Source organism: Nonomuraea sp. NPDC049129, assembly GCF_040648495.1.
GTDB lineage: Bacteria > Actinomycetota > Actinomycetes > Streptosporangiales > Streptosporangiaceae > Nonomuraea.
In genome coordinates this window covers 1-56,574 of record NZ_JBEZDU010000012.1, presented here as the reverse complement: position 1 = coordinate 56,574, position 56,574 = coordinate 1, and the positions used below count along the sequence as shown (strand labels likewise).

Genomic DNA, 56,574 nt, shown 5'->3' with positions numbered 1-56,574 from the left:
GGCCGTGCTCAACGGCGACGAGGCCGTCTACGCCGCCAAGCTGGAGGGCCGCAAACCCTACCAGATGCCCTCGCGCGTCGGCATGTCGCTGTGGCTGCACACCAGCGCGATCGGCAAGGCGATGCTCGCGGCCATGTCCGACGACGAGGTGGCGGGCATCGCCACCCGCACCGGGCTGACCAGGCGCACACCCGCCACGATCACCACGCAGGCCGCGCTCCGCCGCCACCTGGCCCGGATACGGGAGTGCGGCTTCGCGATCGACGACGAGGAGAACGAGGCGGGCATCCGCTGCGTCGCCGCGGCCGTCTTCGACCACATGGGGCACGTGGTGGCCGGGGTGAGCATCTCGACACTGACCCACGAGCTGTCGGTGGCGGACGCCGAGGAGCTCGGGCCGCTGGTCGCGGCCACCGCGCACGAGGTCTCCCGCACCCTGGGCGCCCCGATGGAGCTGCCAACCGGTTAAAGGCTGCCAACCGGTTAAGCGGCCTTGTGGCGCTCGTACAGCTGGCCGAGGCGGTCGATGCGCCAGAGCTGGCCGAGCACGACCAGCGTCGCGCCGAAGACGGCGGGCCACACCTCCAGCGCGACCAGTCCCCACGCCAGCAGCGCGAACCCGGCCAGCCCCACCGCGATGAGCAGGCGCTGTACCTTGCGATGATCGCCGGCCACGAGCGACCGGTTCTGGAACCACATCTTCTCGCCGTAGATGCCCTTGGCCGTCCAGCTCGTCGGCTGCTCGATCGCCGGGAAGGCGTGCGGGTTGACGATCAGCCAGACGACGACCAGGGCCACCGGCACCAGGGACCACCAGCCGATCCATGTCCTGCTCCAGATGGCCAGCATCATCAGCGGGATCGCGGCGAATCTGGTCCAGACGCTCCACGGGTTGGCGTGCCGCTTCCACGCCTCGTCGGTCATGCCCGCGGCCTGCGCGTATCTGTTCAGCAAGCTCATGCGATGAGCCCCCTTGCCAGCGCGTTGATGGTGGCGTCGAGCACCTGCTCGAAGTCGGGTCCGTATCTGTCGCGGTTGATCACCAGCAGGCCCGCGGTGCGCAGCACGCCCATCAGCACCTCCGGCGGGACGTCCGCGACGATGACGCCGGCGCTCTGCCCCTGGGCGAGGTAGTCGATCAGCGGCGTCATCAGATGCGGGGTGACCCGGGCGAGCTCCTCGGGGCCGACCCGGCGGGCCACCGCCTCGAGCTCGTCGGGGCGGGTGAGCAGGCGCCGGTAGAACGGGTCGGTGGTGAGCGCCTCGATCATGCTCCGCATGAGCCCGGCCAGCGCTTCCACGCTGGGCGGCCGGTCGAGCGCGGCGGCCAGCAGCTTGCCCATCAGCGGCGCCCGGCGGACCATGACCTCCTTGTAGAGCTCCTCCTTCGACTCGAAGAACGCGTAGAAACTGCCTTTCGCGATGCCCGAGGGGGCGACCAGCTCGTCGAGCGAGGTCTTCTTCAGCCCCTGGGCGGCGAAGAGCTCTTCGGCGGTGTCGAGCAGCCGCGCGGTGATGCGCGCCCGGTCGTCCGCCGTGAACGCCACGGCCATCTATGCCCCTATGACTACTCTGGATATTCAGTCATAGCTTAGCACCAGGCTGGTGTTCCGCTTGGCGATGACGGCCGCGCCCTCCGGCGCCGGGCCGGGGTAGGCGTCGATGCGCAGGTCGCAGGCTTCCGGGCGGCCCGCCGCGTCCCACGCCTGGACGTGCGCGATCAGCTCCGCCGCCAGCGCCGCCCCGCCGGGCCCGTACCCGCGGGCGCGCAGCTCCTCCTCGGCCGCCAGTACGGCCAGACCGTCCCCGCTGACGATGCCCACCGTCATGCCGTAGCCCTGGGTGGTCACCGGGGCCCACCGCAGCCGCCCGGTCAACGACCCCCAGCGGGGCTCGTGCAGCGCCAGCCACAGGCCCACCCCGCCGCCCATCAGCGACAGGCGGGGCAGCGGCGCCACACCGTCGACGGCCACTTCCGCGAAGGGCTCGTCCAGCATCGCCAGGACGTCGCCCACCTCGCGCGCCTCGGGCAGCGTGAGCACCAGATCGGCATCGCCGTCCAGCATCAGCGTGACCTCGGGCCCGGCGGAGGGGCCGCGCATGCGCATGAAGCCGCAGGGCTCCACCGACCGGCTGGACCAGTGGTCGCCGGCGTGCTCCATGGCCACGGACACCTGCACGCCGCGCAGGTCGAGCGGCACCACGAGCCGGCCGCCGGGCGCCAGTTGCTCCAGCCAGGCCGGGGCCAGGTCCCACACACCGACGGTGGCGATCACCCGGTCGTACGGCGCCTCCGCGGGGAAGCCGGCCGCGCCGTCGGCGCACTCGACGGTCACCTCGGGATAGGCGGCGGCGTCGAGATGCAGCCGCGCCGCCGCGACCACGTCGGCGTCGATGTCGACGCTGACCACCCGCCCCTCCGGCCCGGCCAGGTGCGCGAGCAGGGCGGCGTTGTAGCCGGTGCCCGCGCCGATCTCCAGCACCCGGTGGCCGGGCCGGACGTCGAGCTGGTCGAGCATGATGCCCATGATCGCGGGCTGCGAGGAGGAGCTGATCGGCCTGCCCTCCTCATCGCGTTTGGTGACGATGGGCTCGTCCCGGTAGGCGGCCTCCGGGTCGAAGTCCGGCAGGAACCGATGCCTCGGGACCAGCCGGAACGCCTCCGCGACCCGCTCGCTCACCTCCCCGCGCTCGAGCAGCTGGGCGACCATGGCCTCGCGGTACTCGTCGAACTCCATACCCGACATGATTCCCGCGAGCGGGCAAGAATGCCTGGCAAAGATTTCGAGTCAGAAGGTTTGACCGGCTGAATGGGGGAAGGGCAGGCAGTTCATGTACGTCGATCGTGAGGAGGAGCCGTAGTGCTCACCCTGACAAACAACGCAGCCCAGGCGATTCGCGACTTGACCGCGTCCGCGCCCGAGCCTGCGCAGAGCGGCATCCGCATCTCGTCCCAGGGCGAGGGCTCGAGCTCGCTGACCCTGTCCCTGGCCACCGCGCCGGAGCCGGCCGACGAAGTCGTCGAGGCGGAGGGCGCGCGGGTGTATCTCGACCCGGTGGCCGCGACCGTGCTGGAGGACAAGTCTCTGGACGCGGGAGCGGACGACCAGGGCTCTGTGTCCTTCCTGGTGACCGACCAGCCCGTCTAGATGGGCCTTATCGGCTTGGCGAGCGGCCGGGCCGACTGAAACACGGACCACCGCCGGTCCGGTACGTCCTTTCGTCGGGCCGTACCGGACCAGTGGTTCGTCAGGCTGTATCGGTCAGGCGCCGGCGAGCAGCTTGTGCAGGTAGCGGATCTGCTCCTCGTTCTGGAAGCCGCCGCCGCCCTCGTGGCCGTTCCACGGCCAGACGCTGATCTCCTTCGGCCCACGCCAGTGGTTGTAGGCGGCGAAGACCGTGGACGGCGGGCAGATCTGGTCCATGAGCGCCACCGAGTAGAGCGCGGGCACCTGCCCGCGGGCGGCGAAGTTCACGCCGTCGAAGTACGACAGCGTGCGGAACACCTGGTCGGCGCTCTCCCGCCGGCTGGACAGGAACCGGACGATCTCCTGGTACGGATCCCGGTCGGTGATCTCCACGGCCCGGCGGAAGTGCGTCAGGAACGGCACGTCGATCAGCGCCGCCTTGATCGCCGGATGCAGCGCGGCGGTCGCCTGCGCGATGCCGCCACCCTGGCTGCCACCCGAGGCGACGATCCGCGAGGCGTCCACGGCCGGGTGCGCGGCGGCCACGTCGACCGCGCGGACCGCGTCGGTGAAGACCCGCCGGTAGTAGTACTGGTCGGGGTCGAGGATGCCGCGGGTCATCATGCCGGGGGCCTGGGCGTGGTCGCCACCGTACGGGTCGCCGGTCACACCGGGGCTGCCCGGGTTGGCGCCGCCGTGACCCCGGGTCTCCATCACGAACACCGCGTAACCCGCGGCGGGCCAGGTCAGGTGGTGATGCGGGAAACCGCGGCCGCCGCTGTAGCCGATGTAGTGCATCACACACGGCACCGGCCCCTCCACACCGCGCGGCACGAGGAACCAGCCATTGATCCGATGTCCGCCCCAGCCCGCGAAGGAGACGTCGTACACGTCGACCGAGGCGAGTGGCAAGTCGTAGGGAGTGAACTCGGCAGCCGAGTCGAACTCGCGTGCTTCCGCGAGCGTGCGCGTCCAGAAGTCATCGAAATCGGCGGGCTCATCACGGTCGGGGAGGTAGGAACGGAGCTGCTCAAGCGGCAGGTCGAACAGGGCCACGTAGGTCTCCAGCCTTCGTAGAGGGTGGAGCTATTTCATAGCATCTGTTGGCGTTCACGCTATTTGGGCCCCTCTACGGGGTTGACTGCGCTTTGACGGAGTGGTCCCATCTCCAGTTGTTAGGAAGCCTTCCTAACGAATTCGGCAGAAGGGCCAGCCGTGCACTCTCCAGCTCGGGCTCGCTTACGCTTACGCCCGCTGATCCTGCTCCCCCTCCTCACCCTCCTGGCCGCCACCCTGACCGCTCTGCCCGCGCGGGCGGCCACGGTCCGCTACGAGGCCGAGAACGCCACCGTCGTCCAGGGCGTCGTCGAGGCCAACCACACCGGCTTCTCCGGCACCGGCTTCGTCAACGGCGACAACGTCGTGGGCCCGTACACCGAGTGGACGGTCAACGCCCCCGCGGCCGGCACCGCGACGCTGGCCATCCGCTACTCCAACGGCACCACCTCGGCGCGCACCGCGGACGTCTCGGTGAACGGCACGGTCGTCTCGGCCGGCCGCTCCTTCGGCACCACCGCCAACTGGAACACCTGGGCCACCTCCACGCTCACCGCGACGCTGAACGCGGGCGACAACACGATCCGCGTCACCTCGACGAACGCGGGCGGCAACCCGAACCTCGACTACCTCGAGGCCACGGTCGCCGACGCGCCCGCCAGCGAGTACCAGGCGGAGGCGGCCACCCTGTCGGAGGCCAGCGTGGCGACCAACCACACCGGCTACACCGGCACCGGCTTCGTCGACTACGTCAACGCCGTCGGCGGGTACATCGAGTGGAGCGTCAGCGTGGCCGACGCGGGCACCCACACCCTGACCTTCCGCTACGCCAACGGCACCACGGCCACCCGGCCGATGGACATCGCGGTCAACGGCACCGTGGCCGCCGCCGGAGTGAACTTCGCCGGCACCGGCAACTGGGACACCTGGGCCGACGGCCAGGTCACCGTCACCCTGAACGCCGGCGTCAACACCATCCGCGCGACCGGCACCTCCGCCAACGGCGGCCCGAACGTGGACCGGCTGTCGGTCAGCGGCTCCGGCGGCCCGGACGGCCAGGCGCCGAGCGTGCCCGCCAGCCCCCGCGTGACCGGCACCTCGGCCAGCAGCATCTCGCTGGCCTGGAACGACTCCACGGACAACGTCGGCGTGACCGGCTACAAGGTCTACGAGGGCACCACCGTCGTGGCCACCTCGCCGACGGCCAGCGCCACGATCAGCGGCCTGACCTCCGGCTCCACCCACAGCTACACGGTCACCGCCGTCGACTCGGCGGGCAACGAGTCGGGCCACAGCGCCACGGTCACCGGCACCGCCACCGGCGGCACCACCGGGCCCACGGCCGACCAGCTGCTGGCCAAGGTCACGGCGTGCAGCCAGATCTCCAACGGCAAGTACAAGACCGACTCCGACGTCAGCACGGCGACGGTGGCGGTGTGCGAGAAGACCGGCGCGGTGTTCTGGAAGGGAGACATGGACATCGACTGCGACGGCGTACGCACGACGCAGTGCAACGAGGACACCGACTGCTGCTTCCAGAACGAGACGTTCTGCCAGACCAGCTCCGGCGGGCCGCTCAACGCCGCGCAGCTCGCCTACATGGTGGTGCCCAGCGCCAGCAGCATCTGGGACTACCGGACCAAGGGCATCGGCTGCGGGACGGTGGTGGCGATCGTCTACAACGGCCAAGTGGAGTACGCCGTCATGGGTGATACCGGACCGACGGGCATCATCGGTGAGGCGTCCTACCGTACGGCCGCCGACCTGGGCATCAACCCCGACCCGAGCAACGGCGGCACCGACAGCGGCGTCACGTACATCGTGTTCACCGGCTCGGGCACCAAGGTCTCGACCATCGAGAACCACACCCAGGCCACCAACCTGGGCAGGACGCTCGCCCAGCAGTTCCTCAACAACAACTGAAACCGCGTGGCCGGGGTAGAGGAGTCCGGGTGAACTATCACGTGATCAGGATCCCGGAAACCCACCTCTCCCCCGGCCTCATCCTTGACGCGCCGGCCGATCCGGTCGACTTCCTGCTGGTGTTCGGCGACGACGACGCGGAGTCGCGGGCGCGGCTCCTGACCGACGACACCGGGCGGCCGGTGCTCCGGGTGGGCGGGTACGTGACCGGCCGGGGCACCGTCGTGCAGGAGCGGCTGTGGACGGTGCGGGAGATGGCGCCACGCGACGGCCACCTCCGGCTCCGGCTGGGCGACTCGCTCACCTGACCTGGACCACTCGCCGCCCTCCTGGCCTGCGACGTGGGCCAGGAACATGGGGCGCTGTTGGCGGTTTCGGTCGCCCGTACGGGTGGTTTGGGCTAGTTTCGCCCTGTGCGTGCTCTAACCAGACGGGCCGGTCGGCTGCTGACCGGGCTCGCGATCCTGGCGCTCTCGCCGATCGCGGGCCTGGCGGCGCTGGCCGGCATGGCGACGATCGGCGCCCCGCCGGACGTCTTCGCCGTCACGGGGCTCGCGGTGTTCGCGTCGGTGTTCTTCCTCGGCCTGCTGCTGTGCGTGCCGAGACCGCGCCCGGTCTGGGGGCGCTGGCTGCGGGCCCTGGCCATCCTATCGGTGGAGGCCGCCGTGGTCTGGCAGGTCACGGCCGCCACCCTGCACGCCCCGCCGGACGCCTCCGCGCCGCCGCCCGCCGTGGCCGGGCAGCGAGAATGGCGTCTGGCGACGGGCTCGGAGCTGGCCTACGTACGGCTGACGCCCAAGCGGGCCACGCGGCCGGATCCGGTGGTCTTCCTGCACGGCGGGCCGGGCACGGCCGACCTGGCGGGCGACTCGGCGTTCCTGGCCGGGCTGAGCGCCGACGGCTACACCGTGTACGCCTACGACCAGCTGGGCGCGGGCCGGTCCGCGCGGCTGACGGACCCGCGAGGGTACGGCCTGCCTCGCGACGTGGCCGACCTGGAGGCGATACGGCAGGAGATCGGCGCCCGGCGGCTGATCCTGATCGGCCACGACTACGGCGCCCGGCTGGCCGCCGCCTACCTGGCGGAGCACCCGGATCAGGTGGCCAAGGCCGTCCTCACCTCCCCGGCCCCGCTCGACGGCCAGGAGGCCGCCTCCCCCTTGCCGCTCAACCCCTCGGCGACACCCGTCGGCCCTCCGGAGACGACCTCCCCCTTGGCCTCGGAGGCGGCCTCCCTCCTCGGCCTCAGCCGCCCGCCGTCGCCGCGGCTCCTCGCGGTCTACACGCTCCTGCGGGCCGACCCCCAGGCCGCGCACGCCTTCGCCGGAGACCGCGAGGTGGAGGCCGCCTACGGCAGCGGCTACGCCGGCCTGGCCCAGCGCGCCGCCCCGGACGGCCTGCGCCGGGGCCTGGCGGCCTCGACCGCGCCCGCCCTGATCGTCAAGGGCGTCCACGACCGGCGGACCTGGTCGGCCGCCGCCGACTACCGCGCTGCCCTCCCCCGGGCCGAGCTCGCCTACGTGGCGACCGGCTCGTACCGGGGCAAGCCTTACCTGAACGTCCTGCGCGCCTTCCTGGCCGGCCGCCCGGTGCGGACCTACGACGGCGGGGGCCCGCCACCCGGCTACCTGGGCCCCCGCTGACGGCTCAGGTTTTGGGGGTGCCCGTGGCGCAACGCCCGACCTTGGTCCCCGCCACCTTCCACTCGGCGCCGGGGAACGGGGACATGAAGTGCGTCAGCAGGTCCACCGCGTAGTCGGGCACCTGGCCGCCGGGGTCGAGCAGCGACACCATCTGCGGGCCGTCCGCGCCGCGCAGCGTGATCGAGTTCGTGCCGTTCGCGGCGAAGCCCGGCTTGGCGTCGACGGTCAGGCAGGCCAGCTGCACGCCCACCGCGCTGATCGCCTGCTTGGCGCCGATGCGGCGCATCCGCTGGTCGTAGCGGCGCAGGGCGAGCGAGGTCACCGGGCCGATGCGGACCGTGTCGCGGAAGATGTCGTTGCCGAGCTTGCGGCTCAGCTTGACGTTCACGTTGACGTCGGGGCGCAGGCTCACCCCGCTCGCGGCGAGGGCGAGGCGCTCATAGTTCCCCTCGAAGCCGGGGGCGATGTAGCCCAGCGCGGGCGGCGCCTTCATCCCGAACGGGATCTTGCCCGGTCTGATCCGCAGCCACGCCATGCGGCGGATGTCCAGCGACAGGTCCTTGATCGTGCTCTTGCCGAGCCCGAAATCGCCGCCGACCTGGTAGGAGAGGAAGCCGGTGGTGTACGGGATCTCCTTGCTGACCGCGATGCGCTGCCGCGCGACCGGGTCGACGGTCAGCCCGCCGCGCACCTGGACCCGTCCTGTCGGCACCGGCCGGGACACCAGGTCGAGCGACTGGTCCGGGTTCAGCCGTACGGTGGTGTCGGCGGCCAGGTCGGTGACGTCGAGCGACACGTCGCCGAGCCGCCCCGTCCGGTCGATCAGCCCGCCTTCCACGCCGAGGTGGCCGTCGAGCGTGTTGACGCCGCCCAGCGCCTTGTAGGTGAGCGTGGGTACGCGCAGGTTCGCGCCGGAGGCGTCCGCGTCCACGCCGAATCGGGCCGGCACGTCGCCGAAGCGCAGCTCGCCGGTGCCCGCCCCGTCCACGGTGACCTTCGCGCTGAGGCGCTTGACGGCCGCGGAGTTCGTGACGCGGATGCGGGTCTGCGCGCCATAGCTGCCCTGTACGGCGACGGCGGCCGGGACCGGGTCGATGGCCACGTGACCGCGCAGGGTGCCCGCCTCGGCCAGCAGGTCGAGCGAGCCCAGCGTCGCGGCGGGCTCGATCCGGTAGTTCGCCTGTACGGCGTTGCCCTGCGTCACGTCGAACGGGCCGACGGACATGCTGGTGATCTTGGAGGGCAGTCCGGTGAGCGTGGCCCGCGCCTTGATCGGCACTGGCGCCAGGATCGTACTGGCCAGGTAGACGCCCAGCGAGCGGCGCTTGGGCGTGAATCCGGCGAACGTGAACGCCTTCTTCGCCAGATCCACCGTGACCTGGTCCGGCAGGCCGGACACGTCGAGGTAGCCCTGGACGCCGAAGCAGCCGCGCTCCGTACAGAAGGCGCCCTGCCCGCACCCGGCGGACCCGGCGACGCAGCCGCCGTCCACCAGCGAGATGCCGCCGGGCACGGCCGGTGCGGCCGCCATGTTCTTGAGCGCGCCCGCCTTGCCGAGCCAGGCGCGGGCCGTCACATCGAGCCGGGACCCCGAGTACGTGAGCGCGCCCCCGGCCGCCGAGACCGCCAGGCGGCCGGGCAGCGGGCCGAGCCTGCCGAGCAGGCCGAAGCGCAGGTCGCCCCGGGTGACGTCGGTGTCGAGGGCGAGGGTCTGCCGGGCCGCCTTGAAGTCGGCGGTGAAGCCCTGGTCCCCCGGGCTGAATTCGACCGTGCGCAGGCCCTTGACCCGCACGCTCGCGTCGAGGTCGCCGGTGGCCTCGTCGTAGTGGGCCGACAGGTGCGGCCCGGCGGGCACCTTGGCGCCGTCGTGGTTGGCGAACGCCACGGCCGCCGAGCCCACCGGGCCCGACAGCCCGCGGAAGCGGTAGGCCGCGCCGCTCCAGGAGGCGTCGAAGCGGGCGGGCACGCCGCTCACCTCGGCGGCGGCGGTGATGTAGCGGCCCTGTACGTTCGCGCGGGCCAGCGCGGAGACCGAGCGCACCGGGCCGTCCGAGGTCCAGGTCAGGGTCTTGGCGGCGGTGTCAGCCACCAGCTGGACGTGCTTGCGCACCCCCGACACCTCGGCCTGGACGTCCTCGCCCTGGGGCTTGGTGACGTACGCCTTGTTGGCGTAGATGCGCGCCTTGGCCAGTGTGGAGGAGGAGGCGATGTTGACCGTCGAGCGCTCCCCCAGCTCCCAGCCGGCCTTGACGTCGTCGTGCACGCCCTGGATGGTGCCGTCGATCGTGGGCCCCGACCGGGTGTCGGTGTAGGCCGCCCTGATCTTGTCGATCACGCCGCTGGCCTGGTAGACGGCCTTGCGCGCGGCCGGGTCGAGGGTCACGTCGACCTTGGCGGGCGTGTTGGAGATCTCCAGCCTGGCCAGGCGGGTGCCGTCGATGCTGGCCGCGCCGAGGAAGGACCGGCCACTGGCGCCGACCTCCAGCTGGGCGTGGGGGGCGGCGCCGTACGTGACGTCGAATCCGGACAGGCCGGTCAGCAGCCCGGACACGCCGACGGCGTCACCGTTCTTGATCATCGTGACGTGGCTGCCGCGCGGGCTGGAGACGGCGCCGCCGTCGCGCTGCAGCACGACCGCGAACCTGCCGATCTTCGAGCTGGTGGTGTGCGTCACGCGGTGCTCGGCCAGGTCGTTCACCAGGCGTACCTTGGCGGGCAGCCCGCTGAGTTCGGCCCGCAGGACGGTCTTGGCGGCGGCCCGGTCGAAGTAGAGCAGCTTGGCCGACCCGGCCCGCGGGTGGCCCGAGTCGACGGTCAGGATCTGCTTGCCGTTCGTGGCGGTGTAAGCGGCGGTCATAGACGGCGGGGCGCCGCGCACCTCGACGCTCGCCGCCCGGGCGAGAGCGCCGTCGGCGTAGACGTAGTTGTGCAGCTCGGCGTGGCGGATCGAGGTCGTGCTGCTGAAGCGGAGCCGGGCGCCGTCCTTGTCCCGGGTCAGCCCGATCTTGGCCTTGGTCGGCATCTTGTCCAGCGTCGCCTTGGTGTAGCGACTGCCGCTGACGGCCAGCGCTTCCAGCTTGGCGGCGGCCGAACTGGTGACGTCCAGGGCGGTCGAGTCGAGGTCCACGTCGACCGCGAGCTTCTCGGTGGCGGGCGTCTGCCGCAGGCTCACCACGCTGCGGCCGGTCAGCCCGGCCACGATCGCGGCAGAGGCTCCGGGATCGGTACGGTCGACGCTCGCCTTCACCCGCTTGCCCGTGAGGTCGACGGTGAAGGTGCCCCAGTCGGCGCCGGACAGCGAACCGCCCCGGTGCAGCCCGTCGAAACCGACCGACACCCGGCCGTCGTACTCCGCCCAGACCTGCGCCTTGAGGTTCGTCTCGGCGCCGGGCAGCCGCCTGACCGCGAAGCCGAGCCCGACGGAGGAGTCCTTGGGACTGGCCGTGGGCACCAGGTCGGCGGCCAGGTCCGGCATGCTGTCCCCGGTCACGTCGGCGGCGGCGGGCACGCCCACCGGGCGGGTGACCGAGCAGGAGACCGGTACGGCCTCGCTCTCCACACAGAGCCGGTAGGTCAGCGCGGAGACGACCTTCTGGGCAGCGAGCCGGTCGAACAGCCCGGCGACCGGATTCTTCACCGCCAGCGTGGCCGCCTGACCGGTGTCGGGCAGCAGCCGCTTGGGATCGGGCCGCGACGCGCCGACGCGCTTGGCCGCCTCGGCGGTGATCTCGTTGACGAGCGCCGGGCCGGCGGGCGTCGTCACCTCCGGCGCCTGCGGGCCGACGGCCTCCGAGCCCGCGTCCCTGCGGGCCGGCGACGCCTCCATCGGCACGTTCACGGCCGCGGGCGCCGGCTGCCGTACGGCGGGCACCGGGCGGATCTTGGGCTTGGCCACCTGTTCGTCCTGCGGCCGTTCTTTGCTGTACGGCCGTTCGTACGACGGCGCTGCCGCGTGCGCGGTGACGGGCACGACCGCCAGGGTCGCGCTGATCATGGAAGCGGAAACGAGCACGCGCCCCAGGGCGTGCCATGGATACCGCACGGAACAGTTACCCCCGAAGCGGTCTCAATCATCCCATCAGAAACATAAGTCACGAGACGACCACACTTCATCACTCACCGTCAAATCGGATCCGACATGGGACCCCAACCTCGGCAAATGTCCGGACGGATGTTCTGGCACGACCTGGCATAACCGGAAAACGGGCGAGTGGGCAAGGAAAGCGGCCAGGGCGACGAAGGCCCGCTCACGCGCTATTCGGTGAGCGGGCCGTTCGGGGAGTAGGTCGTTCGGCGAGCGAGACGTTCGGTGAGCGGGCTGTGCCGGGAGCGGGCCGGTGCCGGTTACGCGTGGCTCAGGGACGCCTGAACCCGGTGATCTCGCGGCCCCCGATGGTGGTCGGCCGGCTGGCGTCGGCCATCCGGTACCAGGCGAGCGCTCCCGCGGCCACCGCCGGCGCGAACTGCGCGCAGGAAAGGATCACCATGGCCAGCCGCGTGCCGAGGAACTCGGTGACGGGGCGCAAGGCGGGGTTGATCCGGGCCGCGATTCCGGCGCCCGCGATGGCGCCCAGGCTGACGGCGGAGAATGCCAGCGCGATCTGGTGGATCCGGTCGAGGTCCTGGACCGTATCGGACAGCGCGGCGGACAGCCGGCGTGTTCTCTCGGTCAGATGGTTGCCCGCGGCGATGAACTCGACCAGCCCGTCGCCGCCACGCTCGCACCACCGGTGAACGACCACGGAAAGGGCGTGTCCAAACTATAGGGATCATGGTCGTAGTAGGGTTCGGGAACGTCGGTGGGCTTCGCCTCCTGGGATTCGGCCACGGCGGCGAGCACCGTGCGGGCGTTCTCGCTCTCAGCCGTGCTGTAGCCGTCCTCGGTCTTCTTCAGCAGGCCGGCCAGGGTTGTGGCCTCGTTTTTACCGTGGCGGAACTCCTGCTTGAGGTCTTCCCAGGTGTTCATGTACTCGTGCCGGGCAGGCCACTCACACGCCGCGCTCAGGGCGAACATGCCGAGCGAGACCTCATTTCCCGCGTGATATTTCGAGCCCAGATCTTCCGCCGCCGCTTCCAGGCTCATCTTCGCGTTCGCGAAGCCGCCCTTCTCGAAGGCGAATCCGTCACGAGCCATGTGATCATCCCATCGCGTAGCGGCTTCATCGCAACTGTGATCACACGCTATCGGTTCGGGGGAGGTCCGCTCGGACGGCGCGGTGGCCGTCGTCGCAGCCGTCCGCGGCCGAGATGTAGACCTGGCCTGCTGCGCCGCTTCCGAGCAGGCGGGCCTCAATCACCCGGAAAACCGGTCGAGGGACCGCGGCCCCGGTGGCTAGCGTATGCGCGTGCACATGTACCTGGAGACCGATCGCCTGACCCTGCGCCGCTTCACCGAGGCCGACGCCGAGCGCCTCGTCGAGCTGCACAACGACCCCGAGGTGATGCGATACCTCAACGGCGGGAAGGCCACCCCGCGCGAGGTGATCGTCGGCGAGACGCTGCCCGTCTTCATCAGCAGTGGCCACTTCTTCGCCGCCGTCGAGCGGGAGACGGGCGAGTTCCTGGGCTGGTTCCACCTGCGGCCCCCCAAGGACGGCCCCGAGGACGAGCTCGAACTGGGCTACCGGCTGCACAAGTCGTGCTGGGGCAAGGGCTACGCGACGGAGGGCTCGCGGGCCCTCATCGACAAGGCGTTCGCCGAGCTGGGCACCCGCCGGATCTTCGCCCAGACGATGACGGTGAACCGCGGCTCCCGGCGGGTGATGGAGAAGTGCGGGCTGCGCTTCGTACGGACGTTCTTCCAGGACTGGCCGGACGTCATCGACGGCTCCGACCAGGGCGAGGTGGAGTACGAACTGCTCAGATCAGACTGGGCGGCCCGCCCGAAGCGCTAGGCCCGTGATGGGGGCATCTCCAGCGTGGCGTCGCCGGCTCCGCCGTGGGCCGGAGTATCTGCGGGCCGGGTGGGGTACGTGATCACCTACTACAGCGGCCGCACGATAAGGAATCCCCCTGTGGCACACACCAGTCCACCCGGCCATCTCGCGACGAACAGCGGCGAGCAGCCCAGCCTGAAGCAGGTGATGGGCCCGGGGCTGTTGCTGCTGTTCATCATCGGCGACATTCTCGGAACCGGCATCTACGCGCTGACCGGCCAGGTCGCGGGCGAGGTGGGTGGCGCCGCCTGGCTGCCCTTCGCCATCGCCTTCTTCGTCGCGTTGATCACGGCGTGCTCGTACCTGGAGCTGGTCACCAAATATCCGCAGGCCGCCGGAGCCGCGCTCTACGTGCACAAGGCGTTCGGCACGCACATCCTGACCTTCATGGTGTGCTTCGCCGTGATGTGCTCCGGCATCACCTCAGCCTCCGCCGCCTCGCGGGCCTTCGCCGCGAACCTCAGCACCGGGTTCGGGCTCGATGCCGGCAACGGCGTCATCCTGATGATCGCTCTGGGTTTCATGCTCCTGGTCCTGGCGGTCAACCTGCGCGGCGTCGGCGAGAGCGTCAAGATCAACGTTGTGCTCACCGCGATCGAGCTCTCGGGACTGCTGCTCGTCATCGTGATCAGCCTGTACTTCATCTCCGGCGGGAACGCGGACTTCTCCCGCGTCGTCGCCTTCGAGACCCCCGAGGACAAGAGCGTGTTCCTGGCGGTCAGCGCCGCCACCTCGCTGGCGTTCTTCGCGATGGTCGGGTTCGAGGACTCGGTCAACATGGCGGAGGAGACGAAGAACCCGGCCCGGATCTTCCCCCGCATGATGCTCACCGGTCTCGGGATCACGGGTCTGATCTACGTGCTCGTCTCCATCTGCGCCGTCGCCGTGGTCCCCGTCGGAAAGCTCGCCGACAGCGAGACCCCGCTGTCGCTGGTGGTGCAGACCGCGGCCCCCGGCTTCCCGATCGCCGACCTGCTGCCGTTCATCTCGATGTTCGCCGTCGCCAACTCGGCGCTGATCAACATGCTGATGGCCAGCCGGCTGCTCTACGGGCTGGGCAGGCAGGGCGTGCTGCCGGCCTTCCTGTCGAAGGTGCACCCCACGCGCCGCACGCCGCAGGCGGCGATCCTGTTCACCACCGCCATCGCGGGCGGTCTTATCACCTTCGTCTCGCTGGACCCGGAGAGCCCGGTCGTGGCCCTGCTGGGCGGGACGACGTCGCTGCTCCTGCTCGCGGTGTTCGCGCTCGTCAACCTGTCCGTGCTCGTCCTGCGCAAGGACCGGGTGCCCGAGAAGCACTTCAAGGCGGGCCGAATCCTGCCCGTGGTGGGCACGTTCACGTGCCTCTACCTGGTGCTGCCATGGTCCTCCGGGCGTCCGGCCGGCCAGTACCAGATCGCGGGTGTACTGCTGGCGATCGGCCTGGTCCTGTGGATCGTCACCTGGTACGTCCGGCAAAAGGAAAGCGTGAACCGGTCCGCGTGATCTGAACCGGTCGGCCAACGGATCGCCGAGGCTCGCTTTCGCCGTGGCAGCCTCCTGGCCGTTCATCGGGCGTACGGCGCACCTTGCCGCTATCAGGTCCACCCACCGGGGCGTGGTCGTCGCCGGACCGCCGTGTACGGCACACGCGGCGACCACTGCCCGCCGTCACCGCGCACCATCACATACGCGGTGAGCGGCGGCGCGAACGAACTGCCACCGCACAGCACCCGCCCCGTGTCGAGCGAGTAACTGCCGGACGGTCCGTTGCCGCCCGCCTGCGCCGTGGTACGGCCCTGCCACAGCACCCGGTCATCCGAGGCGCGCTTGACCTGGACGGTGACCTGGGTACCCGGCGTCAGGTAGTAGCCGCGGACGGCCGCGGTCTGGTACGGCCCCTCGTTGGTGGTGGAGCAGCTTTCACCGTCGCAGGAGGGCCCGCTGCCGGCGTGGTTGCGCTTCGCCATGATGACCCAGGCCAGCCTGCGGGCCGCCATGGCCTCCTCCACCATCTCTCCTTCGGAGGTGATCGCCCCGGCGCCGCGGAGCGCGGTAACGAACGGCGGTACCGACGTGGTGGTGTGGGTGGACGCCGAGACGGGGCGGATCGTCACCGGTTACTCCGCCGCGGCCCTCCGCGTTGGCGCGCCCGGTGCGCTGGGGCAGGACGCCGAGTCCGACGCGCAGGCTTTTCGGGACTGGCCGGCTGTCACCTCCCGGTCATACACCTACGCCCCCGTCTACCTGCGCGACCGTTTCGCCGGCACGCACATGGTGCACCCTGCAGCCCGAACAGCGCAGCATCGACCGGCTCGCCACCTTCGCCTGGCTCACCGGCGGGGTGGCCGCGGTCGCCGACGTCCTCGACGGGGAGGCGGCCGAGCCCGCCCGGTCGCGGCCGTGACACGACCATGACACGGCGCGCACGAGGTGAGGACACCGCTGGCCGACAGTGGAGGGCGTTCCGGCGATGTGATCACGAAAGGGAGAAGGCGTTGGCTGACGACGGAGGATGGGACAGGCGTTCGGTGTTGCGGGGCGCCGCGGTGCTGGCCGGCGCGGCAGCGACAGCTCCGCTGCTGGGCGGGGCGGCCACGGCGCTGGCCGCCGGCAGTGACGCGGACGCGCTGTTCAAGGCCGGGAAGTTCGAGCAGGCCGCCCGCGCGTACGAGGAGATTCTGAAAGCGGACCCGAAGAACCTGCACGCGGCCCGGCAGCGCGGCTACGTGGCGCTGCTGTCCAACCGGTTCCCCGAGGCCGAGAAGTACTTCAAGCTGGCCCTCACGCTGGCCCCCGACGACAAGGAGACCAACTCCTACCTGGGCGACTGCTACATCCGGCAGGACAAACTAGCCCTCTCCGCACCGCACTGGAAGGCGGCCGGCGAGGACGGCTACGCCAAGTGGTTCGCGGCGGTCAGCGGCGAGGCGTACCAGGTCCATGGCGACTCCGCGCAGCTGCCGATCCAGCAGATGGACCCGATCCCGCTGGTGGAGGGCTCGGTCAACGGCGGGCCGGCCAAACGCTTCATGTTCTATACCGGAGCCCCGAATCTGAGCCTGCGGGGGTCGGTGGCCAAGGAGGCCGGGCTGAACCCCGTCGCCAGCCAGAAGGTCGAGTACGAGAACGGCACCGTCTGGGCGTACTACGGCGTGCTGGAATCCCTCAAGCTGGGCGGCATCGAGCTGCGCAACGTCCCCGTGGGCTGGTCGACGACGGAGTCGGGCGAGGACGTCGGCACCGACAGCGACGGGCTGATCGGCACGTGGGTCTTCTACCACCTGCTGACCACCTTCGACTACGCGGGCCGGTCGCTGATCCTGCGCCGCAGAACCGCCGAAGCGGCCAGGAAGGCGCGCGCGGGCGCCAAGGCCCTGCCGCTGTGGCTGGCCCGTGAGCAGTACCTGCACAGCGTGGGCAGCTTCACCGGCAGTACCGGCTCCCGCACCGGGGTGGTGGGCGTGAACTTCGGCGGGACCAGCGAGATCGCCGCCGGCCTGCGCGGGAAGACAGGCGAGGAGCTGGGGATCCGCGCCGACTACGACCGCGAGATCGGCACCTTCGGCAGCAGCCACCCGGCCGTCGTCTACCCCTGCTACCCGAAGGAGGTCCGCCTCGGCGACGCCGTCGCCAAGGAGGTCTACTGCTACACGAACCCGAACTCGGCGATCAACGTGCCGTGGCCGTTCGGGACGGGGTTCGACGCGATGGGCTGGTTCTCCCACTGCTTCTGGAAGCCCTACAACATCACCGTCGACTTCACCGACATGAAGCTCTACCTCGCCCGCGGCAAGGCCACCTGATCACCGCCCCGGGCCGAGCCAGGTCGTGAGGGCCGCCCGGAGCGCGTCCAGATCCGTCCGGCCGTTTCGGGCGACCCAGGCGACGTACCCGTCGGGGCGGATGAGGACGGCCCGCCCACCACGGACCGCGGAACCTGGACTTTCGACGACACCGGCCGCGTCCCGGCGCTCCTCGCCCTGGTCCTTGGCCCACAAGATCTCTCAGTGGTCTTCTAGGCGCTCAGCGCCGGCGTGCCGGGTCCGCGGCCGAGCAGCAGCGCCCCCAGCCACAGCACGGCCATCCCCACCGCGACCAGCGCCGAGTCGCGGCCGACGCCGAGCATCGCCACGGCCAGCACCACGACCCCGGCCGCGACGACCACGGCGCTGAGCGAGGTGACCCGGTGCAGCACCGCCATGATCCCGGCCAGCACCAGCAGGGCCACGAAGAACAGCTGGGCCCCCACCGAGTACACGACCAGCTCCACCCCGGGATACCCCTGCACCTGGTCGAACACCGCCCGCATCGCCGCCCCGTCCGCCGAGGTGAACCCGGCCACCAGGTCGATGACGAGCTGCGCCACGTTGGCCAGGACGCTGAACAGCGCCACCCCCGTCGCCGCCCACACGGCCGCCTTCTGCCCGCCGGTCGTGGGCGCCGCCATCCGCCGCAGCTCCAGCACCATGACGCCGAACAGCAGGAACCCGAGCAACCACACGGCATGCGCGGCTGTCCACCACGGACCGGGCACGAGATCGCCGTCGATGGGACGCATGAGGAGCCAGCCACCGAGGAAGGCGGCGGGTCCGGCGGTGAAGGAGGCCCTGGCGACGCTGTTCGCGAGGCTGTTCGCAGGGGTGTCGGTGGAGATCATGCCACCACGATGCCGCGCCGCCCCGGCCCGCATCATCGGTGATCGCCCCTGACGTGTCCCTGGGAATCGCCGACACCATCTCAGGGCAGACCTGGTGTACTGGTCAGACCAGTTGCTAGGCTAGCCGACATGACGGCATACGACGCGTTGTTCCGCCTGGATGGGCGGCGCGCAGTGGTGATCGGGTCCGGAAGCGGGATCGGACGGGAGTCGGCGCTGGCGCTGGCCGCGCACGGCGCTGAGGTGGTCTGCGCGGACCTGGATCCCGCCGCCGCCGAGGAGACCGCGAAGCGGTGCGGCGGGGCGGCGTCGCGCGGGGTCGATGTCCTCGACGCGGACGCGGTGCGGGCCCTCGCCGCCGAAGCGCCCGCCGACGTGCTGGTGTTCACCGCCGCCACGAATGTGCGCAAGCGGCTGCTGGACTACTCCGGCGAGGAGTTCGAGCGGGTCGTACGCCTCAACCTGCGAGCCTCGTTCGACGTGGTCCGCGCGTTCGGCGCCGGGATGGTGGAGCGCGGGCGCGGGTCGATCATCGGGTTCGCGTCGATCCGGGCATCGGTGACCGAACCCGGCCAGGGCGTCTACTCCGCCACCAAGGCCGGGCTGGTGCAGTTGCTGCGCACCGCCGCCGCCGAGTTCGGCCCGTCCGGCGTGCGGGTCAACGCGGTCGCGCCGGGCGTGGTCGAGACGCCGCTGACCCGGCAGATCAAGGACGACCCCGCCTGGTACGGCGCGTACGCCGCCAAGAGCGCGCTCGGCCGCTGGGCTCAGGCGGAGGAGATGGCGGGCGCCGTGGTCTACCTGGCGAGCGACGCGGCGAGCTTCGTCACCGGCTCCGTCCTGTACGTGGACGGCGGCTGGACCGCCGTGGACGGACGCTTCGACCCACCCAACTGAGCGTCCAGCGCGCTGGACCGACATCACCAGACCAGGACCGGCGTCACCAGGCCAGGACCGGCGTCGCCGGGTCAGGACCTGTGGCACCAGGAGTCAGGACCAACATCGCCAGGGCACGACCGGCGTCGCCAAGTCAGGACCGTCCGCCGCCAGGTCAGGGCTGGCAGAGTCGGCCGCGCAAGGTCTCGCCGACCCAGCTCTCCCAGCGTTCGCGTGACCAGCCGCGCTCCCGGACGAACAGCAGGTACAGCTCCGGGCTGAGCAGCCCGTACAGCACGTCAGCGGCCTCCTCCACCGGCAGGTCCGCCCGTGCGCCCGGCTTGCCGGCCAGCGCCTTGGCCGCCCTTTGCTGGACGACGTAACGCGGGTCGACGTCGTGCGGCCACAGGGCGGCGACCTCGGGGTCGCTCGCGGCCGCCGCCTCCAGCACCTTGCCGATCGGCGCGATCCGCTCCAGGACCGCGGTCGCGCCCGCGACGTAGGCGCGCAGCATGTCCTGGGCCGTGTCGGCGGCCAACGCCGCGACGTACCACGGCCGGTCCATCGTCGCCACCGGCTCGTCGTCACCGGCGATCGTCACGTCGACCAGTTCCTTCAGCAGGGCGCGCTTGTTGCCGAAGACGAAGTAGATCGTCTGCACCGCGACCCCGGCCCTGTCGGCGACGTCCTGCAGATTCGTCGCGCCGTATCCGTCCTGCGTGAACAGCTCCAATGCCGCCGTACGGATGCGCCGGCGCGTCTCCTTCGCCTTCTCCGCCCGTTTGTTCGGCCGCTTGACATCGCTCATGGATAGAGTCTATCTCTAGATCCAGTCACTAGAAGTCAACTCTAGAGAAATGGTCCAGCCATGTCAGTCATCAGCGTCACCCGTTTCCAGGCCGATCCCGCCGAGGCCGAACAGGTCCGGGCCCGGCACGCGACCCTGGTCTCCGCGGTCAGGGACAAGCTGCCCGGCCTCACCGAGGCGCGCCTCGGCCGGCTCGACGACGAGACGTGGGTCGGCGTCTGGCGCTGGGACTCGGCCGCCAGCCTGCAAGCGGCCCGCCAGACACTGCCGGGCACCGCCGCGGCCACTGCGGCATTCGGGGTGGCCCGCGAGGTCACCGCGGAGGACATCGAGATCCTCGACGAACTCTGACCCCTGTCCCGACCCCGGAACCTGAGACCGGACTTGAGACCGGGATCCCAGATAGGGACCCGAGCCCGGGGTCGGGGTCGAGGGTCGGGGTCGAGGGTCGGGGTCGGGTCGGAGCCCGAGCCCCCGACGCGCCCACCAGGCGACCGAACCGGTCTGTCCAACCCCGCGACGCCCGACGACCCCATATCCCCTCAGGGGCGAATGATCGCCATCCGGGTCACCGTGAGCTCCTCGATGGCGAACCGGGGCCCCTCCCTGCCGGCGCCCGAGTCCTTGACGCCGCCGTACGGCATGTTGTCCGCCCGGAACCCCGGCACCTCGTTGACCACCACCCCACCCGCCTCGATCCGGTCGATCGCGGCGAAGGCCGTGGCCAGCGAGCGGGTGAACACGGCGGCGTGCAGGCCGTACCTGGAGGCGTTGACGGCGGTGAACGCGGCGTCCAGGCCGGGCACCGAGCGTACGCACACCACTGGGCCGAAGATCTCCTCGTCCCAGGCGGCGGCCCCGTCGGGCACGTCGGCGAGCACGGTGGGCGCGATGGCCCGCCCGTCGAGCCCGCCGCCGGTGACGAGCGTCGCGCCCGAGCCGCGGACCCAGCCGAGCACCCGCTCGGTCGCGGCCGGGTCGATCAGCGGCGCCACCCGGGTCCGCGGGTCGCGGGGGTCGCCCACGACCACGTCCTTCATCCGCCCGGCCAGCAGCGACAGGAACTCCTCCCGCGCCGGCTCCTCCACCAGCACCCGTTGCACCGAGATGCACGCCTGCCCGGAGGCGTAGTAGCCGCCCCGCACCACCGCCGCGGCGGCGGCCTCCAGGTCGGCGTCGGCCGCCACCACGAGGGCGGCGTTCGAGCCGAGCTCCAGCAGTACCTTGGTGGGCGCCGCGCTCTTCGCGATGGCGTGCCCGGCCGCCGCCGAGCCGGTGAACGACACGGCCCCGATCCGCCGGTCCTCGACCAGCGTCCGGCCCACCTCGACGTCGCCGGTGACGAGCTGTACCCCGGCAGGGGGCAGCGCGCCCGACTCGCGAAGAAGATGGACGAGCCAGAGCGTCGCCAAAGGCGTCGCGGGCGCGGGCTTGACGATCACCGGGCAACCCGCCGCCACCGCCGGGGCGATCTTGTGCGCGGCCAGCAGCAGCGGGTAGTTGAAGCCGGTGATCCCGACCACCACCCCGATCGGCCGCCGCGTCCAGAACCCGATCAGCCCCTCCCCCGACGGCAGCAGGTCCAGCGGCACGGTCTCGCCGTGGAGCCGGCCCACCTCCTCGGCGGCGGTGAGGAGGGTGACAAGCGTCCGCGCCACCTCGACCTGGCAGTCGACCAGCGGTTTCCCGGTCTCGAGTACGAGCAGGCGCTCGAACTCCGTACGCCGTGCGGCCAGGGCGTCATGGGCGGCCATGAGCGCGGCGCGGCGGGCGTGCGAGGGGAGCGCGGCCATGGCGGGGGCGACCGCCAGCGCGGCCTCGACGGCCTGCCGGGCCAGCGCGGCGGTGCCGACGGGGGCGGCCGTCACCACCGAGCCGTCGTACGGGAAGACCACCTCGGCGGTGTCCTCGACCTCGGCCCACCCGTCACCCACGGGCAGCCCGCCGGGCCAGTCCCTGGACCAGTTCCCCGGCCAGTCCTGAAATGTCACGCTACTTCCCCCAAGCGCTTGGAAACACGTCTCGATAGGCGGGCGCGCCGTCACGGCCGGTGGCGGCGAGCATGGCGTGCGCCACGGCCCGGCTGAAGACATCGGCCCCGGCGGCGAGCACGTCATGCAGCCCAGCGGCACCGGGCGCATTCCGCCCGGCACCCACAGGCGCCGGCCCGGCCGCACCCTCAAAGCCCTCGGTGCTCCCGGCAGCGCCTCCAAGGCCCACGGTGCCGGGTTCCGGGCTGTCCAGCGCCGTAGGCCCGAGGAAGGGGAAGGGGAGGGCACAGGTGGAGAGGCCGAAGATGGTGTCGCCGTCGACCATGGTGTGGGCGGGCCTGATCGCCCGGGCCAGCCCGTCGTGCGCCACGCCGGCCAGTTTGCCGCACTGCGCCTTGGTGAGCGTCAGATCGGTGGCCACCACGCCGATCGTCGTGTTGAACGACGTCACCGTGGCGCCCGGCCAGGCCGCCACCTCGTCCTCACCGGGCTCGCGGAGATGATCGAACTCGCCGGGCAGCCCGTAGCGGGTGCCGGACAGCCGTCCGCCGGTGGGGTCCAGCACGGACCCGACGGCGTTGACGACCGCCATCGCGGCCACGGTGACCCCGGAGGGCAGGACGACGCTGGCCGTACCGATTCCGCCGGCCAGCCCGCCCGCCACCGCGCCGGTGCCCGCCCCGACCGACCCGCACGTCCATGGGTCCGGGCCGTGGGAGTGGGCGGCGGCGTCGTACGCCTCGGCGCCCAGCGAGCCGTCCGGTACGGCTCGGAACGCACCGCCACGGCCCAGGTCGTAGATGACGGCGGCGGGCACGATCGGCACCACGCCGCCCTCCACCGGGAAGCCGATCCCCGCGTCCGCCAGCCGGTCCATGACCCCGCATGCGGCGCTGAGCCCGTACGCGCTGCCGCCCGTCAGGACGATGGCGTGCACCCGCTCCACCAGGTTGCGCGGGTCGAGGAGCTCGGTCTCCCGGGTGCCCGGCGCGGCTCCCCGCACGTCCACCCCGGCCACCATGCCGCCGGGCGGCGCGAGCACGACGGTGGTCCCCGTGCGGTAGCCGTCGCCCACCCGCTGCGCGTGCCCGACCCGCAGCCCGGCGACGTCGACCAGCGAGTTCGTCGCCCCGGCCGTCACACGGACCGGGTCTGACCCGGCCGTCATGACGCGGACCGGGTCAGGAAGCGCCGGGCCGCCTCGGCGAACACGCGGGTGCACCGCACGATCTCCGCCACCTCGACGTACTCGTCCGCCTGGTGCGCGATCCACTTGCCGCCCGGCCCGTACACGACCGACGGGATCCCGCCCCAATGCGTCAGCACGGTGCCGTCCGTGGACCCGGGCACTCCGCCGTACACGGGCGCGGCGCCCGTCACGTGCTGGTGCGCGACGGCCAAAGCGACCACCACGGGGTCGGAGACGGGCACGTCCACCGGCGGCCGGTCCACCAGGATGGACACCTCCGCCGCGATCCCCTCGAAGGCCGCCAGCGCGGCCACCCGCTCGGCCACCGGCTTGTGCTCCACGCCGGGGATCGTCCGCACGTCGATGAAGACCGACGCGGTCGCGGGAATGACGTTCACCTGCTCCTCGGTCCCGGCCCGCACCACGGTCGGCGTCACGTACACCTCCCCGAGGTGCTCGTGCGCGGGGTGCAGCCCCTGCAGCTCCGCCTCCAGCGCCCGCAGCGCCACCAGCAGCGCCCCGACCGCCTGGACGGGGTTGCGGCCGTGCTGCGGCATCGCGCCGTGCGCCATCTTGCCGGTGAAGTCGACCCGCAGCCGCAGCGCGCCCTTGGCGACCGCGCAGATCTCCCCGGCCTCGGGCTCGGCCACGATGGCCCCGTCCACGTCGGCGGCAAGGCCGGAGGCGACGAAGTGGTGGGCGCCGAGCATCAGGCCCTCCTCGTCGGCCAGCGCGCACACCTTGATCCGCCCGGGGAACGGCCCGGCCAGCTGCAGGGCACGAGTGGCGTAGAGAGTGGCGGCCAGGCCCGACTTCATGTCCGCGCTGCCGCGCCCCCACAGCCGCCCGTCGCGGATCTCCCCGCCGAACGGGTCCACGGTCCACGTCGACAGGTCGCCCTCGGTGACCACGTCGGTGTGTCCCTCGAACATCAGCGTCGGCCCGTCACCCCCGCCGCCCTCGACCACGGCCACGACGTTGGGCCGGCCGGGCGCGGCCTCGTCCACGACCGGCTCCCACCCCCACTCGCGCATCTTGGCGGCGACCAGCTCGGCGGCGGGCCGCTCGTCGCGGCCGCGCGCCGGGTCGTTGGTGCTCGGGATGCGGACCAGCGCCTGGGTGAACTCGACGACCCCGACCTCATCCACCTCGATCACAGCAATCCCTCCAATGTCGGTACGGCCCGGGGCAGCGTCCGCGTGTAGAGGTTCTGGCCCCCACGGGGATCCAGGTGCCGATTCGCCTCACGCCTTACGGCCTCCTGGCTAGTGCACTGGTCGGACCAGTAGGCTACGCAGATTGCCAGTCCGCGACGGCTCGGGTCAAGGGGACGAGCGGCCCGCTCTGCGTGCGCTACTGGTGCAGCCAGGTGTTATGTTGCGGTCGTGGCGCGCGAGGATCCCGATGGACTGACGGAGGCGTTCCTTCGCGAGCCCCGTCGTTACACCAGCCACCAGGTCGCCGACATGGCCGGCGTCCCGGTCTACCGCGCCCGCAGGTTCTGGCGCGCGCTGGGTTTCGCGAACGTCGCCGACGACGCCGTCGAGTTCACCGACTCCGACGTGGCGGCTCTGCGGACGCTGCTCGGCATGGTGAGCGACGGGGTCTACGACGAGGAGCATGTACTCCTCATGGCCAGATCCCTGGGCCGGGCGACGGCGCGGCTGGCCGAGTCGCAGGCCGAGCTGGGCGCCGACGCGCTCGACCAGGCGGGCGTGCCGCTGAGCGAGCGGCCGCGGGCGTGGCGCAGGCGGGCGGATCGGGTGATGCCCGACCTGGCCCGGCTGCTGGTCTACGCGTGGCGGCGCAACCTGGCCGCCTCCGCCCACCGGCTGGCCGAACAGGAGACGAGCGCGGCCCGGCTGACGGTGGGGTTCGCCGACCTGGTCGGGTTCACCAGGCTGAGCAGGCAGATCACCGAGACGGAGCTGGCCGGGCTGGTCGACAGGTTCGAGGGCCGCTCGGCCGACGTGGTGACCTCGGGCGGCGGGCGCATCGTCAAGACACTGGGCGACTCGGTGCTGTTCGTGTCCGGGAAGGCGCACGAGGCGGCGGAGATCGGCCTGCGCCTGATCGAGACCCACGCCAAGGACAAGGGCATGCCGCAGCTGCGTGTGGGGCTGGCCGTGGGGCCGGTGCTCGGCCGGATGGGCGACGTGTTCGGCACTCCGGTCAACCTGGCCAGCAGGCTGACCGCGCTGGCCTATCCGGACACGATCCTGGCGGGCCCGGAGATGGCCGAGGAGCTGGAGGGCGACCGGGCCTTCGAGCTGCGCCCGGTCAGACGCCTGTCCGTACGAGGGCTGGGCGAGCTGGTCCCCTTCACGCTCAGCCGCCAGACGGACGGGGCAACCTAGGTCCGCGCTCGATGCGTCCCTACCGTCGACAGGCGACGACAGGAGGCGGTACGTGGCGGACCGGGGGATATATCAGGACTTCGTGGTCACTCGATCGGATCGGCTGTTACGCACGGCGTACCTGCTGACCCACGACTGGGCGACCGCGGAAGACCTGCTCCAGGAGTCGCTGGCCAAGGCATGGTTCGCCTGGGCCCGTGTGGAGGAGCCAGAGGCGTACGTGCGCAAGGTCCTGGTGACCACCTACACCTCGTGGTGGCGCAGGAGATGGCGACGTGAGCTGCCGAGCGACGACCTGCCGGACACCCCGGCCAGCGATCCGGTCTCCGACGACCGCGACGCGCTGTGGCGGGCCGTCGGCCGGCTTCCCGCCAGGCAACGGGCGGTGGTGGTGCTGCGCTTCTACGAGGACCTGCCGGTGACGGAGGTGGCCCGGCTGCTGGGCTGCGAGCCCGGCACGGTCAAGAGCCAGAGCGCCAAGGCGCTGGCCAAGCTGCGCGTGGACGAAACCATTGTGAAGGAGCTGCACCGATGACCGTTCATGACCTGCGGGACGTCCTGCGCGAGCACGGTGACGGCCCCTCCCCCGCCAACCCGGCCCGGCACGAAGAGATAGCGGCCCGCATCCGGCGGATCCGCCTGCGCAGGCGGATGCTGGGCGGCGGCGGGGTGGTCGCGGTGGCGGCGGCCGTCGCGCTGGGCGTCTCCCTCCTCCCCGGGTCCCTCGCCGAGCCGACGGAGCCGCGGCACGAACCCGCCGCCGAGGCCACCGCCATCCCCACGGGGCTGGCGGGCTTGCTGCCGGAGCAGTTCATCGCCTCAGACGGGACGAAGTACCGGCGGATCGCCATCACGTCGATCAAGAGGACTGGGCCGACCAAGGTCTCGGTGACGATCCCGGTCTCCGGCAAGCCGCTCGACGTCGGAGCGGTCTGCGCGGGGCCGGACAGCAGCGCGCCGAGGATATCCGCCGGCAACAGGTCCATGACGGCCCACTTCAGCGGGTGCTCAAGGCGCATGCGGCTGCAGCCGCTCCAAGTGCCGGCCGCCACGCGTGGCAAGCTCACGATCACCTTCGACACGACGACCAGCGGCAAGGTTTGCCTCATCCGGAACGGCAAGTGCGTGCCGCGGGAATTCACCCGCGGCGCCTGGTCACTGGCCGTCTACGAGTGGACGCCGCCCGCGCGACCGGCTGAGCCGACGACGCTCGCGGCCATGCCGGACCACGCGGGAAAGGCACGGCTCGCGGAGACGAAGGCCGGTGTCTGGCCTCAGGAGGGCTCCGCCACGTTCAAGGTGCGGGGCAAGGTCGGCTTCGACACCTCGTGCACCGGCGATCTGGCCGATCGCCTGTGGTTCAGCTTCGTGGTGAACGGCCGCCCGCAGGGGGGCAGCGGCGCCTGCGGCGTATGGGAGGGCGGCGCCTTCCCCTCGGCGGTGAGCGAGTTCAGCTTTCCCACGAACAAGACGACCACCGTCAAGGTCACCTGGAAGCTGCTGGGCAGCGACACCAACCGCCCGGTCCGCTGGGCTGTCGGCCTCTACCAGAAGTAGCCCGGAAGCAGCCACGCCCCGGCGCTGTTGCCGACATATGTGATGAAGCTTTCGATCCTCGATCGCTCCCTCGTCCGCGAGGGGCACGACCCGGCGACGGCGCTGCGCGACACCGTCAGGTTCGCCCGGCAGGCGGAGGAGCTCGGCTACCACCGGTTCTGGGTGTCGGAGCACCACAGCGTGCCGGGGGTGGCCGGCTCGGCGCCGACCGTGCTGGCCGCCGCCGTCGCCGCGGCCACCGACCGGATCCGGGTGGGCACGGGTGGCGTGATGCTGCCCAACCACCGGCCGCTGGTGGTGGCCGAGCAGTTCGGGGTGCTGGAGGCGCTGAACCCGGGCCGCGTCGACATGGGGCTCGGCCGCTCGGTGGGCTTCACCGGCGGCATTCGCCGGGCGCTCGGCCATGGCAAGGAGGACGCCGACGAGTTCGGCGGGCAGCTGGAAGAGCTGCTCGGCTATTTCACCGGGGACCAGCGGGGGCATCCCGGTGTGCACGCGCTGCCCGCCGAAGGGCTGCGGCCGCAGGTGTTCGTGCTGGCCATGGGCTCGGGGGCGGACATCGCCGCCGAGCACGGGCTGCCGATGGTGATCGGGGGCGGCGGGGCCCGGCTGCGGGAGGCGATCTCGCGCTACCGCGCCGGGTTCCGCCCCTCGGCCTGGGCGGCGGCGCCGTACGTCATCGTGGCGGCGAACGTCGCGGTCGGTGAGACGGCCCGCGAGGCGGAGCTGCTACAGGTGCCGGAGGCGTGGGCGACCGCGCGCTCGCGGACGAGCGGCGCCTTCCCTCCGCTGTCCCCCGCCGAGCGGGTGCTGGCGACGGCGATGACCGAGCGGGAGCGGGCGCTGTTCGAGGAGTCCCGCAAGGGGCAGATCCACGGCACCGCGCACGAGGTCGAGATCGAACTCGGCGCGCTGGTGGAGCTCACCGGCGCGGACGAGGTCCTGGTGACCATGAACAGCTTTGACCTGGAGCGGAGGCTCGATTCCTACCGGCGGCTGGCTCGGATAGCCGAGCGAGCACGAATTCAATAAAGCTTTTTGGCAATTGACTTACTTGCGCGCCCATCCCTTGGTCAGATAGTCACATTTTGTCACCCTCGCTGACCACTCCAAGGGGGCTTCATGGGGCGCACCCGATTCATCGGAATCGCGGCCTTAATCATGGCATTACCGTTTTTGTCCGCCATACCGGCGCAGGCCGATCCGAAGGCTCCGCCGGCCAGCGACATCCGAGAGCTCTCCCGCAAGGATTTCAAGCTCGACGGCAAGCCCGTGGACGTGCCCGCCAAGTACGAGGCCAAGGCGCGGGCCAAGACGAAGGCCGCCGCCGACACCCCGCCGGTCGGCACGGTCCGGCAATGGCTCGGACTGGACGACTTCAACGGCACGCTCTACCGCAAGGACTACACGCTGCGCGGGGTCGGCAACAACATCGAGGTCTGGGTCGCCAACGACCTGTCCTTCCCCGCCGGTGACTGCCGGGCGCAGATCGCCAACTCCACGCAGGTCACCGACGCGCAGGTGGCGGACCTGGTCACCCAGTTCGACACCAACATGTACCCGAAGGAGACCGCCACCTTCAGCACGCCGCCGGACCGCGACGGCACCAACGCCGTCCTCGGCCCCGACGCCAACGGCAACGGCGGCGTCTACACGGGCGGCGGCAACAAGACCGTCACCCTGGTCGACAACGTCAGGGACGACAACTACTACAGCTTCCCCGCCGCTCCGACGTACATCGCGGGCTTCTTCTCCAGCCAGTTCAACGAGCTGCTGGACCGCAACGTCATGACGATCGACGCCTTCGACTGGGCGCACCGCACCGGCGCGAACCCGCCCGACGAGCCGACCGCCGACCTGTGCACCTCGCGCCCGGCCCGGCCGCGCCAGTACGAGGGCACGTTCGCGCACGAGTGGCAGCACCTGGCGCACTACTACACCGACCCGCTCGAGACCACCTGGATGAACGAGGGCCTGTCGGACTTCGCGATGTCGCTGGTCGGTTACTCCAACCCCAAGGCGACCGTCAACGAACGCGGCACCGACAGCCACATCTACTGCTTCCAGGGCTTCGGCATCGTCCAGACGCCGTACAACACCAACCCGCGCGACTGCGGCGGCCCGGAGAACTCGCTCAACATCTGGGGTGAGGGCGCCAACGCCAACGGCGTGCTGGCCGACTACGGCAACGCGTACTCGTTAATGGTGTTCCTGTACGACAGATACGGCACGGCGTTCATGTCGGGGCTGCACCGTGACGGCACGCTGCAGGGCCTGGCGAGCCTGAAGGCGAACCTGGCGGCTGCGGGCGCCAAGAACATGTACCAGGTGATCCACGACTTCCAGACCTCCACCCTGGTGGACCGGATCGTCGGCGGCACCAAGGGCGTCATGCTCGGCGTGCCCAAGAAGCGCGTGACGACCGCCAGCCTGAACTCGACCGTCAACCTGGCGAACCCGGCCACCTACAAGACCGCCGGCGCCGCCCCCAACGGCGCCGACTACGTGCCGCTGCAGAAGGCGGACGGCAAGTTCCTGCGCGGGGTGGACCTGCGCTCGCTGTCGTTCGAGGGCGCCAAGGCCCTGCCCGCCCAGCCGCTGACCTGGACCGTCGTCTCCGACGACCCGGACCGCGCGGGCAACCCGGTGCTGTTCTCCGGCAACGCCAGCAACACCAACGCCGCCGCCGTCACCAAGGTGACCGTCCCGGCCGCCGACCCGACGCTGCGCTTCCTCGCCAAGTACGGGGCGGAGCAGGGATTCGACTACGGTTACGTGATCGTCTCCACCGACGGCGGCAAGACCTACACCTCGATCCCCGGTGACAAGACGGTCACGGGCCCGCTCGGCCCCGGCGTCAACGGCACCACGACCGGCTTCGAGCCGCACACCTACAGCCTGTCGGCCTACGCCGGCAAGGAGATCCTCCTCGGCTTCCGCTACGTCAGCGACGGCGGGGTCAACGAGGGCGGCTGGAAGATCGACGACATCACGGTCGGCGCCACGGCGGTCAGCGACGGCTCGTCGCTCGACCCGTTCGACTCGCCGACCGAGGTCTTCCCGACTCCGGTCGAGAACTGGAACGTCCGGCTGATCGGCCTCGACGAGAAGCACTCGGTGGCGCTGCAGCTGGAGTCCAACGGAAAGAACAGCGTCAGCCTCAACCGGCTGCAGCTGGCCACGATGCTGCCGTTCCCGACGGTGGTCGCGGTCGTGGCCTACGACGACTCGACGGAGCAGGTCGGCCAGTACGCGCCGTACACGCTCAAGGTCAACGGCGTCGTCCAGCCCGGCGGAAAGTGACCGCGTGATCTGAGAGCGCCCGCCGCGTCTCGCGGCGGGCGCTTTCGCGTTTCCCCTGCGGGTTAGGATCGCCGAACATGGTTCGGTCCTTGGTCCGGTGGAGATGAGGATGTGCTCATGACGACTCGACAGCATGCCATCGGTGACCTGCTGCGGCGCTCGGCCGCGCGGTTCCCCGCCAAGACCGCGATCGTGTACGGCCAGGAGCGGTGGACCTACGCCGAGCTGGACCGGGCGGTGAACCGCATGGCCAACGCGCTGGCCGCCCGGGGTGTGGGCACGGGCGACAGGTTCGCCCTGTTCAGCCATAACAACGACGTCTTCGTGGTGGCGTACTTCGCGCTGGCCCGGCTGGGCGCGATCTCCGTACCGATCAACTTCATGCTGGGCACCGATGAGGTCTCCTACATCCTGCGGCACGCGGGGGCGACGGGCCTGCTGGTGGAGGAGTCGCTGCTGCCCGTGGCCGAGCGGGCCGTCTCCGACGGGGTCGCGGTGCGTGGGGTGATCGGGCACGCAGAAGGGTGGGAACCGGTCACGGACTGGCTGGCGCACGGCGACGACACCGAGCCGCGGGTGGAGATCGCCGACGACGACCCGATCCAGCTCATGTACACCAGCGGCACCGAATCCAGGCCCAAGGGCGCCACTCTGTCCAGCCGCGGCCTGATCGCCCAGTACACCTCGTGCGTGATCGACGGCGAGATGAGCCCCGCCGACGTGGAGGTGCACGCGCTGCCGCTCTACCACTGCGCGCAACTGCACTGCTTCCTCACGCCCGGCCTCTATCTCGGCGCCACCAACGTGATCCTGCCCGGCGCCGATCCGGCGGCGATCCTGGCGGCGATCGAGGCGGAGGGCGCCACCAAGCTGTTCTGCCCGCCGACCGTCTGGATCGGCCTGCTGCGCCACCCCGACTTCGACCGCCGCGACCTGTCGTCGCTGCGCAAGGGCTACTACGGCGCGTCGATCATGCCGGTCGAGGTGCTGAAGGAGATCGCCGCGCGGCTGCCGGGGGTGCGGCTGTTCAACTTCTACGGCCAGACCGAGATGGCGCCCGTGGCCACCATCCTGGGCCCGGACGAACAGCTGACCAGGCTCGGCTCGGCGGGCCGGCCCGCCCTGAACGTCGAGACCAGGATCGTCGACGACAACGACGAGCCGGTGCCGCCCGGTGTGGTCGGCGAGATCGTGCACCGCGGCCCGCACGCCATGCTCGGCTACTGGAACGACCCGGACAAGACCGCCGAGGCGTTCCGCGGCGGCTGGTTCCACAGCGGCGACCTGGGCGTACTGGACGCCGACGGCTATCTGTCGGTCGTGGACCGCAAGAAGGACATGATCAAGTCCGGCGGCGAGAACGTGGCCAGCCGGGAGGTCGAGGAGGCGATCTACCAGCACCCGGCCGTCGCGGAGGCGGCGGTGTTCGGGGTGCCCGACGCTCGGTGGATCGAGGCGGTGACGGCCGCCGTCGTGCTGCGCGAGGGCGTCGGCCTGACCGCCGACGAGCTGATCTCCTTCCTGCGGGTACGGCTGGCCGCCTTCAAGACGCCGAAGACGGTGGTGTTCGTGGAGTCGCTGCCCAAGAACGCCAGCGGCAAGGTGCTGAAGAGGGAGCTTCGCGGGCTGTGGTGACAGTGCCCGGCTTGACTATTCGCCGAGCCGGTCGGCGGCGATCTGGCGGATGACCACGCGCTGGATCTTGCCGGTGGCGGTCTTGGGGAGCTCTTCCAGCACCAGCACCTCGCGCGGCCGTTTGAAGGAGGCCAGCCCGTCGCGGCAGAAGGCGATGAGCTCCGCCGCGTCCACCGTCTTCCCAGCGGCGGGCACCACGCAGGCGACCGGCTTCTCCAGCCCGTTCGCGTCGGTGAAGGCGACGACCGCGGCCTCGCCGACCGACTCGTGCTGCAGCAGCCGGGACTCGACCTCCATCGGCGACACCCAGATGCCACTCGCCTTGATCATGTCGTTGGAGCGGCCGAGGCACTGGTAGACGCCGTCGGCGTCGCGTACGTAGGTGTCGCCGGTGCGTAACCACTCCCCCTGGAACACCTGGCGGGTGGTGTCGGTCCGGCACCAGTAGCCGGTGGCGATGGAGTCGCCGCGTACGTACAGGTGGCCCGGCTGTCCGTCGGCCACCGGACTGCCGGAGTCGTCGAGCAGCTTGCATTCGTAGCCGGGGACGACGGTGCCCGAAGTGCCTGGCCTGACCTGGCCCGGACGGTTGGAGATGAAGATGTGCAGGGCCTCGGTCGAGCCGATGCCGTCGATGATGTCGACGCCGAACCTCTCGGTGAAACGCCGGTAGATCTCCGCCGGCAACGCCTCTCCCGCCGAGGCCGCCAGTCGTACCGAGGAGAAGGTGTCGTCGGGCGCGTCGGAGGCGAGCAGGCCCGCGTAGAACGTCGGCCCGGCGAAGAACAGCGTCGGCCGCTCGGCCACCACCCGCGCCACCACCCCCGGCGGCGTGGGTCTGAAGGGGTCGAGCACTGTCGTCGCGCCCACCGACAGCGGGAAGAACAGCGAGTTGCCGATGCCGTAGGCGAAGAACAGCCGGGCGACCGAGAAGCACCGGTCCTCCGGCGTGATGCCCAGGACCTGCCGGCCGTAGGTCTCGCAGACGTCCCTGATGGCGCCGTGCCGGTGCATGGCCGCCTTCGGCGCGCCGGTCGTGCCCGAAGTGTAGAGCCACAGCGCGGGGGAATCCGTCCAGGTCTGGTACGGCTCGCCCACCGTACGGCCGGCGTCCACCACGTCCGCCAGCGAGCACACCGGGACGCCGACGTCCGCGTCGGACGCCGGGACGACGTCGGCCGCCCGCTGGCCCACGTTGCCGGTCAGGACGAGCAGGGCGACCTCGGGCGCGTTGGCCAGCGCCACCCTGACCGCCGGCTCGTACTCGGGCGTCGCCACCACCACGCGGGCCCGCGAGTCGCGGATCAGGGCGCCGAGCTCCACGCCGTTGTACATGGTGGACAGCGGCACCGCGACGCCGCCCATGCGCATGACGGCCAGGATGGTGACGAGCGTCTCGGGCCGGTCGGACATGACGAGCGCCACGCGTTCCTCGGGCCGGACACCGACCACCCGCAGCCCGGAGGAGAGCTCACCGACACGGGCCGCGAGCTGGGCGTATGTGAGTGTGCCGGCCGAGCCGGCGACCGCGGTGTGCGCACCGCGACCGGCTTCGACCTGACGATCCACGAGATAGAGACTGGCGTTGAACGACTCCGATGACATGGTCGTCCTTACAGGGAGGGAGACACGCCGTACGAGAATCTTCTATACAGAATTGATGCATCGTCAACTACTTGTAGCATTGAATCAGACTCCCACCCCGAAAGGAGCATAAATGGCCAGGCTGCCCCGCCACCATCAGTCGAGCGCGAGGTCGATGCTGCTGACGGTGCTGGGCGAGCACGTGCTGCCTTCCGATGAGCCGGCGTGGACGTCGGCGCTGCTGCACGTGATGGGCGGGCTCGGGGTGGAGGAGAAGTCGGCCAGGCAGGCGCTGGCGCGGATGGCCGCCGACGGGTGGATCGTGTCGGCGCGGTCCGGGCGGCGGGTGCGGTGGTCGCTGACGCGGCGCGGCCGCGAACTGCTGACGGAGGGGGCCGAGCGAATCTACGCGTTCGGCCGCGACCGCGAGCCGTGGGACGGCCGCTGGGTGGTGCTGATCGCGAGCGTGCCGGAGTCCAGGCGCGAGCTACGCCACCGGCTGCGTACCGGTCTGACGTGGGCGGGCTTCGGCAGTCCCGTGCCCGGGGTGTGGGTCAGCCCGCACACCACCCGCGAGGCCGAGGCCAAGCAGGTGGTCGAGGGGCTGGGGCTGGACGCGGCGGTGTTCTCCTTCAACGGGCCCTACGCGGGGATCGGCTCCGAGCGGACGCTGGTGGAGCAGGCCTGGCATCTGGGGGAACTGGCGGCGCACTATCAGGAGTTCATCCAGGAGTTCGCCGGCATGCGGCCCGAGCCGGGCGATCCGGTGCTGCTGGCGCAGGTCCGGCTCGTACACGAGTGGCGGCGTTTCCCGATGCTCGACCCGCGCCTGCCCCTGGAGCTGTCGCCGCCGAACTGGATCGGGGTGCGCGCGGCCAACGTCTTCAATGACCTGCACGGCACCTGGCTGGCGGGCGCGCGGCGGCAGTGGGACGAGCTGCGGAACATGTGACACTTCCCTTGCGGGGCATCACGCCAGTGTCGACTCTTGGCAGACCAGCGACGCTCTCAACGCTCTGGAGTCCATCCGTACAGCGCGAACGGCTCCTTCTCCAGCACCCTGGCGATGGCCGCGGCCGGGTAGCCGATGGTGTCGTCGGGCAGCTGGCCGAGCGGCCGCCAGGCGAGCGCGGCGCACTTGTGCGGCTCGGCGTTGTAGGGCTCGCCGGTCCACTTCCTGGCGACGAAGAACAAACCGACGCGATCGGGGGCGCGGTGCATGACGTGGGCGAACTCCAGGTCCTCCGGCCGGATGGTGACGCCGACCTCCTCGCGGGCCTCCCTGACGGCCGCGCCGACCACCGACTCACCGGGCTCCAGGTGCCCCGAGGGCAAGTGCCATCGGCCGTCGCCGTAGCCGGTGCCGGCCCGTTTGCCGAGGAGCACCGTGCCGTCACGGACGAGCATCACGTGCACGTCGACGATGGCCCGGAACCGCTCGGGACGCGGCTCCCCGACGGCCTCACCGGCAGCGTCCGGACGCGGGCTCCCAACGGTTTTCGCATCCGCCTCACCGGCGGCCGCCACGGTTTTCGCATCCGCCTCCTCAACGGCCTTCGGGACCGTCTCGCCGGGGCCTGACGGTGGCTTGCCGGTGTCCTCGGGGCGGCGGTCGAGGGCCTGGGCCCATTTGACGGCGACCGCGGCCACCTGGATCAGCTCGGTGCGCAGCGCCTCGGGCTCCGATTCGGCGAACGCCTCCAGAACCTCCTCGCGCAGGATGTGCCGCCAGGTCAGCTCCCCGCGCCGGGCCGCCTCCTCCGTCTCCAGCCGCGCCCGGTCGGCCTCGGCCACCGCGCCCTCGGCCCCAGTGCCGTCGGGTACGGTCTGCATGCCCCACTTGGCGTCCTGCGCCGCCCGCTCGGCCGCCACGTCGCCGAGCACCCTGGCCAGCGACCCCGGCACACCCGCGTCGCCATCGTGCGCCGCCCCGTCGTCATCCCTCGTCATGGACGACGAGTCTGCCCGATCCCTCTGACAGAACCCACCGACGACACCACGGGGCGGCGGTCACACCGGGCGGTCGTCCTCCTCCTCTGCCGACAGGTCCACCCCCGGCAGGAGCCGCCGCCAGCTCGCCCCGGAATCCTGCTCCAGTACGGCCAGCAGATCGCAGAACGCCTTGAACGTCGCCCGGGGCATCCGGTAGTACCACTCCCCCACCCGCCCGAAGCAGTGGTGCATGAAGGCCACCAGCGCGTCGTCGTCCACGAGGTACCGACCGTCCTCGCCGGAGGCGTAGACGAACCGGATCTTGGCCAGCGCCACGTACAGCTCCTCCGCCGTCAGCGCCGCCAGCCGGAGCACCGGCCCACCGTTGTTCACCGGCCCGGCGTGATCCATCAGCCCGGGCTCGGCGAAGGCGCGCGCGCCCAGCCGCCGGCGCAGCGGCACATGACTGAAAAGCCCGCTGTGCCCGTCCATGAGGAACTCGGGAGTGCCGCCGAACACGAACCCCAGATGCGGCACTCCCCCGATGACGATGCTCAGGATCTGCTCGTAGTTGGCGTCGCGAGCCTGCGGAGAGGCGAGCCTGAACAGGTTGACCAGCTCGTCCAGGAAGACGAACACCCCGGCGTACCCGGCCAGCCGGACGAACCGGCTCATCAGCGCGAGATGATCGAGCACGGTCGAGTCGCCGATGATCGACCGCACGCCGAGCGCCGATCTGGCCTCCGCCGCGGTCGGGTACTCCGCGCGCAGCCAGCGCAGCGCGGCCGACTTGAGATGCTCGTCGCCCGTGTCGTGGCCGCGCCAGTACGCCCCGACGACCTCGGCGAAGTCGTGGCCGCCCGGACGCGCCTCCAGATGGGCCAGGCGTTCCCTGATCGCCTCGCCGGGGTCGGTGCCCGCCTGGCGGGCCTCGTCGAGCACGGTGGACAGGAAGCGTTCGACGACGGCGGCCAGCGCGCCGCCGGTGGGCCTGGCGCGGGTGGCCATGCTGCGGGCCAGCTCGGTGTAGAGGGCGCGGGCCTGGCCCTCCTCCGAGTGCAGCCGATGGTCGGCGGTGATGTCGGCGTGCAGGGTGACCAACCGCTTGTCCAACGCCACGGAGCGCGCCAGGTGCAGCAGGAACGTCTTGCCCGCCCCGTGCTCGCCGATGACGAGCCGGACGGCCGAGCCGCCCACCACGACCCGTTCGATGTCGCCGGTCAGAACCGCCAGCTCGGCGGTACGACCGGCCTGGATGTGGCGCTGCCCGATCAGCGGGACCACCCCTGCCCGCAGCGCCTTGAGGAGGGCGTCGCGTTCGCGGGCCCGAACGGTCACTTCAGCATCTCCCCCAGCAGTAGCCGGTCGATCAGGATCGGGTCGTCGCCGTCGAGCAGCGGATCGCCCGCGCTCTCGTAGGCGGCCTCGTTGACACGGTCCATCGCGCCCTCCGGCAGCAGTTTCCAGGCGTCCGCGAGCATCTCGAACTGACCCCGGGTGAGTTGCGGCTGATCGACGGCGGCCAGGGCGCGGACCAGGCCGGAGTGGCGGCTGTCCAGTCCCGCCACCGGGGGCACCGGAGGAGGCGGGGCGGCTGTGAGGAGCGGCTCATCACCGGCGAGCAGTGAATCGAGCAGCGTCCCCACCCTGGCCGTCTCGACCAGCCGGGCGACGGCGCGCCCGTTGGACACCGTCGGGGCGCTGAGGACGGGCACACCGAAGACGGGCGCTCCCGGAACGACCTGCCGTACAGGCATGTGGAACCCGGACGGGTAAGGCATGTCGGGGCCGGACAGATAGGGCATGTCGCCGCGTGGCGGAGGCACCTGCTGGGCGGGCGCGTGCGGGAAGTACGCCAGCTGGATCGGCGCATGCCGCACCGCGACGTACGGGGAGCCCCCCGCACGCCCGGCGGGCTCGGGATCCCGATCCAGTCCCAGCAGCCAGTGGATCCTGGTGAGCAGTTCGGCCTCGGCCGGCGTGAGGTGCCCGTTGGCGCCGGTCACGTCCCTCAGGAACTCCGCCACATAGCCACGCTCGGACCGGTCGATCTCCTGGACGCGAGCGGCCAGACCAGCCAGCGGCACATCCGCCGCGAGCACCCACTCCATATGCGCACGCAACCGGACCCGCTCACCGGGCGTGAGACTCAGCGCCCGCTCGAGATGCTCGCTCAGCCGACGATACGCGGCCTGACGTGCCTGGTCCCTCGCATGATCCGGCGGATTCAGCGCGTCCTCGCCCGGGGCTCTCGCGACGGCGGCCAGGTGCAGCAGTACGGTGGCCGCCCGGTACACCTCGGACGCCGCCGCCGTCGGGCCGTCCGGCGCCGCGAACAAGGCCATCACCCCCGCGCCCGGCACCGGACCCCCCAGACGCGGGTCCGGCTCGATCCCCACCCCGGCCCGCCCGAGGATCTGGGCCAGCGCGATGACGTCCTTCCTGGCGGGCTCGGGCGTGGACAGCAGGGCGACGAACTCCTCGGCGGGCACGAGCGCGGTCTCCCGCCCCGCGAGCCGGCCCAGCGCCCACCGCACCGCCCGCCCGGCACCGCCGGAGCCCAGGTCGAGCAATTCCGCGGGCAGCAGCGCCTGGGCCCGTACGCTCTGCTTCGCGCCGGGCAGCCGGCCCAGGAAGCGGCTGTACGCCTCCAGCTCGGAGCAGCACTCCTCGGCCAGCGCGAACAGCTGCCGGGTGGGCGCGGCGAGCGTCAGCACATCGGGTACGCCGGGCAGCACCGGCGGGGCCCCGGCGAACCCGGAGCTCGCGGGCCGATACTCGAAGGCCAGCTCCTTGGATCCGGGCCGGACGACAAGCCCTTCGCCGTGACGTGCCGCGTACCGCCGCTGGAACAGCGCCCCGAACTCCGCCGGGCACCGCGTCGCCGGCGCGCCCGGCCGGTAGGCCGGGTGGCCGCGCAGCCAGGCCAGCGCCCAGTCGGCGGGCACCGGTTCGCCCCGCGCGGCCAGCTCCCCCAGCCGGGCCCGCATCGCGAACGCCGCGCCGGTCACCTCGGGCTCGCACAGAGCGGCCAGCAGCTCCGCGAACGGCCCCGCGTGCCGCTGGAAGGCGTCGTGCCGGGAATAGACGCCGAGCAGGCGGCGCACCTCCTCGTGGATGACCGGCAACTCCTCCTGCGCCGTGGAGCGGTCCAGGTGCAGGTCGTGTAGCACGCGACGTTCGAGGCCGTAGAAATAGAGGAAAACGTAGCCGAGGGGTGTCCGCGAATAGCATCGCCCGTCGGCGAGCCAGCTCAGATAGGCGGCCCGCGAGGGCGGTGGGAGGGCGGCGTAGCTGGGCCAGCGGTCGAGCCCCTGACCGTCCCAGTCCGGCTGCGTCATGTCCACCGGCAGTTCAGGGTCGATCAGCGACGGCTCCACCGACATTCCGGACGCGGACGGCAGCTCGGAGCCCACGTAGAGCAGGCCGCCGATGATGTTCAGGCCGGCGAGATGGATGGCGCTGCCGGCGGGCAGCCACGGCCCCTCCGGCGACGCGGGTGAGGCGGCTTTGGCCTGGCCGGATGACGCATGGCGGCCACGCGCGCGGTACACCACCGGCCCTCCTCCACCTCACCACGAAATAGACAGGGATTGCACCCTAACGCCCCCGCCATTGCCCGACATATCGCTCCAGGCCCTCGTTACAATCTTGAATCCCGGCCCCGCCGGTCATTTAGCGGACCGGCCGAAAAACCTTTTCTAACCGCCCTGATGACCAGGGTCCGCGGCCATTGGTAATGGAGCTTCCACGACCAGGCGCTTCCCCCGCCGAAACGGCTTACACGCCCGCAGCCGGAGGGGCCGCCGACGGTCCCGACGCCCGCCGAGCGCCGCACCGAATCGCCGCTGACGCTCCCGGCACGCGCCGAGGGGCGGCGCCGGATCCTGCCGACCGGCCGCCTTTTATAGTGGCCGGGTGACCGACGACCAGCACGGGCTGGCGATGAGCGGCGCGGGCGGTGCCGCCGCCCGCCACTACGACCGGGCGATCGACGAGCTGCTGCACTTTCGCGCGGAGGTCGACGTCGAGGCCGCCGCCGCCCTGGCCGAGGCGCCCGACTTCCCGATGGGCCAGGTCCTGACCGCCTACCTCGGGCTGCTGACCACGGAGGTGGAGGACGCGCGCACCGCCAGGCAGCGCTTCGCCGCCTGGCGCGGCCGTAGCGACGCCGCCGCGCTCCTGCCCCGCGAACGCGCGCACGTCGAGGCCGTCCAGGCGCTGCTCGACGGCGACTTCCTGACCTGCGGCAGGCTCCTCGGCGCGATCACCGAGCAGTACCCCCGTGACGCCCTGGCGCTGGCGGCGGGGCACCAGGTCGACTTCTTCACCGGCGACGCCCGCTCGCTGCGCGACAGGATCGGCGGCGCGCTCAACGCCTGGCACGAGGACGACCGGCACTACGGCCACGTGCTCGGGATGTACGCGTTCGGGCTGGAGGAGGCCGGGCACTACGACCGGTCGGAGGATGTGGGGCTGCGGGCGGTCGAGCTGAACGCGCGCGACGTCTGGGGCATCCACGCGGTCGTGCACACCTACGAGATGCAGGGCCGGTTCGGCGACGGCATCCGCTACCTCGACGCCCGGCTCGGCGACTGGTCGACCGGCACGTTCTTCAACGTGCACACCTGGTGGCACTACGCCCTCTACGCGCTGGAGGCCGGCGACACCGGCCGGGCACTGGCCATCTACGACGCGGCGCTGGCCGACGGTCAGGGCTCGATGGAACTGCTCGACGCCGCCGCGCTGTTGTGGCGGCTGCTTCTGGAGGGCTCCGGCCAGCACGAACGCTGGCGGGCGCTGGCCGACGCGTGGCCCGCCAAGGTGGCCGAGCCGTTCTACGCCTTCAACGACATGCACGCCGTCATGTCGTACGTGGGCGCGGGCCGGGTCGCGCAGGCCGAGAGACTCATCGCGAGCCGGGAGACCTACCTGTCCGAACCCCACCCGAACATCACCAACCACGCCATGACCGCCCGCGTCGGCCTGCCGGTCTGCCGGTCGCTGGTCGCCTTCGGCCGGGGCGACTACGACGCGGTCGTGGACCTGCTCTATCCGATCAGGCATCGGGTCAACGAGTTCGGCGGCAGCCACGCGCAGCGGGACGCCGTACAGAAGACGCTCCTGGAGGCGGCGCTGCGCGGCGGGCGCCGGGATCTGGCGCGGGTGCTGGTCAGCGAGCGGATCAGCGTGCGGCCGTGCAGCCCGTTCAACTGGCTCAAGCAGGGCGCCCTCGCCGAGGCGCTCGGCGACCGCGCGGCGGCCGCGACGGCCCGCCTCCGAGCCGGCGAACTGACCCGCCGCACCTGACCCCTCGGGACGGCCCGCCTCCGCGCCCACCAGCCGGACCGGACCCATCGGGAGCAGCCGCTGTCCGCTCCGTCCGCAACTGTCGGTGCCGCCCAGTAGGGTCTGCATCATGGATCGGCAACTCACCCTGATGGCCGTGCACGCCCACCCCGACGACGAATGCCTGAGCACTGGCGGCGTCTTCGCTCGTTATGCCGACGAGGGCATCCGCACGGTCCTGGTCACCTGCACCAACGGCGAGCAGGGCGACGGGCCCGGCGGCGTCAAGCCCGGCGACCCCGGCCACGTCGCCGAAGAGGTGGCCGAGCGGCGGCTGGCGGAGCTGCGCGAGTCGGTGGAGCACCTGGGCATCGACCACCTGGAGTTGCTCGGCTACCGCGACTCCGGCATGGACGGGTGGGACACCAACGCTCACCCCGACGCCTTCGCCAACGTGCCCGTCGACCTGGCCGCCGGCCGGCTCGGCGAGCTGATAAAGCAATATCGCCCGCAGGTCGTGGTCACCTATGACGAGACCGGCGGCAGCGGCTACAACCACCCCGACCACGTCCAGGCCCATCGCATCACGGTCGCGGCCGTCGAGGCGACCGGTGTCGCCGACAAGCTCTACTACACGGCCCTCCCCCGCTCCGCGATGAAGCGCATGTTCGAGCTCGTCCGCAGCAGCGGCATCGACCTGGGCGACTTCGAGCCCTCCGACGACTTCGGCACCCCCGACGAGCTCGTGACCGCCGTCGTCGACGTCGCCCCCTACGTCGAGCGCAAGCTCAAGGCGCTGCGGTCGCACGCGAGCCAGGGCGACAACATCTTCCTGTTCCAGATGCCCGAAGAGGCCCAGCAGGCGGCGTTCTCCGCTGAGGCGTTCACCCGGATCGTCAATCGCGTGGCGGCGGCACCGGACCAGGAGGACGACCTGTTCGCGGGGCTGCGCTGACCTGAGCTGACATGGAAAGCCCCGGCCGACCTCTAGAGCCGACCTCTGGGAAGGTGCGCGGGGCCTTTCCCTTACAGAAACAGGATCGGCGCAGAAACAGGGTCCGGGCTCAGGAGAGCGCCGGCAGCTCCCCCGACCCCCGGACGATCAGCCGGGTGGGCACCAGTGGTCGCCGGGCGCGGGAGCGGTCGCCGTCCAGGCGCGACAGCACCAGCTCCGCCGCCACCTCCCCGATGGCCGCCGGATCCTGCGCCACGACGGTGAGCGGCGGGTCCAGGACCTCCGCCAGCGGCAGGTCGTCGAACCCCACCAGCGCCACGTCCCGCCGCCCCGCCCGGGCCAGCGCGACCACCGCCCCCATGGAGGCCAGGTTGTTGGCCGCGAACAGGGCCGTGGGCGGGCGGTCCAGGGCGAGCAGGCGCAGGGTGGCCGCGCGGGCCGCCTCCTGGTCGTGGCCCGTCTCCACCAGGGTGCGGTCGAACGGCAGGCCCGCCTGCTCCAGGGCGTCGCGGTAACCCTGGAAGCGTTCGCGGCGGGTGTAGAGGGTGGCGGGCAGGTCACCGATGAAGCCGATCCGGCGGTGGCCGTACCCGATCAGGTGCTCGATGCCGGCCTGCGCGCCGGCCCGGTTGCCGCTGACCACGCTGTCGGCCGTCAGGCCGACGGCCGGGCGGTCGAGGAAGACGATGGGCAGGCCGGCGACCCGCTCCGTACGCAGGTACCGGTGGTCGCTGCCGGCCGAGGGGACCACGATGAGGGCGCTGACCCGCCGGGCCAGGAAGGTGGCGATCAGGGACTGCTCCAGTTCGGCGGTCTCGCTGGAGGAGCCGACGATGAGGGTCAGGCCGCGGGCCCGGACGGCGTTCTCGATGCCGCCCGCCACCGTGCCGAAGAACGGGTTGCCCATCTCGGGGATGACCAGCCCGATCGCGGCGTCCCTGGCGCCGACCCGCATGTTGCGCGCCATCAGGTTGGGCTGGTAGCCCAGCTTGCGGACCGCGGCCATGACGCGTTCGCGCGTCTCGATGGCCACGGGTCCGTCGTCGTTGAGCACCCGTGAGACGGTCTTGGCGGTGACGCCCACCTCACGGGCCACGTCTGTCATGGTGGGACGCCGCATTTCGCCCATGCTAGAGGCCGATCGCCTCCGCCGCGTCCTTGTCCGTCACGACCGACTTGCCCTCCGACACCTGGAGTGCTCCGGTCATGATGGCGACGACCTCGGCCATGCTGTGGTCGCCCGGCTTGATCTGGGCGACGCGGCGGCCGAGCCGCTGGACGTGGATGCGGTCGGCGATCTCGAAGACGTGCGGCATGTTGTGGCTGATCAGGACGACGGGCATGCCGCGGTCGCGGACCCGCTTGATCATGTCCAGCACCTGCCCCGACTCCTTGACGCCGAGTGCGGCGGTCGGCTCGTCCATGACCACGACGTGGGAGGCCCACGCCACGGCCCTGGCCACGGCCACGCCCTGCCGCTGGCCGCCGGACAGCGACTCGACGGGCTGGGTGAGCGAGCGCAGGCCGATCTTCAGGTCGGCCATGTGCTTGGCCGACTCCTCGCGCATCCGCTTCTTGTCGAGCATCCGGAAGATCGTGCCGAGCGGTCCTGGCTTGCGGAGCTCGCGGCCGAGGAACATGTTCGTCGAGATGTCGAGCGAGGCCGCGACGGCGAGCTCCTGGTAGACGGTCTCGATGCCGAGCCGGCGCGCCTCCAGGGGGTCGCGGATGCGCACGGGCTTGCCGTCGAGCAGGATCTCGCCCTCGTCCGGCTGCAGCGCGCCGGTCAGCGCCTTGATCAGGCTGGTCTTGCCGGCGCCGTTGTCGCCGATGACGGCGAGCACCTCGCCGGGCATCAGGTCGAAGTCGGCGCCGTCGAGCGCCACCACGTGGCCGTATCGCTTGACCAGGCCGCGGGCCTGGAGCACGGGGGTCATCGGGTCCTCCTGCGGGAGAGCTGGTCGACGGCGACGGCGAGGATCACCAGGATGCCGGTGATGAGCGTCTGGTAAATCGACGGTACGCCCATGAGCTGCAGGCCGTTACGGAAGACCCCCACGATGAGCGCGCCGATCAGCGTGCCGAGCACCAGGCCCCGGCCGCCGAACAGGCTGGTCCCGCCGAGGACGACCGCGGTGATGCTGTCGAGGTTGTCCGTCTGACCGGCCTGCGGGTCGCCCACGCCGGTCCTGGAGACGAGCAGCAGGGCGGCGATGCCGTACACGAGGCCCGCGACGGTGTAGACGCCGATCGTCAGCCGCTGCGTGCGGATGCCGGTCAGCCGCGCGACCTCCTGGCTATTGCCGAGCGCGTACACGTGGCGGCCCCACGCGGTGTACCCCAGCAGGTACGCGAAGAGCAGGAACAGCAGGATCGTGAGCAGCGACCCGTAGGTGACGTTCGTGCCGCCGACCTTGAAGGTCTGCCCCAGGAAGGTCAGCGTGTTCGGGAGGTCGGTGACCGTCTGGTCCTCGGAGTAGATGTGGGTCAGCGCGAACACCACGTTCAGCATGCCCAGCGTCACGATGAACGGCGGCAGCGAGATCCGCGTCACCAGCAGCCCGTTCGCCAGCCCGAACGCGGCGCAGACGGCGAGTCCGGCGGCGACCGCGAGCAGCGGGGGCAGCCCGCTGCCGACGGCCAGCTTGGTCATCACGATGCCGCCGAACGCCATGATCGCGCCGTTGGACAGGTCGATGCCGGCGGTCAGGATGATGAGCGTCTGGCCGATGGCGAGCGTGCCGACGACCATCACCTGCTGGATGATCAGCGAGAAGTTGCCGCCGGTGAGGAACTGGTCGCTGTTGACCGCGAAGAACACGCAGGCCAGCACGAGCGCGGCCAGCGGTCCCGCCGTCGGTGTGGTGATGATGCGGCGCGGCAGCGTCGCTTCCATGACGGCCATGTCAGCCCCAGCAGTTGGCCAGGCCGAAGGTGGTGTCCTTGGACTCCACTCCCGGAACGGCCTTGTCGGTGATCAGGGTGACGCCGGTGTCGACGTAGCCCTTGGGCTTGGCCCCGCCCTTGGCGAAGTCGGCGACGGCCTTGACGCCGTCCTCGGCCATCTTCAGCGGGTACTGCTGCGAGGTCGCGGCGATCTGCCCGCTCTTGACGGCCTTGACGCCGGTGCAGCCGCCGTCCACCGAGACGATCAGCACGTCCTTCTCGCGGCCCTTGGCCTTGAGCGCGGTATAGGCGCCGAGCGCGGCGGGCTCGTTGATGGTGTAGACGAGGTTGATGTCGGGCGCCTTCTGCAGGCAGTTCTCCATCGCCTCCTGGCCCTTGGACTGGTCACCGCGGGTGTCCTGGGAGCAGGCGATGGACGGGTCGCCGTTGGCGATGCCGAAGCCCTTCAGGAAGCCGTCGTGGCGCAGCTGGCCGACCGTGATGCCGGGCGCCAGGTCCAGCGTGGCGATCTTGGCGGTCTTGCCGGCCATGGCGCCCTTGGCGTACTGGCCGATCAGCTCGCCCGCCTTGAGGTTGTCGGTGGCGAACAGCGCGTCGGTGGCGTCCTGCGGGTCCGTCGGCGTGTCCAGCGCGATCACCACGACGCCGGCGTCCCTGGCCTTCTTGATCGCGGGCACGATTGCCTTGGTGTCGTTGGGCGTGATGAGGATGCCCTTCACCCCGGCCGCGACCATGTTCTCAATGGCAGTGAGCTGGGAGGCGTTGTCCCCGTCGAACTTGCCCGCCGCGGTCATCAGCTCCAGACCCGACGTCTTGGCGGCCTGCTGCGCGCCTTCCTTCATCTTGACGAAGAACGGGTTGGTCTCCGTCTTCGTGATCAGCCCGACCTTGTTGGTGCTGGTGGAGGCCTTCTGCTCGTTGCCGCCACAGCCGGTGACGAGGAGCGCGGCGGCCAGAAGTCCGGCCGAGAGCCTAGCAATCATGGTGGCTTCCTATCAGGGATGATTCAATGTCATCGTTGACATATGTCAACGTTGACATTCGCCGTGCTGCGATGATGGACTCCGTTTCTAGAAACGTCAATGCCCCCTGGGTGTAACAAATCTGCAAACATGGCTGAAAGGTTGGCCCTGATGATCGCTGTCCTGGGCGAATGCGTCGCGGACGCCTTCGCCGACCGGCGCCCCGGCGAGCTGGAGCTCCGGGTTCTGCCGGGCGGCGGCCCCGCGAACACGGCGGTGGCTCTGGCCCGGCTCGGCACCCCGACGCGGTTCCTGGGGCGGGTGTCGGCGGACGTGTTCGGCGAGCTGTTCCGCGAGCACCTCGCCTCCTCCGGGGTGGACCTGTCGGCCATCGTGCCGGCCGCCGAGCCGAGCACGCTGGCGGTGGCCTCACTCGACGAGCGGGGCCAGGCGGCCTACAGCTTCCACGCCGAAGGCACCGCCGACTGGCAGTGGACGGCCGAAGAGCTGGCCGCCGTCGACCCGAGCGGGTGGTCCTGCCTGCACACGGGGTCTCTGGCGCTGGTCAGGCGGCCGGGCAGCGCCGCGGTGGAGTCGTTCGCGGCGGACGCCCGCGCGCACGCGACGGTCTCGATCGATCCGAACGTACGGCCCAGCCTGGCCGACCGGGACGCCTACCCGGTGGAGCGGTGGTGCGCGGTGGCCGACATCCTCAAGCTCAGCGACGACGACCTGTCCTTCCTGATGCCGGATCAGCCGTTGGAACGTGCCTGCGACACCTGGCACGCGGCCGGGGCCAGGCTCATCGTGATCACCCGGGGCGCGGACGGCGCGCTGGTGTCGCTGGACGGGGAGCGCGCGACGGTACGGGCGCCCCGGGTCGAGGTCGTCGACACCGTGGGCGCCGGTGACTCCTTCACCGCCGGGCTGCTGCACCGGCTGGGCGTGCGGGGGCTGCTCGGCGGCCGGCTGGACGGGCTGGACCTGGAGACGGCCGCCGACGCCGCCGCCTTCGCGGCCCGGGTGGCGGCGCTGACGTGCTCGGTCGCGGGGGCCAACCCACCGTGGGCGCACCAGCTCAACGAGACCGCCGGGCGGTGACGTCGTACAAGACCATCAGTTGGTTCAGGAACCGGCGGGCCAGGTGATCTGCCCGGAGTGGTAGTAGTTCACGCCCAGGACGCGCCAGCGCGGCCCCTGCGCGCCGAGGCGCTTCTTGAAGGCGGTCCAGTCGTGCTTGGCGTATGGGGACCAGCCCAGCTCGGCGATGGCGGGCAGGCGCGGGAAGGCCATGTACTCGATGTCGGCGGGAGTCCTGATCGTCTCGGTCCACAGCGGCGCCTCCACGCCCAGGACCTGCTGGGCCGGCAGGCCGGTCAGGTAGGCGCCCGGGTTCCAGCCGTAGGCGTCCTTGACCTCGATCAGCCCGGCCCAGTCCTGGCCGAGCTTGGTGCGCGAGTTGTACTTCATGTCCAGGTAGGCGCGGCTGGCCGGGGACATGATGACCTTCCGCCCGGCACCCGCGACGGCGCTGTCGTCCGGCGTGGTGCCCCAGTATTGAGCGACCGTGGAGGGCAGCGGCGTCGCCTTGACGATGTCGTGCCAGCCGATGACGGTCTTGCCGTGCGCGGCGGCGATGGCCTGCGCCCGGTTCATGAACGCGGCGTAGTCGGCCGGCTTGGTGGAGCTGGCCTCGTCGCCGCCGAGGTGCAGGTAGGGGCCGGGGGTGAGCGCGGCCAGCTCGCCGAGCACCTGGTCGATGAAGGTGTAGGTGAGCTCCTTCGACGTGCACAGCGAGCTGAAGCCGACGTCGGTGCCGGTGTAGAGGGGCGGCGCGACGCCGTCGCAGTTCAGCTCGGCGTAGGAGGCCAGGGCGGCGTTCGTGTGGCCGGGCAGGTCGATCTCGGGCACGACCGTGATGTTGCGGGCCGCGGCGTAGGCCACGAGCTCCTGGTACTGGGCCTTGGTGTAGTAGCCGCCCGGATCGCCGCCGACGGCGGTGCTGCCGCCGTAGGTGGCCAGTCTGGGCCAGGAGTCGACGACGATCCGCCAGCCCTGGTCGTCGGACAGGTGCAGGTGCAGGTAGTTGATCTTGTAGAGGGCGATCTGGTCGATGTACCGCTGGACGGCGGCCAGGGGGAAGAAGTGGCGGGCGACGTCGAGCATGGCGCCGCGGTAGGCGTAGCGCGGCGCGTCGGTGATCCGCCCGCCCTGCACGGGCCACGGTCCCGGCTGGACGCTCGCGCTGTCGGCCGCGTACGGCAGCAGCTGCCGCAGCGTCTGTACCCCGTTGAACAGCCCGGCGGCCCCATTGGCCAGCACGGTGATCCCGGTGGCGGTCACGTCGAGGCGGTAGGCCTCCTCGCCACCGCTCACGCTGCCCAGCCGCAGCGAGATCCCGCCGGCGGGCGGCGCGGCCACGATCGGCACGGGGTAGCCGGTCGAGCGCCGCAGCTGCCGGGCGAGCTGCTCGCCGACGGCGGGGACGTCGCTGTAGAGGCTGGTGGCCGAGGTGATCCGGTAGGTGACCCCGGCGGTGGGCGTCGCGCTGACCGGCGCGGGGACCACCCCGCCGAAGCTCAGGGGCGCGGCGGCGCGCGCGCTCGGGGAGGCGGAGACCGACGTGGCGACGAGCGCCGCCACCAGGATCAGCACTGTGCGCAGGCTCATGGCCTCACCATACGGACGTGATCCGCGCTAGTAAAGAAACTTTCCAAATAACGCTTGCACGCGCTCGGCCAGCGGCCTTCAAGAGCCTCGCAACCACCGCGCCCAACCATCGGAGAGTCACTAAGCGATATCCACTCGGCCGCCAGACGAGGACAGAGATATGCGACGCCTTCTCGGGGTCATCACCCCGTTAGTCATCGGCCTGCTCTCCGCGGGTCTGGTCACCGCCGAGCCCGCGACGGCACAGCCCGCGCGGACGGCCGACACACCGCCCGGCCTGAGCGCCTACCACGGCCAGCGGCTCGCCTGGACCCCCTGCAAGGGGGGTTTCCAGTGCGCGAAGCTCAAGGTGCCGCTCGACTACACCAAGCCGTCGGGCAAACGGATCGAGATCGCCGTGATCAAACTACCGGCGAAGGGCGCCAAGCGCCTGGGCTCCGTGGTGATCAACTTTGGCGGACCCGGCGGGTCGGGCGTCGACCTGCTGAGAGGTGCCGCGAAGGTGAAGTTCACCGCCGCCCTCCGCTCGCGCTTCGACCTGGTCAGCTTCGATCCGCGCGGCGTGGGCGCCTCCACCCCCGTGCGCTGCATGCCCACCCAGGTGGCCGACTGGTACCACTCCGTCGACGACACCCCGGACTCGAAGGCCGAGGTGAAGATGTACAACTACGCGCAGCTGCGGCTCGCGCAGGCGTGCCAGGCCAACTCCGGCGCGCTCCTGCCCTTCGTGGGCACGCCGAACGCCGCCCGCGACATGGACGTGCTGCGCGCCGGTCTCGGCGAGTCGCGCATGACCTACCTGGGCTTCTCGTACGGCACCCTGCTCGGCGCCACGTACGCGAACCTGTTCCCGGCCAGGGTGCGCGCGATGGTGCTCGACGGCGCCGAGGACCCCACCACGACGGCGACCGAGTTCGGCGCGGGCCAGCAGGACGGCTTCGGCGTGGCCTTCGAGTCCTTCGCGCGGGACTGCTTCAAGCACAAGGACTGCCCCTTCAAGAAGCACACGGTCACCGCGGTCACCAAGCAGATGCGCGCCCTGCACGACCGGACCGAGAAGGCGCCGCTGGTCAACACCTACGACGGCAGGCAGGCCACGCAGGCGATCGTGTACACCGGCCTCTACAGCCTCCTGTACGACCAGCGGTCGTGGCCGGCCCTGCGGCAGGCGCTCGGCTCGGCCTTCAAGGGCGACGGCACGCTGCTGCTGCAGTACGCCGACCAGTACAACGAGCGCGGCCCCGACGCCACCTACGCCAACATGATGGAGGCGCACGCGGCCATCGACTGCCTCGATCACCCGACCTGGCGGCGAGCGGTGCGCCAGGCCAAGGCGATCAGCTCCGGCAAGGCCGTGGCCAGTGCGTGCGACTTCTGGCCGGTCAAGAGCAAGACGGTCAACAGGGCCATCCACGCCAAGGGCGCACCGCCCATCCTGGTGGTCGGCACCCTGCGCGACCCCGCCACGCCGTACAAGTGGGCCAAGGCACTGGCCTCTCAGCTGTCCTCGGGCGTGCTGCTGAGCTTCGACGGCGACGGCCACACCGCCTACGGCACCGGCTCGGCCTGCGTGAACACCTCCGTCGACCGCTACCTGATCACCCGGGTACCGCCGCGTGACGGGAAGATGTGCCCGAAGATCTGACCCGGCCCCGGTCGCGCGCGACCGGGGTCAGCTCGTGTCGTCGTCGCCCTTGGCCGAGCGGTCCATCGCCGGTTGCACGAACCAGGTCCACACGGCCAGCGCGGCGACGACGACGGCCGTGATCACCGCCACCGTGCTGTGGAACAGGTAGTCGACCACCAGCATGGTGGCCGCGGTCATCGAGACGGCCAGGGCCAGCGCCCCGGCGATGCCGTACAAGTTGGAGCGGCGGACCAGCATCTCCTTCAGCCCTTGGCGGAAGAGCACCCGGTGCTGGGCGGCCGGGGCGATGTAGCAGATCGAGGCGATCGCGGCACTGACCAGCGCCACGTAGAACAGCCGCCGATCGGCCAGGCTCAACTTGTCGAACCCCTGCGAGAACGGGACCGTCAGCAGGAACGCGAACAGCACCTGGACGCCGGTCACCGCCACCCGTGCGCTCTGCAGCAGCTCCACGAAATTGCGATCGGCCCGCTCCTTATGAGTTTCCCTGTCCGGTTCCATGTGCCTTCATCTACCTAGATCAGGAAATTTCATGCAAAAGCGCGATCAATTCGCGTAGGGCCAGCTTCACGTGAGCAGGCGGGCAGGGGTGATCGGCAGGTCGCGGACGCGGATGCCGGTCGCGTGATAGACCGCGTTGCCGATGGCGGCCGCGGTGCCGACGATGCCGATCTCACCGATGCCCTTGGTGCCCATGGGGTTGAGGTGCCGGTCGTCCTCCTCGATCCAGGCCGCGTCGATCCGTTCGATGTCCGCGCACACCGGCACGTGGTATTGAGCCAGGTCGTGGTTGCTGAACCCGCCGAACTCGTCGTCGATGACGCTCTCCTCCATCAACGCCATGCCCACGCCCATCGTCATGCCGCCGACGAACTGCGACATGGCCAGTTGCTCGTCGATGATCCGCCCGGCGGCGAAGATGCCCAGCAGGTGCGACACGCGGATCTCGCCGGTGTCCATGTCCACCCGTACCCGGGCGAACTGGGCGCCGAAGGCGTGTCTGGCCAGGTCCTGCTGCGCCTTGATGGCGTCGGTGGTGTCGGCGGCGCCGTGCTTGCCGTCGCGCAGCGCCTCCTCGCAGGCGGCCACCACGGCCGAGCCCCAGGAGGCGGTGCCCATGGAGCCGCCGGCCACCGGGGCCGGGGGCAGATCGCTGTCGCCCAGTTCGATCCGTACCTGGTCGGGCGGGACGCCGAGCGCGGTCGCGGCGATCTTGGTCAGCGCGGTGCGGGCGCCGGTGCCGAGGTCGACGGCGGCCACGCGGACGACATAGCCGCCGTTCTCGACGGTGGCGGTGGCCTGGGACGGGCGCCGAAAGGCCGGGAAGGTGGAAGAGGCGACGCCGGTGCCGATGAGCCAGCGCCCCTGGCGGCGGACGCCCGGCGTCGGATCGCGCCCCTCCCAGCCGAACCGGCGGGCGCCCTCCAGCAGGCAGGCCACCAGGTTGCGGGAGCTGAACGGCAGGCCGCTCTCCGGCTCGGTCTCCGCGTCGTTGAGCACGCGCAGCTCGACGGGGTCCAGGCCGGTGGCGATGGCCAGCTCGTCCATGGCCGACTCCAGCGCGTACATGCCGGGGCATTCGCCCGGTGCGCGCATCCACGACGGGGTGGCCACGTCCAGCCGGACCAGCCGGTGGGCCGTGCGCAGCGCGGGCGTCTCGTACATGGTGCGGGCCGGGGTGGCGGTCTGCTCGGCGAACTCGACCAGCGTCGAGCTCTGCTCGGCGACCTCGTGCTCGACGGCGGTGAGGCGGCCGTCGGCGTCGGCGCCGAGCCGGACTCGCTGGATCGTCGGCGTCCGGTAGCCGGTGACGTCGAACAGTTGCTGCCGGGTCAGCGCCACCTTCACCGGCCGCCCGACGGCCCTCGCCGCCAGGACGGCGAGCATGGTGCCGGGGCGGATGGTGCCCTTGGATCCGAAGCCGCCGCCGATGTGGCGGCACACCACGCGCACCCGCTCGGCGGGCAGGCCGAGCGTCTTGGCGATCATGACGCGGGCCGTGGACACGCCCTGCGTCGAGTCGTAGACGGTCAGGTCGCCGTCACCGCTCCAGACGGCGAGCGTGGCGTGCGGCTCCATCGGGTTGTTGTGCACGGCCGGGGTCGTGTACGTCACGTCCACGGTGACGGCCGCCGCGGCCAGCCCGGCCGCCAGGTCGCCCTTCTCGGTGTCGGCCGGGTAGAACGGGTTCACCTTGTCCGGCCGGTAGAGCCCGGGGTGGTCGCCGCGCAGCCGTACGTCGTGCGGGTCCTCCTCGTAGGTGACCCGCACCTCCCGAGCGGCCGCGCGGGCGTTCTCGTAGGTGTCGGCGACGACGGCGGCGACGAACTGCCCCCGGTAGGCGACCTCGCGGCGCTGGAACAGCGCCAGCTCCGGGTCCGCGTCGGGGGCCAGCTCGGGCGGGTCCTCACTGGACAGTACGGCCAGCACGCCCGGCAGGACGAGCGCCCCCGTCGCGTCGATCGAGGTGATGCGGCCTCTGACGATCCCGGACTGAACCGGGTAGGCGTAGGTGACGCCCTCGATCGGGTATTCGGCCGAGTACGTCGCGCGGCCGGTGACCTTGTCGTGCCCCTCGATCCGGGTCATGGTGCCAGCTCCAGCAGGGTGCGGACGATGAGGTTGCGGGCCAGCGGCACCTTGTGCGCGTTGCGCGGCAGCGGGCGGGCCTGCTCCAGTTCGGCCTCGGCGGCCCGGGTGAAGCTCTCCTCACTCGCCGGGGCGCCGCGCAGCGCCCGCTCGGCGCGCTCGCACCGCCACGGCGCGTGCGCCACCGCGCCGAGCGCGATCCGGCAGTCGCGTACGCTCCCGTCGTCTGCGACGTCGAGGACGGCGGCGATCGAGACCAGCGCGAACGCGAACGAGGCGCGCTCGCGGACCTTGCGGTAGCGGGAGGCGCCCGGCGGCGGGGCGGGCAGGTGCACGGCGGTGACCAACTCGCCGGGCGCCAGCACGGTGTCGCGTTCGGGCTCGTCACCGGGCAGCCGGTGCAGCCCAGGCATCGGGATCACCCGGTCGCCGCCGGGTCCGGTGACCTGCACGCGGGCATCGAGCGCGGCCAGCGCTACCGCCATGTCGGACGGGTGGGTGGCCACGCATGCGGGGGAATGCCCGAGGATGGCGAGGTTGCTGTGGTCGCCGCCGATCGCCGGGCAGCCGGATCCGGGCCGCCGCTTGTTGCACGGCTTGGAGACGTCCTGGAAGTACGAGCAGCGGGTGCGTTGCAGCAGGTTGCCGCCCACGGTCGCCATGTTGCGGATCTGCCCGGACGCCCCGGCCAGCACCGCCCGCGCCAGCATCGGGTAGCGCTCGCGGACCAGCGGGTGGGCGCCGAGGTCGCTGTTGCGGACGGCGGCACCGACTCGCAGCCCGTCGCCGTCGGGCTCGATCCGGTCGAGCGGCAGCCGGCTCACGTCCACCAGGAACTCGGGCTCGGCCACGCCCAGACGCATGAGATCGACGAGGTTGGTGCCGCCGCCCAGGTACATCGCGCCGGGCCGGAACCTGGCCACGGCGTCGGCGGGGTCGCCGGCTCGCGCGTACTCGAAGGGTCTCATCGCGCCACCTCCGCGATCGCGGTGACGATGTTCGGGTAGGCGCCGCACCGGCACAGGTTGCCGCTCATCCGCTCGCGGATCTCCTCGGCCGTCAGCGCCGGGTCGGCGGCCAGGTCCTCGGTGACGGCGCTCGGACCGCCCTCGGCCAGCATCCCGGCGGCCGAGCAGAGCTGGCCGGGGGTGCAGTAGCCGCATTGGAAGGCGTCGTGCTCGATGAAGGCGGCTTGGAGCGGATGCGGCCGGTCGCCGTCCGCCAGGCCCTCGACGGTGGTGATGTCGGATCCGTCCTGCGCCACGGCCAGCGCCAGGCAGGCGTTGGCCCGCCGGCCGTCGATCAGCACGGTGCACGCGCCGCACTGGCCGTGATCGCAACCCTTCTTCGAGCCGGTCAGCCCGAGCCGCTCGCGCAGCAGATCCAGCAGCGAGACGCGCGGGTCCACCTCCACGGTCCGCCGCGAACCGTTGACCTGCAGGGTGATCTCCATAGGCGCTCGCCTACCCGGTGCGCGGACGGCTCAACCCCACGTCGTCCTCGTTGCCTTGGTCGGCTTTGTTCGGAGAAATGCCCGGTGGGACACTGAAAGGTGACGAAGGGGGACGTCATGATCGAGGTCAAGAGCATCGACAAGCCCGACGAGCGCCGGGACTTCCCGATGGGCCACTTCGAGGTGTGCAACCTGACGGGCCTGAGCTTCGGTGTGGCCACGTTCGAACCCGGATGGCGCTGGTCGGCATCCATCAAGCCGATCGTCGGCACCGATTCGTGCCAGGTCCATCACAACGGGTTCGTCGTCCGAGGCCGGCTCCGCATCCGGATGGACGACGGCGCCGAGGCCGAGATCGGCCCGGGGGAGGTCTTCGTCGCCCCGCCCGGACACGACGCCTGGGTGGTCGGGAACGAGCAGGTAGAGGTGTACGACTTCGCGGGCGGCGCCGCGGAGTACGCCAAGGCGCGGAGCGTCTGAGGCCTGCTTTTGCAGCGGGGGTCGCCGGCGGGCACGTAGCCGGCGGCCCTCGGCCCTTTCGTTCAGACCGTGATGACGACCTTCCCCACGACGTGACCCTCTTCCTGGTAGCGGACGGCCGCCGGGATCTCCTCGAACGGGTAACCGCGGTCGATGACCGGAGTGATCTCGCCGTCCTCGATGAGCCGGGTCAGCGTCAGCAGATTCTGCCGCTTCTGCGGGCAGTGGACCACGTCCGTCATGACGATCGTCTGGGACACGAACGGCCCGAGCGCCAGTGCCGCGAACACGTGAGCGGCGGGCTGGAACCATCGGCCGGGCGGTCCGCCGATGGCGACGTGGGCGCCCTTGGGGGTCAGCGCCCGGCGGCAGGCCGCTGCTGACTGGCTTCCCGCGATGTCCAGCAGCAGGTCGTAACGCTGTCCGTTCCGGGTGAAGTCCTCCGTGGTGTAGTCGATGACCTCGGTGGCGCCGAGCGACTTGACCAGGTCCACGTTCCGCGCGCCGCAGACGGCGGCGACCTCCGCGCCGAGCGCTCGGGCGATCTGCACGGCGAACGTCCCTACCCCGCCCGACGCCCCGTTGACGAGGACCTTCTGCCCGGACTGGACGCGGCCCTGGTCGCACAGGCCCATCAGGGCGGTGTTGGCCGCCATCGGCACCGCCGCCGCCTGCTCGAACGACAGGTTCTTCGGTTTCGGCGCCAGGTCGCTCGCCCGGACGCACGCGTATTCGGCGAAGCCGCCCTGGTTGGACTGCGCGAAGACCTCGTCGCCGGGGCTGAACTCCGTCACGTCCTTGCCGACCGCCTCGACCTGCCCCGCCAGGTCGGCGCCCAGGATGTGGATCTTCGGCCCGCGCAGCCCGAGGCTGCCGGGCATCAGGCGCGCGATGTACGGCTCGCCTCTCATGTGGTGCCAGTCGTAGGGCTGGATGGAGGTGGCACGGACCCGGACCAGTACCTCGTCGTCGCCGGGCAGGGGCTTGTCGATCTCGGTGATGGCCAGGTCGTCGGGTGAGCCGTACGTGCGTAAGACGATCGCCTTCATCGCAGGTGCCTCCGATTCGTACAACGTAAGTCGTACGTCGTAAGGTACTCTTACGGCGTAAGGCAGTCAAGGGCATGGCGAAGCGCCTTATGAGGCGAACGCGGAGGTCAGGCGGTCTCGCGCATCCTGTCGAGACCGTCGAGGATCAGATCCAGCCCGAACTCGAACTCGGTCTGGTCGTCGCACCACCCCAGCGTGGAGTCGGGGTCGTCGTGGGCGATCTCCCGCAGCATGCCGACGAGGTGGGGCAGCTGCTCGGCCATGGCGTCGAGCATGGCCGCGGATTCGTCACCGGTCCCGTCACCCGGATCGAACATCTCCTGGGTGAACCCCAGAGCCCGGCTCCCCAGGGCATGCAGCGCGTGGTGGGCCAGGTCGTTGGAGAAGCCACCGTCTCGCATGAGCCCGATCAGGGCATCGAAGTACTGTACGACGGCCGGACTCACGTCGGTACGGGTCTCGAAGACGCGCGGCGCCCAGGGGTGGCGGAGGAAGACCTGGCGGGCGGTCAGGATCCGCTGCCGCACGGCCGTCTTCCAGGCGGCACCCTTGGAGGGCACGTCGATCCGGCCGACCGCCTCGTTGATCTCGCCGGCGATGACGCCGACGATGCCGTCCAGGACGTCTTCCTTCTTGGCCACGTGGTAGTAGAGCGACATCGCCTCGGCGCCGAGCTCTTCCGCGAGACGGCGCATCGTGAGCGACTCGATGCCGCTTTCGTCGGCGACCTTGATCGCGGCCCGGAGCACCCGGTCTCTGCTCAACGGGGTGCGGGGCTCGGTCCTCGGTCCATTCCGCGTGGCCACCTAGATCAACCTCCGCGCCATATCGTACAAGTTGACCTGCTCCCCGCCCTGAAAGGGCGGGGATTCCCGTGCCGCTATGCGGCAGCTCGTGCCGCTTGCGCGGCCCGTGCTGTGGGACGGGGTGCTTGACGTTTCGCGGACCCGGGTGG

51 protein-coding genes (1 of these 51 only partly in view) are annotated in these 56,574 nt (G+C 71.1%); 22 read left to right on the top strand and 29 right to left on the bottom strand.

All coding sequences use genetic code 11. From position 1 onward, the window contains the following. Positions 1–469, top strand: partial view of an IclR family transcriptional regulator gene (locus AB0B64_RS33660; RefSeq protein WP_357957234.1) — the 3' portion only. The gene continues 299 nt to the left of window position 1, outside the view; only the last 469 of its 768 coding nucleotides appear in the window; its start codon lies off the left edge, out of view; the stop codon is at positions 467–469. Between the two features lie 14 nt (positions 470–483). Here the strand turns inward: AB0B64_RS33660 and AB0B64_RS33655 are convergent, their stop codons facing one another. The 3 genes from AB0B64_RS33655 to fxlM are packed head-to-tail and all read right to left on the bottom strand — an operon-like array spanning position 484 to position 2,738. Continuing rightward, positions 484–960 (bottom strand): DUF6653 family protein, encoded by a 477-nt coding sequence (locus tag AB0B64_RS33655; protein ID WP_358182268.1) that lies wholly within the window; start codon positions 958–960, stop codon positions 484–486. Beyond that, a complete protein-coding gene (locus AB0B64_RS33650; RefSeq protein ID WP_357957238.1) occupies positions 957–1,553 on the bottom strand; it encodes a TetR/AcrR family transcriptional regulator in 597 nt (198 codons plus the stop codon). The genes AB0B64_RS33655 and AB0B64_RS33650 overlap by 4 nt, the downstream gene beginning before the upstream one ends. A gap of 27 nt (positions 1,554–1,580) precedes the next feature. Beyond that, complete coding sequence (fxlM, locus tag AB0B64_RS33645) at positions 1,581–2,738, bottom strand: methyltransferase, FxLD system (protein ID WP_357957240.1); 1,158 nt, start codon at positions 2,736–2,738, stop codon at positions 1,581–1,583. A 123-nt stretch (positions 2,739–2,861) separates the two neighbouring features. Between fxlM and AB0B64_RS33640 the strand changes: the two genes are divergently transcribed. Continuing rightward, on the top strand, positions 2,862–3,149 hold the full coding sequence (locus AB0B64_RS33640) for an iron-sulfur cluster biosynthesis family protein (protein ID WP_357957242.1): 288 nt from the start codon (positions 2,862–2,864) through the stop codon (positions 3,147–3,149). A 114-nt stretch (positions 3,150–3,263) separates the two neighbouring features. On the opposite strand, the gene AB0B64_RS33635 is transcribed toward AB0B64_RS33640, so the two are convergent. Beyond that, the gene (locus tag AB0B64_RS33635; RefSeq protein WP_358182265.1) at positions 3,264–4,244 is read right to left on the bottom strand and encodes an acetylxylan esterase; all 981 of its coding nucleotides are present in this window, start codon (positions 4,242–4,244) and stop codon (positions 3,264–3,266) included. A gap of 159 nt (positions 4,245–4,403) precedes the next feature. Here AB0B64_RS33635 and AB0B64_RS33630 point away from each other — a divergent pair, with 159 nt between their 5' ends. The 3 genes from AB0B64_RS33630 to AB0B64_RS33620 all read left to right on the top strand — a co-directional run bounded on the left by AB0B64_RS33630 (position 4,404) and on the right by AB0B64_RS33620 (position 7,810). Continuing rightward, the gene (locus AB0B64_RS33630) at positions 4,404–6,167 is read left to right on the top strand and encodes a glycoside hydrolase family 75 protein (RefSeq protein ID WP_357957245.1); all 1,764 of its coding nucleotides are present in this window, start codon (positions 4,404–4,406) and stop codon (positions 6,165–6,167) included. Between the two features lie 29 nt (positions 6,168–6,196). Next, a complete protein-coding gene (locus tag AB0B64_RS33625; protein WP_357957247.1) occupies positions 6,197–6,475 on the top strand; it encodes a hypothetical protein in 279 nt (92 codons plus the stop codon). A 105-nt stretch (positions 6,476–6,580) separates the two neighbouring features. Next, positions 6,581–7,810 (top strand): alpha/beta fold hydrolase, encoded by a 1,230-nt coding sequence (locus AB0B64_RS33620; RefSeq protein ID WP_358182262.1) that lies wholly within the window; start codon positions 6,581–6,583, stop codon positions 7,808–7,810. A 4-nt stretch (positions 7,811–7,814) separates the two neighbouring features. Here AB0B64_RS33620 and AB0B64_RS33615 read toward each other — a convergent pair whose 3' ends face one another. The 3 genes from AB0B64_RS33615 to AB0B64_RS33605 all read right to left on the bottom strand — a co-directional run bounded on the left by AB0B64_RS33615 (position 7,815) and on the right by AB0B64_RS33605 (position 12,944). After that, a complete protein-coding gene (locus AB0B64_RS33615) occupies positions 7,815–11,804 on the bottom strand; it encodes a hypothetical protein (RefSeq protein WP_358182259.1) in 3,990 nt (1,329 codons plus the stop codon). A 361-nt stretch (positions 11,805–12,165) separates the two neighbouring features. Beyond that, positions 12,166–12,552: a hypothetical protein gene (locus tag AB0B64_RS33610; protein WP_358182256.1), complete on the bottom strand. Its 387-nt coding sequence runs from the start codon at positions 12,550–12,552 to the stop codon at positions 12,166–12,168. Then, positions 12,480–12,944, bottom strand: a complete 465-nt coding sequence (locus tag AB0B64_RS33605) for a hypothetical protein (RefSeq protein WP_358182253.1) — start codon at positions 12,942–12,944, stop codon at positions 12,480–12,482. Before AB0B64_RS33605 ends, AB0B64_RS33610 begins: the two co-directional genes overlap by 73 nt. Positions 12,945–13,149: 205 nt before the next feature. Between AB0B64_RS33605 and AB0B64_RS33600 the strand changes: the two genes are divergently transcribed. After that, positions 13,150–13,704 carry a GNAT family N-acetyltransferase gene (locus tag AB0B64_RS33600; RefSeq protein ID WP_358182250.1) on the top strand — a complete coding sequence of 185 codons (555 nt, stop codon included), beginning with the start codon at positions 13,150–13,152 and terminating at the stop codon, positions 13,702–13,704. Positions 13,705–13,824: 120 nt separating this feature from the next. Beyond that, positions 13,825–15,231: an APC family permease gene (locus tag AB0B64_RS33595; protein WP_357957257.1), complete on the top strand. Its 1,407-nt coding sequence runs from the start codon at positions 13,825–13,827 to the stop codon at positions 15,229–15,231. Positions 15,232–15,323: 92 nt separating this feature from the next. Here AB0B64_RS33595 and AB0B64_RS33590 read toward each other — a convergent pair whose 3' ends face one another. Further along, positions 15,324–15,842, bottom strand: a complete 519-nt coding sequence (locus AB0B64_RS33590) for a hypothetical protein (protein WP_358182247.1) — start codon at positions 15,840–15,842, stop codon at positions 15,324–15,326. 381 nt (positions 15,843–16,223) lie between these two features. On the opposite strand from AB0B64_RS33590, the gene AB0B64_RS33585 reads away from it, so the two are divergent. Next, a complete protein-coding gene (locus AB0B64_RS33585) occupies positions 16,224–17,531 on the top strand; it encodes an aspartyl protease family protein (protein ID WP_358182244.1) in 1,308 nt (435 codons plus the stop codon). Here AB0B64_RS33585 and AB0B64_RS33580 read toward each other — a convergent pair whose 3' ends face one another. Further along, positions 17,532–17,726 carry a hypothetical protein gene (locus tag AB0B64_RS33580; protein ID WP_357957263.1) on the bottom strand — a complete coding sequence of 65 codons (195 nt, stop codon included), beginning with the start codon at positions 17,724–17,726 and terminating at the stop codon, positions 17,532–17,534. A gap of 17 nt (positions 17,727–17,743) precedes the next feature. Continuing rightward, a complete protein-coding gene (locus AB0B64_RS33575; RefSeq protein ID WP_357957265.1) occupies positions 17,744–18,385 on the bottom strand; it encodes a hypothetical protein in 642 nt (213 codons plus the stop codon). A gap of 129 nt (positions 18,386–18,514) precedes the next feature. Between AB0B64_RS33575 and AB0B64_RS33570 the strand changes: the two genes are divergently transcribed. Then, on the top strand, positions 18,515–19,282 hold the full coding sequence (locus AB0B64_RS33570) for an SDR family NAD(P)-dependent oxidoreductase (RefSeq protein ID WP_357957267.1): 768 nt from the start codon (positions 18,515–18,517) through the stop codon (positions 19,280–19,282). Between the two features lie 154 nt (positions 19,283–19,436). Here AB0B64_RS33570 and AB0B64_RS33565 read toward each other — a convergent pair whose 3' ends face one another. After that, complete coding sequence (locus AB0B64_RS33565; protein WP_357957269.1) at positions 19,437–20,069, bottom strand: helix-turn-helix domain-containing protein; 633 nt, start codon at positions 20,067–20,069, stop codon at positions 19,437–19,439. A gap of 60 nt (positions 20,070–20,129) precedes the next feature. Between AB0B64_RS33565 and AB0B64_RS33560 the strand changes: the two genes are divergently transcribed. After that, positions 20,130–20,420 (top strand): antibiotic biosynthesis monooxygenase, encoded by a 291-nt coding sequence (locus AB0B64_RS33560; protein ID WP_357957271.1) that lies wholly within the window; start codon positions 20,130–20,132, stop codon positions 20,418–20,420. A 191-nt stretch (positions 20,421–20,611) separates the two neighbouring features. Here AB0B64_RS33560 and AB0B64_RS33555 read toward each other — a convergent pair whose 3' ends face one another. From AB0B64_RS33555 to AB0B64_RS33545, 3 genes are read right to left on the bottom strand one after another with little or no spacing between them, the layout of a single operon-like run. Next, entirely contained in the window at positions 20,612–22,060 is a 1,449-nt protein-coding gene (locus AB0B64_RS33555; protein ID WP_358182241.1) for an aldehyde dehydrogenase family protein, read from the bottom strand. A 1-nt stretch (position 22,061) separates the two neighbouring features. After that, complete coding sequence (locus AB0B64_RS33550; protein WP_357957275.1) at positions 22,062–23,228, bottom strand: P1 family peptidase; 1,167 nt, start codon at positions 23,226–23,228, stop codon at positions 22,062–22,064. Next, the gene (locus AB0B64_RS33545; RefSeq protein ID WP_357957277.1) at positions 23,225–24,406 is read right to left on the bottom strand and encodes a M20 family metallopeptidase; all 1,182 of its coding nucleotides are present in this window, start codon (positions 24,404–24,406) and stop codon (positions 23,225–23,227) included. The genes AB0B64_RS33550 and AB0B64_RS33545 overlap by 4 nt, the downstream gene beginning before the upstream one ends. 228 nt (positions 24,407–24,634) lie before the next feature. Here AB0B64_RS33545 and AB0B64_RS33540 point away from each other — a divergent pair, with 228 nt between their 5' ends. From AB0B64_RS33540 to AB0B64_RS33515, 6 genes are all read left to right on the top strand, one after another. Further along, positions 24,635–25,606, top strand: a complete 972-nt coding sequence (locus AB0B64_RS33540; RefSeq protein WP_357957278.1) for an adenylate/guanylate cyclase domain-containing protein — start codon at positions 24,635–24,637, stop codon at positions 25,604–25,606. Between the two features lie 52 nt (positions 25,607–25,658). Next, the gene (locus AB0B64_RS33535) at positions 25,659–26,141 is read left to right on the top strand and encodes a SigE family RNA polymerase sigma factor (RefSeq protein ID WP_358182238.1); all 483 of its coding nucleotides are present in this window, start codon (positions 25,659–25,661) and stop codon (positions 26,139–26,141) included. Next, on the top strand, positions 26,138–27,163 hold the full coding sequence (locus AB0B64_RS33530; RefSeq protein ID WP_358182235.1) for a hypothetical protein: 1,026 nt from the start codon (positions 26,138–26,140) through the stop codon (positions 27,161–27,163). The genes AB0B64_RS33535 and AB0B64_RS33530 overlap by 4 nt, the downstream gene beginning before the upstream one ends. A gap of 42 nt (positions 27,164–27,205) precedes the next feature. Next, positions 27,206–28,195 (top strand): LLM class flavin-dependent oxidoreductase, encoded by a 990-nt coding sequence (locus AB0B64_RS33525; RefSeq protein WP_358182232.1) that lies wholly within the window; start codon positions 27,206–27,208, stop codon positions 28,193–28,195. Positions 28,196–28,339: 144 nt separating this feature from the next. Next, complete coding sequence (locus AB0B64_RS33520; RefSeq protein WP_357957286.1) at positions 28,340–30,466, top strand: choice-of-anchor J domain-containing protein; 2,127 nt, start codon at positions 28,340–28,342, stop codon at positions 30,464–30,466. 117 nt (positions 30,467–30,583) lie between these two features. Further along, a complete protein-coding gene (locus tag AB0B64_RS33515) occupies positions 30,584–32,101 on the top strand; it encodes an acyl-CoA synthetase (RefSeq protein ID WP_358182229.1) in 1,518 nt (505 codons plus the stop codon). 15 nt (positions 32,102–32,116) lie between these two features. On the opposite strand, the gene AB0B64_RS33510 is transcribed toward AB0B64_RS33515, so the two are convergent. Continuing rightward, entirely contained in the window at positions 32,117–33,706 is a 1,590-nt protein-coding gene (locus tag AB0B64_RS33510; RefSeq protein WP_357957290.1) for a benzoate-CoA ligase family protein, read from the bottom strand. A gap of 112 nt (positions 33,707–33,818) precedes the next feature. Here AB0B64_RS33510 and AB0B64_RS33505 point away from each other — a divergent pair, with 112 nt between their 5' ends. Beyond that, complete coding sequence (locus AB0B64_RS33505) at positions 33,819–34,637, top strand: PaaX family transcriptional regulator C-terminal domain-containing protein (protein ID WP_357957292.1); 819 nt, start codon at positions 33,819–33,821, stop codon at positions 34,635–34,637. Positions 34,638–34,693: 56 nt separating this feature from the next. Here AB0B64_RS33505 and AB0B64_RS33500 read toward each other — a convergent pair whose 3' ends face one another. From AB0B64_RS33500 to AB0B64_RS33490, 3 genes are read right to left on the bottom strand one after another with little or no spacing between them, the layout of a single operon-like run. Further along, positions 34,694–35,635: an NUDIX domain-containing protein gene (locus tag AB0B64_RS33500; RefSeq protein WP_358182226.1), complete on the bottom strand. Its 942-nt coding sequence runs from the start codon at positions 35,633–35,635 to the stop codon at positions 34,694–34,696. 60 nt (positions 35,636–35,695) lie between these two features. Beyond that, positions 35,696–36,955: an ATP-binding protein gene (locus AB0B64_RS33495; RefSeq protein ID WP_358182223.1), complete on the bottom strand. Its 1,260-nt coding sequence runs from the start codon at positions 36,953–36,955 to the stop codon at positions 35,696–35,698. Continuing rightward, complete coding sequence (locus AB0B64_RS33490; protein ID WP_358182220.1) at positions 36,952–39,174, bottom strand: TerB N-terminal domain-containing protein; 2,223 nt, start codon at positions 39,172–39,174, stop codon at positions 36,952–36,954. The genes AB0B64_RS33495 and AB0B64_RS33490 overlap by 4 nt, the downstream gene beginning before the upstream one ends. Before the next feature lie 361 nt (positions 39,175–39,535). Here AB0B64_RS33490 and AB0B64_RS33485 point away from each other — a divergent pair, with 361 nt between their 5' ends. Then, entirely contained in the window at positions 39,536–40,927 is a 1,392-nt protein-coding gene (locus AB0B64_RS33485) for a tetratricopeptide repeat protein (protein WP_358182217.1), read from the top strand. 109 nt (positions 40,928–41,036) lie between these two features. Beyond that, positions 41,037–41,861, top strand: coding sequence for a PIG-L family deacetylase (locus AB0B64_RS33480; RefSeq protein ID WP_357957301.1), 825 nt, complete (start codon positions 41,037–41,039; stop codon positions 41,859–41,861). A 109-nt stretch (positions 41,862–41,970) separates the two neighbouring features. Here AB0B64_RS33480 and AB0B64_RS33475 read toward each other — a convergent pair whose 3' ends face one another. From AB0B64_RS33475 to AB0B64_RS33460, 4 genes are read right to left on the bottom strand one after another with little or no spacing between them, the layout of a single operon-like run. Then, the gene (locus AB0B64_RS33475) at positions 41,971–42,981 is read right to left on the bottom strand and encodes a LacI family DNA-binding transcriptional regulator (RefSeq protein ID WP_357957303.1); all 1,011 of its coding nucleotides are present in this window, start codon (positions 42,979–42,981) and stop codon (positions 41,971–41,973) included. A gap of 10 nt (positions 42,982–42,991) precedes the next feature. After that, the gene (locus AB0B64_RS33470) at positions 42,992–43,798 is read right to left on the bottom strand and encodes an ATP-binding cassette domain-containing protein (protein ID WP_357957305.1); all 807 of its coding nucleotides are present in this window, start codon (positions 43,796–43,798) and stop codon (positions 42,992–42,994) included. After that, on the bottom strand, positions 43,795–44,757 hold the full coding sequence (locus AB0B64_RS33465) for an ABC transporter permease (RefSeq protein ID WP_357957307.1): 963 nt from the start codon (positions 44,755–44,757) through the stop codon (positions 43,795–43,797). The genes AB0B64_RS33470 and AB0B64_RS33465 overlap by 4 nt, the downstream gene beginning before the upstream one ends. Before the next feature lie 10 nt (positions 44,758–44,767). Further along, positions 44,768–45,751, bottom strand: a complete 984-nt coding sequence (locus AB0B64_RS33460; RefSeq protein ID WP_357957309.1) for a sugar ABC transporter substrate-binding protein — start codon at positions 45,749–45,751, stop codon at positions 44,768–44,770. A 150-nt stretch (positions 45,752–45,901) separates the two neighbouring features. Here AB0B64_RS33460 and AB0B64_RS33455 point away from each other — a divergent pair, with 150 nt between their 5' ends. Beyond that, on the top strand, positions 45,902–46,831 hold the full coding sequence (locus AB0B64_RS33455; RefSeq protein ID WP_358182214.1) for a carbohydrate kinase: 930 nt from the start codon (positions 45,902–45,904) through the stop codon (positions 46,829–46,831). A gap of 24 nt (positions 46,832–46,855) precedes the next feature. Here the strand turns inward: AB0B64_RS33455 and AB0B64_RS33450 are convergent, their stop codons facing one another. Continuing rightward, the gene (locus AB0B64_RS33450; protein ID WP_358182211.1) at positions 46,856–48,400 is read right to left on the bottom strand and encodes a beta-N-acetylhexosaminidase; all 1,545 of its coding nucleotides are present in this window, start codon (positions 48,398–48,400) and stop codon (positions 46,856–46,858) included. A 160-nt stretch (positions 48,401–48,560) separates the two neighbouring features. Between AB0B64_RS33450 and AB0B64_RS33445 the strand changes: the two genes are divergently transcribed. Continuing rightward, positions 48,561–50,045 carry an alpha/beta hydrolase gene (locus AB0B64_RS33445; RefSeq protein ID WP_358182208.1) on the top strand — a complete coding sequence of 495 codons (1,485 nt, stop codon included), beginning with the start codon at positions 48,561–48,563 and terminating at the stop codon, positions 50,043–50,045. Between the two features lie 27 nt (positions 50,046–50,072). Here the strand turns inward: AB0B64_RS33445 and AB0B64_RS33440 are convergent, their stop codons facing one another. The 4 genes from AB0B64_RS33440 to AB0B64_RS33425 form a co-directional block, all read right to left on the bottom strand. Further along, entirely contained in the window at positions 50,073–50,549 is a 477-nt protein-coding gene (locus AB0B64_RS33440; protein WP_357957316.1) for a DUF6328 family protein, read from the bottom strand. Between the two features lie 66 nt (positions 50,550–50,615). Further along, the gene (locus AB0B64_RS33435) at positions 50,616–52,637 is read right to left on the bottom strand and encodes a xanthine dehydrogenase family protein molybdopterin-binding subunit (RefSeq protein ID WP_358182205.1); all 2,022 of its coding nucleotides are present in this window, start codon (positions 52,635–52,637) and stop codon (positions 50,616–50,618) included. Then, on the bottom strand, positions 52,634–53,605 hold the full coding sequence (locus tag AB0B64_RS33430; protein WP_358182202.1) for a xanthine dehydrogenase family protein subunit M: 972 nt from the start codon (positions 53,603–53,605) through the stop codon (positions 52,634–52,636). Before AB0B64_RS33430 ends, AB0B64_RS33435 begins: the two co-directional genes overlap by 4 nt. Next, complete coding sequence (locus tag AB0B64_RS33425) at positions 53,602–54,090, bottom strand: 2Fe-2S iron-sulfur cluster-binding protein (protein ID WP_358182199.1); 489 nt, start codon at positions 54,088–54,090, stop codon at positions 53,602–53,604. Before AB0B64_RS33425 ends, AB0B64_RS33430 begins: the two co-directional genes overlap by 4 nt. 117 nt (positions 54,091–54,207) lie before the next feature. Between AB0B64_RS33425 and AB0B64_RS33420 the strand changes: the two genes are divergently transcribed. Next, positions 54,208–54,570 carry a cupin domain-containing protein gene (locus AB0B64_RS33420; RefSeq protein ID WP_357957324.1) on the top strand — a complete coding sequence of 121 codons (363 nt, stop codon included), beginning with the start codon at positions 54,208–54,210 and terminating at the stop codon, positions 54,568–54,570. 62 nt (positions 54,571–54,632) lie between these two features. Here the strand turns inward: AB0B64_RS33420 and AB0B64_RS33415 are convergent, their stop codons facing one another. Beyond that, complete coding sequence (locus tag AB0B64_RS33415) at positions 54,633–55,619, bottom strand: NAD(P)-dependent alcohol dehydrogenase (protein WP_358182196.1); 987 nt, start codon at positions 55,617–55,619, stop codon at positions 54,633–54,635. Between the two features lie 107 nt (positions 55,620–55,726). After that, positions 55,727–56,425 (bottom strand): TetR/AcrR family transcriptional regulator C-terminal domain-containing protein, encoded by a 699-nt coding sequence (locus AB0B64_RS33410; RefSeq protein WP_357957327.1) that lies wholly within the window; start codon positions 56,423–56,425, stop codon positions 55,727–55,729. Between the last annotated feature and the right edge of the window lie 149 nt (positions 56,426–56,574).

Excerpts from the sequence above, each read along its gene's own strand:
- AB0B64_RS33655 (WP_358182268.1), bottom strand. The coding sequence starts at position 960 with ATGAGCTTGCTGAACAGATACGCGCAGGCCGCGGGCATGACCGACGAG.
- AB0B64_RS33650 (WP_357957238.1), bottom strand. The coding sequence starts at position 1,553 with ATGGCCGTGGCGTTCACGGCGGACGACCGGGCGCGCATCACCGCGCGG.
- fxlM (WP_357957240.1), bottom strand. The coding sequence starts at position 2,738 with ATGGAGTTCGACGAGTACCGCGAGGCCATGGTCGCCCAGCTGCTCGAG.
- AB0B64_RS33615 (WP_358182259.1), bottom strand. The coding sequence starts at position 11,804 with ATGATCAGCGCGACCCTGGCGGTCGTGCCCGTCACCGCGCACGCGGCA.
- AB0B64_RS33605 (WP_358182253.1), bottom strand. The coding sequence starts at position 12,944 with ATGGCTCGTGACGGATTCGCCTTCGAGAAGGGCGGCTTCGCGAACGCG.
- AB0B64_RS33600 (WP_358182250.1), top strand. The coding sequence starts at position 13,150 with ATGCGCGTGCACATGTACCTGGAGACCGATCGCCTGACCCTGCGCCGC.
- AB0B64_RS33575 (WP_357957265.1), bottom strand. The coding sequence starts at position 18,385 with ATGATCTCCACCGACACCCCTGCGAACAGCCTCGCGAACAGCGTCGCC.
- AB0B64_RS33570 (WP_357957267.1), top strand. The coding sequence starts at position 18,515 with ATGACGGCATACGACGCGTTGTTCCGCCTGGATGGGCGGCGCGCAGTG.
- AB0B64_RS33565 (WP_357957269.1), bottom strand. The coding sequence starts at position 20,069 with ATGAGCGATGTCAAGCGGCCGAACAAACGGGCGGAGAAGGCGAAGGAG.
- AB0B64_RS33560 (WP_357957271.1), top strand. The coding sequence starts at position 20,130 with ATGTCAGTCATCAGCGTCACCCGTTTCCAGGCCGATCCCGCCGAGGCC.
- AB0B64_RS33550 (WP_357957275.1), bottom strand. The coding sequence starts at position 23,228 with ATGACGGCCGGGTCAGACCCGGTCCGTGTGACGGCCGGGGCGACGAAC.
- AB0B64_RS33530 (WP_358182235.1), top strand. The coding sequence starts at position 26,138 with ATGACCGTTCATGACCTGCGGGACGTCCTGCGCGAGCACGGTGACGGC.
- AB0B64_RS33525 (WP_358182232.1), top strand. The coding sequence starts at position 27,206 with ATGAAGCTTTCGATCCTCGATCGCTCCCTCGTCCGCGAGGGGCACGAC.
- AB0B64_RS33515 (WP_358182229.1), top strand. The coding sequence starts at position 30,584 with ATGACGACTCGACAGCATGCCATCGGTGACCTGCTGCGGCGCTCGGCC.
- AB0B64_RS33510 (WP_357957290.1), bottom strand. The coding sequence starts at position 33,706 with ATGTCATCGGAGTCGTTCAACGCCAGTCTCTATCTCGTGGATCGTCAG.
- AB0B64_RS33505 (WP_357957292.1), top strand. The coding sequence starts at position 33,819 with ATGGCCAGGCTGCCCCGCCACCATCAGTCGAGCGCGAGGTCGATGCTG.
- AB0B64_RS33500 (WP_358182226.1), bottom strand. The coding sequence starts at position 35,635 with ATGACGAGGGATGACGACGGGGCGGCGCACGATGGCGACGCGGGTGTG.
- AB0B64_RS33480 (WP_357957301.1), top strand. The coding sequence starts at position 41,037 with ATGGATCGGCAACTCACCCTGATGGCCGTGCACGCCCACCCCGACGAC.
- AB0B64_RS33475 (WP_357957303.1), bottom strand. The coding sequence starts at position 42,981 with ATGCGGCGTCCCACCATGACAGACGTGGCCCGTGAGGTGGGCGTCACC.
- AB0B64_RS33470 (WP_357957305.1), bottom strand. The coding sequence starts at position 43,798 with ATGACCCCCGTGCTCCAGGCCCGCGGCCTGGTCAAGCGATACGGCCAC.
- AB0B64_RS33465 (WP_357957307.1), bottom strand. The coding sequence starts at position 44,757 with ATGGAAGCGACGCTGCCGCGCCGCATCATCACCACACCGACGGCGGGA.
- AB0B64_RS33460 (WP_357957309.1), bottom strand. The coding sequence starts at position 45,751 with ATGATTGCTAGGCTCTCGGCCGGACTTCTGGCCGCCGCGCTCCTCGTC.
- AB0B64_RS33455 (WP_358182214.1), top strand. The coding sequence starts at position 45,902 with ATGATCGCTGTCCTGGGCGAATGCGTCGCGGACGCCTTCGCCGACCGG.
- AB0B64_RS33450 (WP_358182211.1), bottom strand. The coding sequence starts at position 48,400 with ATGAGCCTGCGCACAGTGCTGATCCTGGTGGCGGCGCTCGTCGCCACG.
- AB0B64_RS33445 (WP_358182208.1), top strand. The coding sequence starts at position 48,561 with ATGCGACGCCTTCTCGGGGTCATCACCCCGTTAGTCATCGGCCTGCTC.
- AB0B64_RS33440 (WP_357957316.1), bottom strand. The coding sequence starts at position 50,549 with ATGGAACCGGACAGGGAAACTCATAAGGAGCGGGCCGATCGCAATTTC.
- AB0B64_RS33435 (WP_358182205.1), bottom strand. The coding sequence starts at position 52,637 with ATGACCCGGATCGAGGGGCACGACAAGGTCACCGGCCGCGCGACGTAC.
- AB0B64_RS33430 (WP_358182202.1), bottom strand. The coding sequence starts at position 53,605 with ATGAGACCCTTCGAGTACGCGCGAGCCGGCGACCCCGCCGACGCCGTG.
- AB0B64_RS33425 (WP_358182199.1), bottom strand. The coding sequence starts at position 54,090 with ATGGAGATCACCCTGCAGGTCAACGGTTCGCGGCGGACCGTGGAGGTG.
- AB0B64_RS33420 (WP_357957324.1), top strand. The coding sequence starts at position 54,208 with ATGATCGAGGTCAAGAGCATCGACAAGCCCGACGAGCGCCGGGACTTC.
- AB0B64_RS33415 (WP_358182196.1), bottom strand. The coding sequence starts at position 55,619 with ATGAAGGCGATCGTCTTACGCACGTACGGCTCACCCGACGACCTGGCC.